The 50,022-nt window shown below is 53.5% G+C and carries 44 protein-coding genes and 1 riboswitch (1 of these 45 cut by a window edge); of the genes, 26 read left to right on the plus strand and 18 right to left on the minus strand.

Features of this window, described 5'->3' with window-relative positions; all coding sequences use genetic code 11:
- Positions 1 to 903, plus strand: partial view of a flagellar biosynthesis protein FlhB gene (gene flhB / locus L975_RS04475; RefSeq protein WP_197665226.1) — the 3' portion only. Its footprint begins 213 nt before the window's first position; the window shows 903 of its 1,116 coding nt (coding positions 214–1,116); the start codon falls outside the window, past its left edge; it ends in the stop codon at positions 901 to 903.
- Positions 904 to 914: 11 nt separating this feature from the next.
- Positions 915 to 3,020, plus strand: a complete 2,106-nt coding sequence (gene flhA / locus L975_RS04480; protein ID WP_010862989.1) for a flagellar biosynthesis protein FlhA — start codon at positions 915 to 917, stop codon at positions 3,018 to 3,020.
- Between the two features lie 150 nt (positions 3,021 to 3,170).
- Here the strand turns inward: flhA and glmS are convergent, their stop codons facing one another.
- The 8 genes from glmS to dnaA form a co-directional block, all read right to left on the minus strand.
- Positions 3,171 to 5,003, minus strand: a complete 1,833-nt coding sequence (gene glmS, locus L975_RS04485; protein ID WP_047707417.1) for a glutamine--fructose-6-phosphate transaminase (isomerizing) — start codon at positions 5,001 to 5,003, stop codon at positions 3,171 to 3,173.
- A 67-nt stretch (positions 5,004 to 5,070) separates the two neighbouring features.
- A complete protein-coding gene (locus L975_RS04490) occupies positions 5,071 to 5,841 on the minus strand; it encodes a DeoR/GlpR family DNA-binding transcription regulator (RefSeq protein ID WP_039046361.1) in 771 nt (256 codons plus the stop codon).
- A 543-nt stretch (positions 5,842 to 6,384) separates the two neighbouring features.
- Positions 6,385 to 7,752 carry a bifunctional UDP-N-acetylglucosamine diphosphorylase/glucosamine-1-phosphate N-acetyltransferase GlmU gene (glmU, locus tag L975_RS04495; protein ID WP_047707419.1) on the minus strand — a complete coding sequence of 456 codons (1,368 nt, stop codon included), beginning with the start codon at positions 7,750 to 7,752 and terminating at the stop codon, positions 6,385 to 6,387.
- A 71-nt stretch (positions 7,753 to 7,823) separates the two neighbouring features.
- A complete protein-coding gene (locus tag L975_RS18060) occupies positions 7,824 to 8,006 on the minus strand; it encodes a hypothetical protein (RefSeq protein ID WP_156121094.1) in 183 nt (60 codons plus the stop codon).
- 9 nt (positions 8,007 to 8,015) lie between these two features.
- Entirely contained in the window at positions 8,016 to 10,424 is a 2,409-nt protein-coding gene (gene gyrB / locus L975_RS04500; RefSeq protein ID WP_039046359.1) for a DNA topoisomerase (ATP-hydrolyzing) subunit B, read from the minus strand.
- A 29-nt stretch (positions 10,425 to 10,453) separates the two neighbouring features.
- A complete protein-coding gene (recF, locus tag L975_RS04505; RefSeq protein ID WP_010862997.1) occupies positions 10,454 to 11,530 on the minus strand; it encodes a DNA replication/repair protein RecF in 1,077 nt (358 codons plus the stop codon).
- A gap of 19 nt (positions 11,531 to 11,549) precedes the next feature.
- Complete coding sequence (gene dnaN, locus L975_RS04510) at positions 11,550 to 12,650, minus strand: DNA polymerase III subunit beta (protein ID WP_010862998.1); 1,101 nt, start codon at positions 12,648 to 12,650, stop codon at positions 11,550 to 11,552.
- Between the two features lie 16 nt (positions 12,651 to 12,666).
- Positions 12,667 to 14,052 (minus strand): chromosomal replication initiator protein DnaA, encoded by a 1,386-nt coding sequence (gene dnaA / locus L975_RS04515; protein ID WP_010862999.1) that lies wholly within the window; start codon positions 14,050 to 14,052, stop codon positions 12,667 to 12,669.
- Positions 14,053 to 14,684: 632 nt separating this feature from the next.
- On the opposite strand from dnaA, the gene rpmH reads away from it, so the two are divergent.
- The 5 genes from rpmH to mnmE all read left to right on the plus strand — a co-directional run bounded on the left by rpmH (position 14,685) and on the right by mnmE (position 18,472).
- Complete coding sequence (gene rpmH, locus L975_RS17530; RefSeq protein ID WP_010863001.1) at positions 14,685 to 14,819, plus strand: 50S ribosomal protein L34; 135 nt, start codon at positions 14,685 to 14,687, stop codon at positions 14,817 to 14,819.
- Between the two features lie 20 nt (positions 14,820 to 14,839).
- Positions 14,840 to 15,196, plus strand: coding sequence for a ribonuclease P protein component (gene rnpA / locus L975_RS04525; protein WP_010863002.1), 357 nt, complete (start codon positions 14,840 to 14,842; stop codon positions 15,194 to 15,196).
- A complete protein-coding gene (gene yidD, locus L975_RS17535) occupies positions 15,163 to 15,420 on the plus strand; it encodes a membrane protein insertion efficiency factor YidD (protein WP_010863003.1) in 258 nt (85 codons plus the stop codon). The genes rnpA and yidD overlap by 34 nt, the downstream gene beginning before the upstream one ends.
- A 2-nt stretch (positions 15,421 to 15,422) precedes the next feature.
- On the plus strand, positions 15,423 to 17,045 hold the full coding sequence (gene yidC, locus L975_RS04530) for a membrane protein insertase YidC (protein WP_039046357.1): 1,623 nt from the start codon (positions 15,423 to 15,425) through the stop codon (positions 17,043 to 17,045).
- Between the two features lie 68 nt (positions 17,046 to 17,113).
- On the plus strand, positions 17,114 to 18,472 hold the full coding sequence (mnmE, locus tag L975_RS04535; protein ID WP_010863005.1) for a tRNA uridine-5-carboxymethylaminomethyl(34) synthesis GTPase MnmE: 1,359 nt from the start codon (positions 17,114 to 17,116) through the stop codon (positions 18,470 to 18,472).
- Positions 18,473 to 18,593: 121 nt separating this feature from the next.
- On the opposite strand, the gene L975_RS04540 is transcribed toward mnmE, so the two are convergent.
- Positions 18,594 to 20,645: an EAL domain-containing protein gene (locus L975_RS04540; protein WP_052181268.1), complete on the minus strand. Its 2,052-nt coding sequence runs from the start codon at positions 20,643 to 20,645 to the stop codon at positions 18,594 to 18,596.
- Positions 20,646 to 21,132: 487 nt separating this feature from the next.
- Between L975_RS04540 and mioC the strand changes: the two genes are divergently transcribed.
- The 12 genes from mioC (at position 21,133) to L975_RS04600 (ending at position 32,151) form a co-directional block, all read left to right on the plus strand.
- Positions 21,133 to 21,579, plus strand: coding sequence for an FMN-binding protein MioC (gene mioC / locus L975_RS04545; RefSeq protein ID WP_047707422.1), 447 nt, complete (start codon positions 21,133 to 21,135; stop codon positions 21,577 to 21,579).
- 402 nt (positions 21,580 to 21,981) lie between these two features.
- The gene (gene mnmG / locus L975_RS04550; RefSeq protein WP_047707423.1) at positions 21,982 to 23,871 is read left to right on the plus strand and encodes a tRNA uridine-5-carboxymethylaminomethyl(34) synthesis enzyme MnmG; all 1,890 of its coding nucleotides are present in this window, start codon (positions 21,982 to 21,984) and stop codon (positions 23,869 to 23,871) included.
- Between the two features lie 37 nt (positions 23,872 to 23,908).
- A complete protein-coding gene (gene rsmG / locus L975_RS04555) occupies positions 23,909 to 24,535 on the plus strand; it encodes a 16S rRNA (guanine(527)-N(7))-methyltransferase RsmG (RefSeq protein WP_010863009.1) in 627 nt (208 codons plus the stop codon).
- Positions 24,536 to 25,264: 729 nt separating this feature from the next.
- Positions 25,265 to 25,645, plus strand: coding sequence for an ATP synthase subunit I (locus L975_RS04560; RefSeq protein WP_010863010.1), 381 nt, complete (start codon positions 25,265 to 25,267; stop codon positions 25,643 to 25,645).
- A gap of 8 nt (positions 25,646 to 25,653) precedes the next feature.
- Positions 25,654 to 26,454 carry a F0F1 ATP synthase subunit A gene (atpB, locus tag L975_RS04565; RefSeq protein ID WP_010863011.1) on the plus strand — a complete coding sequence of 267 codons (801 nt, stop codon included), beginning with the start codon at positions 25,654 to 25,656 and terminating at the stop codon, positions 26,452 to 26,454.
- 57 nt (positions 26,455 to 26,511) lie between these two features.
- Complete coding sequence (gene atpE / locus L975_RS04570) at positions 26,512 to 26,769, plus strand: F0F1 ATP synthase subunit C (protein ID WP_010863012.1); 258 nt, start codon at positions 26,512 to 26,514, stop codon at positions 26,767 to 26,769.
- Positions 26,770 to 26,806: 37 nt separating this feature from the next.
- Complete coding sequence (atpF, locus tag L975_RS04575) at positions 26,807 to 27,277, plus strand: F0F1 ATP synthase subunit B (protein WP_010863013.1); 471 nt, start codon at positions 26,807 to 26,809, stop codon at positions 27,275 to 27,277.
- A 14-nt stretch (positions 27,278 to 27,291) separates the two neighbouring features.
- Positions 27,292 to 27,825 carry a F0F1 ATP synthase subunit delta gene (gene atpH, locus L975_RS04580; protein ID WP_010863014.1) on the plus strand — a complete coding sequence of 178 codons (534 nt, stop codon included), beginning with the start codon at positions 27,292 to 27,294 and terminating at the stop codon, positions 27,823 to 27,825.
- 12 nt (positions 27,826 to 27,837) lie between these two features.
- Positions 27,838 to 29,379 carry a F0F1 ATP synthase subunit alpha gene (gene atpA, locus L975_RS04585; protein ID WP_010863015.1) on the plus strand — a complete coding sequence of 514 codons (1,542 nt, stop codon included), beginning with the start codon at positions 27,838 to 27,840 and terminating at the stop codon, positions 29,377 to 29,379.
- 51 nt (positions 29,380 to 29,430) lie between these two features.
- On the plus strand, positions 29,431 to 30,294 hold the full coding sequence (gene atpG, locus L975_RS04590; RefSeq protein ID WP_010863016.1) for a F0F1 ATP synthase subunit gamma: 864 nt from the start codon (positions 29,431 to 29,433) through the stop codon (positions 30,292 to 30,294).
- A gap of 30 nt (positions 30,295 to 30,324) precedes the next feature.
- A complete protein-coding gene (gene atpD, locus L975_RS04595; protein WP_010863017.1) occupies positions 30,325 to 31,701 on the plus strand; it encodes a F0F1 ATP synthase subunit beta in 1,377 nt (458 codons plus the stop codon).
- Between the two features lie 21 nt (positions 31,702 to 31,722).
- Positions 31,723 to 32,151 (plus strand): F0F1 ATP synthase subunit epsilon, encoded by a 429-nt coding sequence (locus L975_RS04600; protein ID WP_010863018.1) that lies wholly within the window; start codon positions 31,723 to 31,725, stop codon positions 32,149 to 32,151.
- A 547-nt stretch (positions 32,152 to 32,698) separates the two neighbouring features.
- On the opposite strand, the gene potE is transcribed toward L975_RS04600, so the two are convergent.
- Entirely contained in the window at positions 32,699 to 34,024 is a 1,326-nt protein-coding gene (gene potE / locus L975_RS04605) for a putrescine-ornithine antiporter (protein ID WP_010863019.1), read from the minus strand.
- Positions 34,025 to 35,150: 1,126 nt separating this feature from the next.
- Between potE and adiA the strand changes: the two genes are divergently transcribed.
- Positions 35,151 to 37,421: an arginine decarboxylase gene (gene adiA, locus L975_RS04610; RefSeq protein WP_039046355.1), complete on the plus strand. Its 2,271-nt coding sequence runs from the start codon at positions 35,151 to 35,153 to the stop codon at positions 37,419 to 37,421.
- Positions 37,422 to 37,543: 122 nt separating this feature from the next.
- Here the strand turns inward: adiA and L975_RS04615 are convergent, their stop codons facing one another.
- The 4 genes from L975_RS04615 to glyQ form a co-directional block, all read right to left on the minus strand.
- Positions 37,544 to 38,818 (minus strand): valine--pyruvate transaminase, encoded by a 1,275-nt coding sequence (locus tag L975_RS04615; protein ID WP_047707424.1) that lies wholly within the window; start codon positions 38,816 to 38,818, stop codon positions 37,544 to 37,546.
- 258 nt (positions 38,819 to 39,076) lie between these two features.
- Positions 39,077 to 40,321, minus strand: coding sequence for a valine--pyruvate transaminase (locus L975_RS04620; protein WP_039046353.1), 1,245 nt, complete (start codon positions 40,319 to 40,321; stop codon positions 39,077 to 39,079).
- A gap of 293 nt (positions 40,322 to 40,614) precedes the next feature.
- Positions 40,615 to 42,687 carry a glycine--tRNA ligase subunit beta gene (glyS, locus tag L975_RS04625; protein WP_047707425.1) on the minus strand — a complete coding sequence of 691 codons (2,073 nt, stop codon included), beginning with the start codon at positions 42,685 to 42,687 and terminating at the stop codon, positions 40,615 to 40,617.
- Between the two features lies 1 nt (position 42,688).
- Positions 42,689 to 43,618: a glycine--tRNA ligase subunit alpha gene (gene glyQ / locus L975_RS04630; RefSeq protein ID WP_010863024.1), complete on the minus strand. Its 930-nt coding sequence runs from the start codon at positions 43,616 to 43,618 to the stop codon at positions 42,689 to 42,691.
- Positions 43,619 to 43,708: 90 nt separating this feature from the next.
- On the opposite strand from glyQ, the gene L975_RS04635 reads away from it, so the two are divergent.
- The 3 genes from L975_RS04635 (at position 43,709) to L975_RS04645 (ending at position 46,020) form a co-directional block, all read left to right on the plus strand.
- The gene (locus tag L975_RS04635) at positions 43,709 to 44,302 is read left to right on the plus strand and encodes a DNA-3-methyladenine glycosylase I (protein WP_052181269.1); all 594 of its coding nucleotides are present in this window, start codon (positions 43,709 to 43,711) and stop codon (positions 44,300 to 44,302) included.
- 81 nt (positions 44,303 to 44,383) lie between these two features.
- A riboswitch (yybP-ykoY riboswitch) is annotated at positions 44,384 to 44,515 on the plus strand.
- Positions 44,516 to 44,607: 92 nt separating this feature from the next.
- Positions 44,608 to 45,153, plus strand: a complete 546-nt coding sequence (locus L975_RS04640) for a TMEM165/GDT1 family protein (protein WP_225624440.1) — start codon at positions 44,608 to 44,610, stop codon at positions 45,151 to 45,153.
- A gap of 201 nt (positions 45,154 to 45,354) precedes the next feature.
- The gene (locus tag L975_RS04645; RefSeq protein ID WP_010863027.1) at positions 45,355 to 46,020 is read left to right on the plus strand and encodes an OmpA family lipoprotein; all 666 of its coding nucleotides are present in this window, start codon (positions 45,355 to 45,357) and stop codon (positions 46,018 to 46,020) included.
- Between the two features lie 132 nt (positions 46,021 to 46,152).
- On the opposite strand, the gene L975_RS04650 is transcribed toward L975_RS04645, so the two are convergent.
- Positions 46,153 to 46,500: a RidA family protein gene (locus L975_RS04650; RefSeq protein WP_047707426.1), complete on the minus strand. Its 348-nt coding sequence runs from the start codon at positions 46,498 to 46,500 to the stop codon at positions 46,153 to 46,155.
- Between the two features lie 293 nt (positions 46,501 to 46,793).
- Between L975_RS04650 and L975_RS04655 the strand changes: the two genes are divergently transcribed.
- Positions 46,794 to 47,063 carry a hypothetical protein gene (locus tag L975_RS04655; protein ID WP_047707427.1) on the plus strand — a complete coding sequence of 90 codons (270 nt, stop codon included), beginning with the start codon at positions 46,794 to 46,796 and terminating at the stop codon, positions 47,061 to 47,063.
- Between the two features lie 37 nt (positions 47,064 to 47,100).
- On the opposite strand, the gene tusA is transcribed toward L975_RS04655, so the two are convergent.
- A complete protein-coding gene (tusA, locus tag L975_RS04660) occupies positions 47,101 to 47,340 on the minus strand; it encodes a sulfurtransferase TusA (protein WP_047707428.1) in 240 nt (79 codons plus the stop codon).
- Positions 47,341 to 47,567: 227 nt separating this feature from the next.
- Between tusA and L975_RS18295 the strand changes: the two genes are divergently transcribed.
- A complete protein-coding gene (locus L975_RS18295) occupies positions 47,568 to 47,741 on the plus strand; it encodes a hypothetical protein (RefSeq protein ID WP_165807680.1) in 174 nt (57 codons plus the stop codon).
- A gap of 155 nt (positions 47,742 to 47,896) precedes the next feature.
- Positions 47,897 to 48,556, plus strand: a complete 660-nt coding sequence (locus L975_RS04665) for a hypothetical protein (protein ID WP_052181270.1) — start codon at positions 47,897 to 47,899, stop codon at positions 48,554 to 48,556.
- 103 nt (positions 48,557 to 48,659) lie between these two features.
- Here the strand turns inward: L975_RS04665 and fadA are convergent, their stop codons facing one another.
- Both fadA and L975_RS18300 read right to left on the minus strand, forming a co-directional pair.
- Positions 48,660 to 49,823 (minus strand): acetyl-CoA C-acyltransferase FadA, encoded by a 1,164-nt coding sequence (fadA, locus tag L975_RS04670; protein WP_047707429.1) that lies wholly within the window; start codon positions 49,821 to 49,823, stop codon positions 48,660 to 48,662.
- 14 nt (positions 49,824 to 49,837) lie between these two features.
- The coding region (locus L975_RS18300; RefSeq protein WP_152106502.1) for a hypothetical protein at positions 49,838 to 50,022 on the minus strand (185 nt) is incomplete at its 5' end.

A 50,022-nucleotide genomic window follows, 5' to 3' on the forward strand; every position in this document is an offset into this window, starting at 1 on the left:
CAACTGGCGTTCAAACATCTGGGCGAAAGCCTGTCCGCCATGGGCTGGACACTGCTGGCACCGCTGGGTTTGCTGATGCTCATCGCCTTGGTCGGCAACCTGCTGCGCGGTGGTTGGAACGTCAGTATCGACTCCTTGCAGCCGAAGTTTTCCAAGCTTAATCCGATCAGTGGGATGGGACGAATGTTCTCCTCGCAATCGATCGCTGAGCTGGTGAAAAGCGTACTGAAAACCGCGCTGATCTCGCTGACCTTATGGAGCGTGGTTGGCGACAAAATCCAGATGCTGCTGAGCTTGCAGCATCGCGATATCGGCACCGCCATTACCCTGACCCTCGATCTGATTTGGTCGACGGTGTTGCTGTATGGCTTGGCTCTGCTGTTTATCGCCCTGCTCGACCTGCCCTACACCCAGTGGCAATACATCAAAAAGCTCAAAATGAGCAAACAGGAAGTAAAAGAAGAGCATAAAAACAGCGAAGGGAACCCGCAGATTAAATCGCGCATTCGCAACCTACAGCGCCAGATGGCGATGCGCCGAATGCACAAGGTGATCCCGCAGGCGGACGTGATTATCACCAACCCGACCCACTATGCGGTGGCCCTGAAATATGACCAGAACAAGGCGGAAGCGCCGTTTGTGCTGGCCAAAGCGGTAGACGCCATGGCGCTGCAGATGCAGCAACTGGCACGGCAACATAACCGCCCGATCGTCAACGTCCCGCCGCTCACGCGTGCGGTGTACTACTCCACCAAGGAATGGCAGGAGATCCCGGCGGGGCTGTATACCGCCGTGGCCCATATTTTGACTTATGTCTTCCATCTGGAAGAGTACCGGCTCGGCCGTGGCCTACCGCCACCACCGTTGCCTGAATTAACCATCCCGCCAGAACTGCGCCATTAAGCGGAGAGATGATGCCCAGTAAATTATCCAACTTCACCCGTTACCTGAGTCAGGGCCAGATCGGCATCCCATTGATGCTGCTGGTTCTGCTCGCCATGGTGATCTTGCCTATCCCGCCATTGCTGCTGGATATGTTCTTCACCTTCAACATCGTACTGGCGCTGCTGGTACTGCTGGTGAGCGTGTACAGCAAACGGCCACTGGACTTCTCGGCCTTCCCGACCGTGTTGCTGATTGCCACCTTGTTGCGTCTGGGCCTGAACGTGGCCTCGACGCGCGTGGTATTGCTCAACGGTCACGAAGGTGGCGACGCCGCCGGTAAGGTGATCCAAGCCTTCGGTGAAGTGGTGATCGGCGGCAACTATGTGGTCGGTATTGTGGTGTTCGTCATCTTGATGATCATCAACTTCGTGGTGGTCACCAAAGGGGGCGAGCGGATCTCCGAAGTGGGCGCGCGCTTTACCCTCGACGCCATGCCGGGTAAACAGATGGCCATCGACGCCGATCTGAACGCCGGCCTGATTGACCATGAACAAGCGCGGCGACGCCGAGAAGATGTGGCCAACGAAGCCGACTTCTACGGTGCAATGGACGGTACCTCCAAGTTTGTGCGCGGCGACGCCGTGGCCGGTATGTTGATCCTGTTTATCAACATCATCGGCGGGGTCAGCATCGGGGTATTCCAGTACGGGATGCCATTTGGTAGCGCCTTCCAGACCTACGCCCTGCTGACCATCGGTGATGGCTTGGTGGCCCAGATCCCATCATTGCTGCTCTCCACCGCAGCGGCGATTATCGTGACCCGCGTCACCGATCAGGACACCTTCTCCAAGCAAATCAGCCGTCAGATGCTGGCCTCGCCAGTGGTGCTGTTTGTGGTGGCGGCCATCATGCTGATCTTGGGCTTGGTCCCTGGCATGCCACACTTCGCATTTTTCGCCTTTGCCGGTGTGGTTGCGCTGGCCGGCTGGAAGATGCGCCATTACCATGAAGACGACACCGAGTCAGAGGATGATCTGCGCCGCGCCGAAGCGCTAGTGCAATCGCCGGAGTTTGGCCCTGCACCGGAAGTCAGCAATGGCGATATCCCTGCGGTCTACGCACTCAGTATCGCGGTCGGCTACCGTCTGGTGCACCTGATCGATCAGCGCCAAGGCGCTGAATTGCTCAATCGTCTGACCGGGATCCGCAAAACCTTGTCGGAACAGCGCGGTTTTCTGATCCCGCAAATTCGGGTGCACGACGACCTGACACTGGCGCCCGATGAGTACCGGATCAGCCTGCGTGAAGCGGTGCTGGTGAATGCCGAGTTGGAAGACAACCATCTGCTGGCCATCAACCCCGGCGAAGTGTACGGCAATATCGACGGCATTTTGACCACCGATCCGGCCTACCAGATGGAAGCGGTGTGGATCCACCCAGATAACAAGGACCGCGCGGTCAACTACGGCTATACCGTGGTCGATCACGCCACCATCTTGTCGACCCACGTCAGCAAAATCATCAACGACTACATTGATGAAGTGATGGGCCCACAAGAAGTGCGCCAAATCATCGAGCGCCTGCAAGCCAGCGACGCCAAAATGGCCGATGAGCTGCAGCAACGGCTTAATCCACAACAGCTACTGCGCGTATTTCGCCAGCTGGCGGCTGAGAATGTGTCACTGCGCGATATCGTCACCATCACCAACTCCTTGCTGGAGTCGGCGGAGCTGACCAAAGACCCGATTTTGCTGTGCGCTGACGTGCGCTGCGCCCTACGCCGCCCACTGCTGTACCAACTGGTAGGCAACCGCAGCGACATTCCGGTGATCACCTTGGCCGCCGAACTGGAAAATATCCTGCTCGGCGCCCTGAGCCAGGCGCAACAAGCCGGCCACGTCCAACTCGATGGCTTTGCCCTCGAACCGGGCGTAATTGAAAAACTGCAGTACAGCCTGCCACAAGTGGTCGACAACATGCGTATGGCAGGGCACGCACCACTGCTGATGGTTATGCCACAGCTGCGCCCATTATTGTCACGCTACGCCCGCGTCTGCGCCCCGGGTCTGAGCGTACTTTCGTTTAATGAAATTCCTGATGACAAGAATGTGTCAGTGGTAGGGAATTTGGGGTAACGCCCGCGTTCATTAACGCCGTTATCCGTTTAGCGATAGCGAAACGCTAAACGGTCGGCATAAAAAAACCGCGGTATACCGCGGTTTTTTATTACGTTCCTATTACCATTACCTAGCAGTTTACCGGCTTGGTAGGTAATACAAAGTCAATCACTCCACCGTCACCGACTTCGCCAAGTTTCGCGGCTGATCCACATCCGTCCCCTTGTTCACGGCCACGTGATAAGAGAGCAGCTGCAGTGGAATGGTGTAGAAAATCGGCGCCACATCTTCTTCTACCGGCGGCAGCGGGATGATCTTCATGCCCTCTTCATCACGAAAACCTGCGTCTTGCGCGGCAAACACATACAACTGACCGCCACGCGCGCGCACTTCCTCGATGTTAGATTTGAGTTTCTCTAACAGCTCGTTGTTTGGCGCCACCACAATCACCGGCATATCGGCATCAATCAGTGCCAGTGGGCCGTGTTTCAGCTCACCAGCGGCATAGGCTTCCGCGTGGATGTAGGAGATCTCTTTGAGCTTGAGCGCCCCTTCCATAGCAATTGGATATTGATCGCCACGGCCTAAGAACAGCGCATGGTTCTTCTCGTTGAAATCCACCGCCAGCTTTTCAATGGTCTTATCCAGCGCCAGCATCTGGTCAATGCGATTTGGCAGCGCTTGTAGCGCATGCACCAATGCCTGTTCACGCTCGGCGCTCATCCCGTGCAGACGGCCAATGCGCGCCACCAGCAGCAACAGCGCCGTCAGCTGAGTGGTAAAGGCTTTGGTGGAGGCAACCCCAATCTCTGCGCCAGCTTTGGTCATCAGTGCCAGATCGGATTCTCGCACCAGCGAGGAGCCCGGCACGTTACAGACGGTCAGTGAGCCCAGATAGCCCAAGGTCTTGGACAGACGCAGCGCGGCCAGCGTATCGGCGGTCTCACCGGACTGTGACAAGGTGATCAGCAAGCTACCCGGACGACGTACCGACTTACGGTAACGAAACTCCGAGGCAATCTCGACGTTACAAGCCACGCCAGCGATGCTCTCAAACCAATAACGCGCCACCGCACCGGCATGGTAAGAAGTGCCACACGCCACGATCTGTACATGCTGAACTTGCTCTAACAGCTGATCGGCGGCGTCGCCCAGCTCACTGAGCTGCACACTACCGTGCGCAATGCGTCCTTCGAGGGTGTTCTTGATCGCAACCGGCTGCTCATAAATCTCTTTTTGCATGTAGTGACGGAACTGCCCCTTATCACCGGCATCATGCTGCAAATTAGACTCGATCTCCGCACGCTGTACCGGCTGACCATCGACATCAAAAATCGCCACCGACCGACGGGTGATCTCCGCTACATCGCCCTCTTCCAAGAAGATAAAGCGACGGGTCACCGGCAACAACGCCAACTGATCGGAGGCCAAGAAGTTCTCACCCAGACCGCGGCCAATCACCAGCGGACTGCCGGAGCGCGCAGCAATCATGCGCTCTGGATCGCGCGCATCAATCACCACGGTGCCGTAAGCTCCGTCCAGTTGACGTAAGGTGCGCTGCACCGCCGCCAGCAATGGACCACCGTTTTGGGTCAGCTCCCAATGCACCAAGTGCGCAATCACCTCGGTATCGGTCTGTGAACGAAACTCATAGCCGCGCTCACGCAGCACGTTACGCAGTGGCTCGTGGTTCTCGATGATGCCGTTATGCACCACCGCAATAAAATCAGATACATGTGGGTGAGCGTTAGCTTCAGACGGCTCACCGTGGGTCGCCCAACGGGTATGTGCAATGCCAGTACCGCCTTGCAGTGGATGCTGCTCGACAGCCTCGGCCAATACTTGCACCTTACCTAAACGGCGCAGGCGCTGCATCTGGCCTTCGGCATTCACCACCGCAATCCCGGCGGAGTCATACCCGCGATACTCCAAACGGCGCAAGCCCTCGAGTAAAATCTCTGCCACATCCCGCTGCGCTACTGCGCCGACAATTCCACACATAGATCCAGTCCTTGTTACTTGCCGGAGCCGCGTCCGGCGCTATTTTGCACTTATCCCAGCGAAGGGATCAGAGTGAAGCGCAGAGTACCTGCACTCCCCGTTGTTCGATTTGCGCTTTAACCTGCGGGTCAATGCCCTGATCGGTCACCAGTACCGTGATGCTCTCCCACGGCAGTTCTAAGTTGGGAATTTTGCGCCCCACCTTGTGTGACTCAGCCAAAACAATCACTTCCCGCGACACCTCAGCCATTACCCGCGATAGCCCTACCAGCTCATTGAAAGTGGTGGTACCGCGCGCCGCATCAATACCAGCAGCGCCGACAAATAGCTGATCAAAATCATAAGAGCGTAAGACCTGCTCGGCCACTTGGCCTTGGAAAGACTCCGAATGCGGATCCCAGGTGCCACCGGTCATCAAAATGGTTGGCTCGACTTCCAGCTCACGCAGTGCCGATGCCACTTGCATCGAATTGGTCATCACCACCAAGCCGCGAAAACGCCCTAATTGAGGGATCAGTCCCGCCGTGGTGCTGCCGGCATCGATAATCAGCCGGTTATGATCGCGGATCAGGCTGGCGGCCAACGCCGCAATCGCCTGCTTACGCACAGAAAGCTGCTCTTCTTCTCCGCTCTCTTCCACCAACTCACTGGGGATCAACACCGCCCCGCCATAACGGCGTAACAGCAGCCCATTACGCTCCAACTCGGCCAAATCCTTTCGAATCGTAACTTCTGAAGTTTCAAATCGCTTAGCCAGCATATCGACACTGACTTCGCCTTGCTCACTGAGCAAAGCCATGATGGTATGTCGCCGTTGCTGGGTATTGCGCTTACTCATGGAAGTTTCGTTTCATCCCGTGATAGATTAATTTGCTCATTATAAACTTACGAATCGAAACATCAATATTTGGTCAGTAAAATCGTCAGTAAAACAAGGCGGATTTTCTGTCCCCATTTACTGAACCGATCGCGTGGCCTCAACCTATTCATGCTCCGTACAGCACTAACGCCCACAGCATCAACAACATCAATGCGCGAAGAACTATACCCAAACGACTTGGCGTTGCAGTTAGGCGGCAAGTGAGTGAATCCCCATGAGCATAGGCAAGGCTATGTGATTGGGGGTGAACGAGCGTAGCCAACACCACTGCAACTTCAAGTAGGAAGGGTATAACTCTTAAGTATTAATTAATGAGTACTATTTACAGCATAGTCCAGCTCAACCAGAGACGACGGGAAAAGCACAGCTAGCTATCAACAAGACACAAGCAAGGGCATAAAAGGGATAAAAAAAGGGCTGAGAAGACTCAGCCCAGAAAGGTAATACACGCTATTTATTATGTTTGTTACCGGAATTGAAACTTATCAGCAGAGCTGAGGGTTATTTTTTAACCGGACGCTGCCAGTTGCGAATATGGCGCTGCGCAGCACGGCTGATCACCAGCTCACCTTCCGCCACATCTTTGGTAATGGTGCTGCCCGCTCCAATGGTCGCGCCATCCGCGATCGCTACCGGCGCAATCAACTGGGTATCCGAGCCCACAAACACATCGTTGCCGATGGTGGTCTGGAATTTGTTCACGCCATCATAGTTACAGGTAATAGTACCCGCGCCGATATTCACGCGCTCGCCGATCACCGCATCGCCCAAATAGGTCAGGTGATTGGCTTTTGAGCCTTGGCCCAATACCGCTTTTTTCATTTCCACGAAGTTACCGACGTGGGAATGATCGTGCATCACCGCCCCCGGACGCAGACGCCCAAACGGACCGACGCTACACGCATGACCGACGCTGGCATCTTCAATCAGGGTGTACGGCTTGATTTCAGTGTCATCAGCCACCGTGCAGTTTTTCAGCACACAGCCCGTTCCCACGCGCACGCGGTTACCCAGCACTACCTGACCTTCCAAAATTACGTTGGTATCAATCACCACATCACGGCCACACTGCACGCTACCGCGCAGATCAAAACGGGCCGGATCCAGCAGCATCACCCCTGCTTCCAGCAAGCGATCGGCTTGCTCGCCTTGGTAAATACGCTCTAAACGCGCCAATTGCTGACGATTGTTCACCCCTTCCACTTCGTAGAAGTGGTTCGGATGCACCGCCACAATCTCATGCTGCTCTTCGTAAGCCATGGCGATGACATCAGTCATGTAGTACTCGCCTTTGGCATTGTTGTTGGTCAGCTTCGCCAACCAACGCTTCAGGTTCTTGCCGTCCGCCACCAGAATACCGGTGTTCACTTCACGGATCGCCAGCTGTTCAGCGCTGGCATCTTTGTGCTCGATAATGCCCGCCACCTTGCCGTTTTCACGCAGGATACGGCCATAACCAGCAGGGTTATCCAGCTTCGCCGTCAACAAACCAATGCCATTCACCGGCTTGGCTTGCAGCAGACGCTTCAGTGTATTGGCGGAAATCAACGGCACATCCCCGTACAGCATCAGCACCACTTCATCGTCAGCAAAATGCGGCGCGGCTTGTTGCATCGCATGACCGGTACCCAGCTGTTCCGCTTGGATCACCCAATTCAGATCATCACCACTCAGACGTGCCTGCAGCTGATCGCCGCCGTGGCCGTAGATCAGATGGATATTTTCGGCACCGATACTACGTGCCGTATCAATCACGTGAGACACCATCGGTTTACCGGCAATTGGATGCAGCACTTTTGGCAGATCGGAATGCATCCGAGTGCCTTTACCGGCTGCCAGAATAACCACGCTGAAATGTTGATTTGGCATGCTAAAAACCTGAATTGAATAAGGATACTGGTTCAATCGGTGCACTCTGTATTTCGCACGGACTGACTTATTTATGCGCTAAGTGTAACGGAACCACAGATAAAGAAAACCTGTCGCCGATCACCGACACCAATGGTAATTAATTGATTTTTAATAATATAAAGAGAGGCAATGAGATCCTGTCGATCCGCCAGATATGAAAAAAGAGGGGCAAGCCCCTCTTTTTTGCGTTTTTTTTCACCGTCATCTGACATTAACCGGGGTTACACGTCCAGGTTAGCGTTGAGCGCATTTTGCTCGATAAAGGCACGACGTGGCTCAACCTCGTCCCCCATCAGGGTAGTGAACAGCTGATCAGCGGCAATCGCATCTTTGATGGTGACCTGCAGCATACGGCGGCTGTTTGGATCCATGGTGGTTTCCCACAGCTGATCTGGGTTCATTTCGCCCAGACCTTTGTAACGCTGCAGTGAGAAGCCTCGACGCGACTCTTTCACCAGCCACTCCAGCGCCTGCTCGAAGCTGGCCACCGGCTGACGACGCTCACCACGCTCCACAAACGCGCCCGCATCCAGCAGGTCACGCAGCTGGCTACCCAGCGCGCAGATCCGGTGATATTCACCGCCGTGGATGAAATCGAAGTCCAGCAGATACTGGGTGTCGATACCGTGAGTACGCACCGTAACCACCGCTTCAAACAGGTGACGCTCATGGTTTTCACGAATTTCACAGCTGTAGGTGCTACCGGAAGTCTCTTTCTCGGTCAGCTTAGCCACCAGCGCTGAGGCCCACTCGGTCAGCGCCGCTTGGTTGTTCAGCGCCTGCTCGTTCAGAGTCGGATGATAAATCAGCTCTTTGAGCAGCGCCTCAGGGTAACGACGGGTCATGCGCGCAATCAGCTTGTGTACGGAATTGTACTCTTTAACCAGTGTTTCCAGCGCCATACCAGACATCGCTGGGGCATGCTCGTTGACATACAAGCTCGCGCCATCCAGTGCCAGCGCAATCTGGTACTGATCCATCGCCTCATCATCTTTGATGTACTGCTCTTGCTTGCCTTTTTTCACCTTATACAGCGGCGGCTGGGCGATATACACATAGCCACGCTCGATGATTTCTGGCATCTGACGATAGAAGAAGGTCAATAGCAGGGTGCGGATGTGAGAACCATCCACGTCGGCATCGGTCATGATGATGATGCTGTGATAACGCAGCTTGTCTGGGTTGTACTCATCGCGGCCAATCCCGCAGCCCAGCGCAGTGATCAGGGTAGCCACCTCTTGTGAAGAGAGCATCTTGTCAAAACGCGCCTTTTCCACGTTCAGGATCTTACCCTTCAGTGGCAAAATAGCTTGGTTTTTACGGTTGCGGCCCTGCTTGGCGGAGCCGCCTGCAGAGTCACCCTCGACAATGTACAGTTCAGACAGCGCCGGATCGCGCTCTTGGCAATCGGCCAACTTACCTGGCAAACCGCCTAAGTCGAGCGCCCCTTTACGCCGAGTCATTTCACGCGCTTTACGTGCCGCTTCACGCGCACGCGCCGCATCGATGATCTTGCCGACCACAATCTTGGCGTCGTTCGGGTTTTCCAGCAGGTACTCTTGCAGACGCTCGCCCATCAGCGATTCCACCGCTGGCTTCACTTCTGACGACACCAGTTTGTCTTTGGTCTGGGAAGAGAACTTCGGATCAGGCACTTTCACCGAGATCACCGCGGTCAGGCCCTCACGGGAGTCATCACCGGTCATGTTGATCTTGGCTTTCTTGGCAAAGCCTTCTTTTTCGATATAAGCGTTCAGGGTACGGGTCATCGCGGCACGGAAACCGGCCAAATGGGTACCACCATCGCGCTGTGGAATGTTGTTGGTAAAGCAGTACAGGTTTTCTTGGAAACCGTCATTCCACTGCAACGCCACTTCCACACCAATGCCATCTTTCTCGCTGGAGAAATAGCACACTTTATCGTGAATTGGGTTTTTGTTGCGGTTGAGGTATTCCACAAACGCTTGAATACCACCTTCGTACTTAAAGTGATCCTGCTTGTCGTTACGCTTGTCGAGCAGATGAATCGACACGCCAGAGTTCAGGAACGACAGCTCACGCAGACGCTTAGCCAGGATCTCGTACTGGAATTCGATATTGGTGAAGATGGTTGGGCTGGGCCAGAAACGCACTTGGGTACCGGTGGCATTGGTATCACCGACCACAGCCAGCGGCGCTACCGGCTCACCCAGATGGTATTCTTGGGTGTGCACTTTGCCTTCACGGCGGATCATCAGCTCCAGCTTATCCGACAGGGCGTTAACCACCGATACCCCTACCCCGTGCAGACCACCGGATACTTTATAGGAGTTATCGTCAAACTTACCACCGGCGTGCAGTACGGTCATGATCACTTCGGCCGCTGACACCCCTTCTTCTGGGTGAATGCCGGTAGGAATACCGCGACCATCATCCTGTACGGAAACCGAGTTATCGGCATGGATGGTCACCACGATATCTTTACAGTGACCGGCCAGCGCTTCGTCGATCGCGTTATCAACCACTTCGAACACCATGTGGTGCAAACCGGTGCCGTCATCGGTGTCACCGATATACATGCCGGGACGCTTACGGACTGCGTCCAGCCCTTTCAGAACCTTGATACTTGAAGAGTCATAGGTGTTCGACATTAGAATATCTCGCCTTCTATCCTGCACACTCATTGTGCACTTATTTTGCCATGTTCCACGCGGAACATCCTGCCCTTTTCGCCGGTCATGTCGCTGACCTGATCTGGGCTAATCGCGCTGACAAATACCTGCGCGCCGGTCTGTTTTAGCTTTTCCGCCAGCAGCTGACGCCGCCCACGATCCAGCTCAGAGGCAAAATCATCAATCAAATAAATACACTGACGTGCACTGCGCTGGGTCAAATACTGTCCCTGCGCCAGACGCAATGCACACATTAACAGTTTCAGCTGCCCACGGGAGAGCACATCCTCCACCGGAGTACCGGCGGCGCGGAATCGAAAGTCCGCCTTATGTGGCCCTACCGCGGTATAAGTCAGTGCCCGATCGCGTTCAAAATCACGCTCCAGCACCTGCGCATAATCCGCGCCTTTTTCCCAGCCGCGATGAAAACTGACGCTCACTGGGATCTCGGGTAAAAATAGCGCACAGGTCTGCTGGATTTCTTGGGCAATAGCAGCGGCATATTGCGCCCGCCACTCACTCACCTGAAGGGCTAATTGTACCAGCTCCCGGTCCCAAGGGCGTAACTCTGCGTAACGGCGAACCTGTTTCAGGGCCGCATTTCGTTGTTTTAGCAAACGCCGCAGGTTACTCCAGGCGGCATAAAAGCCCGGTTCATCGTGAAACAGGCCCCAATCGAGAAAAGCACGCCGGTATTTCGGCCCGCCACTGAGCAGGGTAAAGCCTTCCGGCGTGATCAGCTGCATCGGCAGCAGTTGCGCCAAGGCCGCCACTTTCTGCCCATCTTGACCATCGATCCGCACGCGGGTGTCGCCTTGCCGCGTTTTCTGTAAGCCCAGCGACACCGGATGGCCCCCCTCATCAAGGCGGCCATGCAAAATAAAATGCGGCTTATCTTGCTGGATCACGCGCCCAGCCAATTGGCTTTTGAACGAGCGCCCGTGGCCAAGATAGTAGATGGCCTCCAGCAAACTGGTTTTCCCGCTGCCGTTAGCGCCGACCAAAAAATTAAAGCCAGGGTCGAACGCCAAATCAGCCTGCGCGATATTACGAAAATCCTGCACCAGCAGGCGTGACAAGGCCATGAAAGGTTATGTCAAACGACTACAGACGCATCGGCATCACGACGTACACCGCCGCATCGCTGGCACAATCTTCAATTTGCGCACTGGAAACCGAATCCGACAGCAGCAGGCGCACGCGCTCGCACTTGAGGGTATTCAGTACATCCAGCACATAGCTGACGTTAAAGCCGATCTCCAGCTCTTGCCCTTGATAGGCCACATCAACAATCTCTTCCGCCTCTTCCTGCTCGGGGTTATTGGCGGTGATCTTCAGCTGTCCCGGCACAATGTGCAGACGCACGCCGCGGAATTTCTCGTTCGACAAAATTGCCGCGCGGGAAAACGCTTGTTTGAGCTCATCGCAACCGGCTTCCAGTTGCTTATCCGGATTTTTCGGCAATACCCGACGGTAATCGGGGAAGCGGCCATCCACCAGCTTGGAGGTAAAGGTGAAATCGCCAACAATCGCCCGCAGGTTACCGCGGCCAATTTGCAGCAGCAGCGGCGTATCACCACCATCGAGCAGACGCACCAGCTCCAGTACCCCTTTACGCGGCACGATCACCGAATGTGGCGGTAAGGTCTGGCCCACCGGCATACTGCACACTGCTAGGCGGTGGCCATCGGTGGCCACGGTACGCAAGCTGTCGCCTTCGGTTTCAAATAGCATACCGTTTAAGTAATAACGCACATCTTGGTGCGCCATCGAAAACTGGGTGGCATCAATCAGGCGGCGCAAGGTGGCTTGCGGCAGTGCAAACTCCACTTCACTTTGCCAATCATCCAAATTCGGGAAATCCGCCGCCGGCAAGGTCGACAGCGAGAAACGGCTGCGCCCCGAGCGCAGCAGCGCACGCTCGCCCTCAAGCAAGACGGTAATTTCCGCTCCGTCAGGCAAACCGCGGCAGATATCCAGAAACTTACGTGCCGGCACGGTCACCGCGCCCGGCTGCAATTCACCTTGCAGCGGCAAACGCACCACCATCTCGACTTCCAGATCGGTGCCGGTGATCGACAAACTGCCGTCAGCCACCTGCAGCAACAGGTTCCCCAGAATCGGCAGCGAAGGACGGCCACCCAAGGCGCCGCAGACTTGCTGCAGCGGTTTTAGCAGACGTTCACGTTCAACGATAAATTTCATGGCGTTATGCTGACCATTATGATGAGAGTGTTCGGATTAAATTAGAAAAATCTTCTTTAATATCATGGCTTTCTTCACGCAGCTGCTCAATCTTACGGCAAGCATGCAGCACGGTCGTATGATCGCGCCCACCAAAAGCATCACCGATTTCCGGCAAGCTATGGTTGGTCAGCTCTTTGGCCAACGCCATCGCCATCTGGCGTGGACGTGCCACCGAGCGTGAACGGCGCTTCGACAGCAGATCCGCCACTTTAATCTTGTAGTACTCAGCCACGGTCTTTTGAATATTGTCGATAGTGACCAGCTTTTCCTGCAGCGCCAGCAGATCGCGCAGCGCTTCGCGCACAAAATCAATGGTGATCGCACGGCCAGTGAAGTTGGCGTTGGCAATCACGCGGTTCAATGCGCCTTCCAGTTCACGCACATTGGAGCGCAGACGTTTGGCGATAAAGAACGCCACTTCATCCGGCAGACGAATATTGTTCTCGTCGGCCTTTTTCATCAAGATGGCGACCCGCGTCTCCAACTCTGGCGGCTCAATGGCCACCGTTAAGCCCCAACCAAAGCGCGACTTAAGACGATCTTCCACCCCGTTGATCTCTTTTGGATAACGATCCGAGGTCAAAATGATCTGCTGATTACCTTCCAGCAGGGCATTAAAGGTGTGGAAAAACTCTTCTTGCGAACGCTCTTTGTTAGCAAAAAACTGAATATCATCGATTAACAGCGCATCGACACTGCGGTAATAACGCTTGAACTCTTCAATGGCGTTATTTTGCAGTGCTTTCACCATATCTTGCACAAACCGCTCGGAGTGCATGTACACCACTTTGGCGTTCGGCTTACGGGCAATAATGCCGTTCCCCACCGCGTGCAGCAGGTGCGTTTTACCCAGACCCGTACCGCCGTATAAAAACAGTGGGTTATAGGCACCACCCGGGTTATCCGCCACCTGACGGGCGGCCGCACGCGCCAGCTGGTTAGATTTACCTTCGACAAAGTTATCGAAGCAGTGCTTCGGATTGACATTGGAGCGGTGATTGATATCCGGACGCACCGCTGGCGCGCTATCCCAGCTACGCTGCGGCGCTGCGCTCGGCGCACTAATCGGCTGCCGACTGACACTGGCGGTCGGCTCGGGCAGTACCACACTGACCGGCTTACTGCCTATTTCAAAGCGCAACTCCGGCGTATCGGTACCACAATAATCATTCAGCAGGCGGTTGATGCTGTTGAGATACTTATCTCGTACCCAATCCAGCACAAAACGGTTTGGCGCATACAACGTCAGTGTATTGTCGCGCAGCTCCGCCTGAAGGGGACGGATCCACATGCTGAATTCGGTGGCTTGTAGTTCGTCCTGCAAACGGGCAAGACACTGCTGCCAAAGCGAAGATGACACGGCGGACTCCACTCGAACAATACCTATAAGAAAAGGGGAAACATTCTATTCCAGATGCCATCCTGATCGCTAGTCAGATCAGGATCGTGAACCGGGGATCATAGCCTAAAGCCGCGGTAAGATCTTCTGTTATCCACAGAAAAATCACATGTTGGATCGACAGAGTGCTGCACAGCTTCCAGAGTCTGGCGACCATTTTTGTGCGTCAAGCACGCCAGAGATGTGGATAACCGAGCGGTTTTCCCCGCTTAAGGCCGATTCCCTTGTAGAGTGGATCACGCCGGCGCTCATCCACACGACTATCCACATCGCTATCCACAAAGTGTCGATCTGCCTTATAAAGGAGAATCCGCACAGGAGGATCATCACGATCCTTGTACTTATACTGCGCATGCGTATAATTCACGCTTCGAGCGAAACTTACGTAGATTGACGTGTATTGAACAGATGCTGATTGACTCAGGATTGTACAATCACTACAATTCTGCCTCTTTTGAGGCGCCATTTTATTCAAATCTGTCTGCCGCCTGTAGTCTCTACAGGAAAAAGCAGGGCTGAATAAGCGCTCGCCGTTTTACGTATTTACGTAATGCGTATACTGATCAGTAATACAGCTTTAGGTAGAAATCGCCATGAAACGCACTTTCCAACCATCAGTTCTGAAGCGTTCCCGCACCCACGGCTTCCGTGCTCGTATGGCCACCAAAAATGGTCGTCAAGTACTGGCTCGTCGTCGTGCAAAAGGCCGCTCCACTCTGTCAGCTTAATTCTGAACACTGAACATAGTGTGATTAAGCTAGCTTTTCCTCGGGAGTTACGTTTGTTAACTCCCGCTCAATTTAGCTTCGTTTTCCAGCAGCCCCAACGGGCCGGCTCTCCCCAGCTTACTATTCTTGCGCGATCCAACGATCTGGGCCATGCTCGTTTAGGCCTCACTGTGGCCAAAAAACATGTCAAGCGTGCTCACGAGCGTAACCGCATCAAACGTTTGGTACGGGAAAGCTTCCGTCTCAATCAACATGAACTGCCTGCGGTAGACTTCGTGGTGATTGCGAAAAAGGGCATTGCCGATCTCAGTAACCCTGAGTTGACGGAGCTTCTGAGTAAATTATGGCGTCGCCATTCTCGCCTCTCGCGTGGTTGATGATACTATTCATCAAAGTCTATCAGTGGGTCATCAGCCCTCTGATAGGCCCCCGTTGTCGCTTTCAACCTACCTGTTCACATTACGGAATTGAGGCATTGCGCCGGTTTGGAGCATTAAAAGGTAGTTGGTTGACAATCAAACGCATATTAAAATGCCACCCTTTGAACCCCGGTGGGTACGATCCCGTGCCAGCCAAATCTGACGATAACAGAGAACACTGAAGATGGATTCCCAACGTAACCTCCTTCTCATTGCTCTGCTTTTCGTGTCGTTCCTGGTGTATCAGCAGTGGAATACTGACTTCGGTCCTAAGCCTGCTACTGAAATCACACAACAGGCCAACGCGAAAACAGCAGCCGACGTCCCAGCCCAGGCTAACAGTGCGCAAGCACTCGACAGCAGCACACAGGGTCGTCTCATTACTGTGCAAAGCAATGTCCTGCGTCTGACCATCGACACCTTAGGTGGTGACGTGGTGAAGGCCGAATTGCTGCAATACCCAGAATCTCTGGATTCCAAGCAGCCTCTGGTATTGCTCAATGACAACGCCAAGCATGTGTACGTGGCGCAAAGTGGCCTGATTGGCAGCAACGGAATTGACACCGTCGCCGGTCGTGCTCAATACCAGATTGAAGGCGATCACTTTACGTTGGGCGAAGGCCAGAAGGAACTGAAGATCCCGCTGACTCTGGTTAAAGACGGTGTGACTTACACCAAAACCTTCGTTATCAAGCCAGACAGCTACGCTATCGACGTGGATTACAGCATTGCTAACCAAACCGATAAGCCGGTTCAGGTGCAGCTGTACGGTCAAATCAAGCAGACCATCACCGAGAAAAGCAGCAGCCTGACCATGCCAACCTACCAAGGTGGCGCTTACTCTTCTGCCGATACCCGCTATAAGAAGTACAGCTTCAAGGATATGCAGGAGAAGAATCTGGCTATCAGCACCAACGGTGGCTGGGTTGCGATGATGCAACACTACTTCGTGAGTGCTTGGGTGCCGCCAAGTGCTGAAACCAACCAACTGTACAGCCGTGACAGCGATGGCGTTGCCTTTATCGGCTTCCGTGGTCCAGAAACCACCGTTGAAGCAGGCAAAACCGCCGAGCTGAACAGCATTTTGTGGGTGGGTCCAAAACTGCAAGACGCCATGGAAAAAGTGGCGCCGAACTTGGATCTGACCATCGACTACGGTTGGCTGTGGTTCATTGCTAAACCAATGTTCCAGCTGCTGCAATTCCTGCACGGTATTGTCGGTAACTGGGGTGTAGCAATTATCCTGATCACCTTTATCGTGAAAGGTCTGCTGTATCCGCTGACCAAAGCACAGTACACCTCCATGGCCAAAATGCGCATGCTGCAGCCAAAACTGCAAGCGATGCGTGAGCGTCTGGGCGACGACCGCCAGCGCATGAGCCAAGAAATGATGGAGCTGTACAAGAAAGAGAAGGTTAACCCACTGGGTGGCTGTCTGCCGCTGCTGCTGCAGATGCCAATCTTCATCGCCCTGTACTGGACGCTGATGGAATCGGTGGAACTGCGTCATGCGCCGTTCATGCTGTGGATCCATGACTTGTCTGCACCGGACCCATACTACATCCTGCCAATTCTGATGGGTGTATCGATGTTCTTCCTGCAGAAGCTGTCACCAAGTGCGGTTACCGATCCTATCCAGCAGAAAGTGATGAACTTTATGCCGGTGATGTTTACCGTCTTCTTCTTGTGGTTCCCATCGGGTCTGGTGCTGTACTGGCTGGTCTCCAACTGCGTAACCATTATTCAGCAGCAGGTTATCTACCGCAGTCTAGAGAAAAAAGGGCTGCATTCACGCGATAAGAAATAACCCGCGCTGATGACATTTTTTACCACAGGCGACCCGCGGGTCGCCTTTTTTTCAGGAGGAGCTCCCTCATGAATGACACTATCGTGGCTCAAGCCACACCGCCTGGTCGTGGTGGGGTCGGTATTTTACGTATCTCTGGCCCGCAAGCGGTCAGCATTGCCGAAACGGTGCTCGGTCGCTGCCCCAAACCGCGTTACGCCGATTACCTGCCGTTTCGTGATAGCGATGGCAGCGTGCTGGACCAAGGTCTGGCGCTGTACTTTAAAGGCCCACACTCCTTCACCGGTGAAGATGTGCTGGAGCTGCAAGGCCACGGCGGACCGGTAATTTTGGATCTGCTGCTCAAGCGGATTTTGCAATTTCCCGGAGTGCGAGTCGCACGTCCAGGTGAGTTTTCCGAGCGCGCGTTTCTCAACGACAAGCTGGATTTAGCCCAAGCCGAAGCGATTGCCGATCTGATTGATGCCAGCTCAGAACAAGCGGCGCGTTCGGCGGTAAACTCGCTGCAAGGCGCGTTCTCACGGCGTATCGAAGCGCTGGTGGAATCGTTGATCCATCTGCGTATGTACGTGGAAGCAGCGATCGATTTTCCGGACGAAGAGATCGATTTTCTCTCCGACGGCAAAGTCAGCCACGATCTGCGAGGGATCATGCAGCAGCTGCAACAGGTCCGTAGCGAAGCGCGCCAAGGCTCGTTACTGCGCGAAGGGATGAAAGTGGTGATTGCCGGTCGTCCGAATGCCGGCAAATCCAGCCTGCTGAACGCCTTAGCCGGCCGTGAAGCGGCAATTGTTACCGACATCGCCGGTACCACTCGCGACGTGCTGCGCGAGCATATCCACATCGACGGTATGCCGCTGCACATCATCGATACCGCCGGTCTGCGCGAAGCCACCGACGAAGTGGAGCGGATCGGTATTGAACGCGCGTGGGACGAAATCGCCAAAGCCGATCGCGTACTGTTCATGGTCGATGGCACCACCACTACCGACAGCGATCCGCAAGCTATCTGGCCGGAGTTCATGCAGCGTCTGCCACACGGCATTCCAGTGACTGTGATCCGCAACAAAGCCGACTTAACCGGCGAAACGCTGGGCCTGAGCGACGAGCATGGCCATACCTTGCTGCGTCTGTCGGCGCGCAGTGGCGACGGTGTAGAGTTGCTGCGTCAGCACCTGAAAGAGAGCATGGGCTTTGAAAGCAGTCTGGAAGGGGGCTTTTTGGCGCGTCGTCGTCACCTGCAAGCGCTGGAGCAAGCCGATCAGCACCTGCAACAGGGCGAAGCACAGCTGCTCGGCTACAACGCCGGAGAGCTGCTGGCCGAAGAGCTGCGTTTAGCGCAACAAGCGTTAGGCGAGATCACCGGCGAGTTTAGCTCCGATGATCTACTCGGTCGCATCTTCACCAGCTTCTGCATCGGGAAGTAAGCGCGTCGCGCTGCCGAAACATAATCTCAGCAGCCCCTCGTGTTGCCCCCAAAGCGGTCTGATTCAGGCCGCTTTGGCATTATCTCAGCGCGGCAAACAGACGCCACTACGTCTTACGGTCTTACGGCAAGTCACTCTCTGTAGCACGTAAAAACTCACTCACCGCCTCCAGCGGTTGCGGACGGGCAATCAAGAACCCTTGCACCCGATCCACGCCACATTCGCTGACAAACGCCAGCTCCTGCTCAGTTTCAACCCCTTCGGCAACCACCTGACAAGGCGCCAACTGACCGATTTGTACCAACAAGCGGTATAACTCACGCCCTTTCGGCGCCGTGCAGTCCAGCAGTAATGAGCGATCCAATTTCACTTTATCGAATGGGTATTTCATCAGATGAGGGAAAGAGGCAAAACCGGCGCCAAAATCATCCATCGCCACCTGACAACCCATCGCCTGCAACGCTTGCATGGTGTCTAATAGCTGTGAACGGTTATCCAACGCCGCCTCTTCGGTGATCTCAATCTCCAGCCGCGTTGGCACAATGCCAAAGTGCGCCAAGCGCCCTGCCAAATAAGGCACAAACTCCGCTTGGCTGATGGTGCGCGCCGAAATATTCACGCTCACGCGCATGTTGGGCGCCGCAGGCAGGCGTTGTAGGTCAGCCAACACCAGATCCACCACCCGTCGATCCAGCTCTGGCATCGCATCCAACAGCTGAAAATCGGCCACAAAGGCCGGCCCATGCAACAGCCCACTAGCATCACGGTAGCGCAGCAATGCCTCAAAACAGTGCCCAGCCTCACCTTGCACAGCGTGCTGACGCTGATAGTGCATCACCAGTGCGCCCGTACGCAAAATTCGCGTCACCCGCCGCTGGGCATTGGCGCGCTGCAAACTGGCCTGCGCCGATGCGCGCATCTCTGCGAGCAATGCACTAAAGGTCACGCGCTCCACACCACTGGTGACCGCAGACCCCATCCGTTGCCCTTGGCCAGCAAAGGCCAGATAAAATGGCCGATACAGCGCCGTCCCCACTACAATCAGCAGTAGTTGCAACAGCGCCCCGCTCACCTGCTCGCCCATTGCCAGATAGCCACTTAATAGCGGCGGCGTCATCCAATCGACAATGGTCACCACAGGGCTGACCCATCCATAACTGATCGCCAGATAAGCCAGCACAAAACTGACCAACGGCACTCCAATAAAAGGAATGATCAGCAAGGGGTTAAAAATAATCGGTAAGCCAAACAGCAACACTTCATTGATGTTAAACAGCACCATCGGCAAGGCAGCAAAAGCCAGCATCAAGTGTTTACGATCACGAGAAAACAGCAAAATACACAGCAGTAGGGAAATGCTGTTACCCGAGCCACCCATCGACAAAAATGCATCATAAAAGCCTTGGCTAATGGTATGCAGCGGCGCTTGCCCAGCCTGCCACGCGGCTAAATTCTCTTGAGTCACCGCAAACAGCATCTGTTTCACGGACAATAAAAAGTTATGCCCGTTAATGCCCACCGAACCGAGGGCGCCCAGAATAAATTGATACATCAAACCGCCGCTCAAGGTCAGCGGATCGGGGCGATAATGGCTAAGCAGCCCAGTAAACAGTGCAATCCCGGCTCTTGTCAGCGCCGCCACCCACAGCGCCAGCAAGCAAAACAGTAAAAATTGACCGACTTGGCGTAGCAATAACAGGGCAAAATCTGCCGATTGTGGCTGCAACTCCCGAAACCGAAAGCAGCGACAAAACAGCAGCGTGATGACCGCACTGAGCATGGCCAACAACGGATTATTCGGCAGATGCAAGGTGCCAGCAAACAGACCGTTCACGCCCGACACCACATAGAGCAAGGTCAAGGCATACAAAATAAACGCGGCGCTGTTAAACGAGGTCTTATGCGATAGGTAGTAGCTGATCACCACGCACAGGGCCAGCGGGTATAAGTTGATCAGAATATCGGACAGGTGAAATAACTGCGCAGCGGCAGCCGGCCAATGGGCATACGACAGGGCTTGCCCCGACAGCACCGTCAGCGCATTGGCGAGCGTTAACGGTAGCAACAATAAGGCAATAGCAGAGATATCATAAAGATAGGTGCTATACCCCGTACGCAGGGGGGAAAATGGCAACGAACGCCAACGCGATAGCAAAGACAGGAAACACCTCATGGCCAAGCTCGGTATCACTTCAGGTTACGCATGTGCTGTCGTCCCTGTCGGCCAACATGCTCTTTAAGGCCGCCTTCCGTTGCCATACCAGCAACGAACCATAAACGCTCTCGGGACTTGTCCTTAGGACACCGGAAAAGCAGGCGGCAAACGGATCTCCGTAGTCAACATGACGCACCGATCATACTCTGTGCCACGTCATAACCTGTTAGCGATAAATGCGTGCAACAGACGCGCTAAGCCATTAAAGGGCCGAAAACCGAGTGGATCCCCACTTTACGGATGATCCACACACCAACGACGCCCACACCGTTCAGTGGATGCAAATCACCGGATCAGAAAAGTTATCCACACGATCTTCCCAACTCTAGGCAAGGGTACGATCCCGGCATACAATGACCGCCATCACAACGTAAGATCGTGTTGATACCGCGTCCTGAGTAAATACGCGCTAGGCAAATACGAGTTAGTACAGGTAAGTATTGTTATGACATCCATCAGCTTGATCACCGGCAGCACTCTCGGCGGCGCCGAATATGTGGCGGAACATCTGGAAAGCCTGTTACAGCAGCAAGGCTATGCCACTGAGGTTTTACACGGTCCACAGCTGAGCGACATCCCCTCCGATAGCCTGTGGCTGCTGATCAGCTCAACCCACGGAGCTGGTGAGGTTCCCGATAACCTGCAACCGCTGCTGCAGCAACTGCAACAAAGTACCGATCTGCACGACCTGCGCTATGGCCTGATTGGTTTGGGTAGCCAAGCTTACGATACCTTTTGTCAGGCGGTGAAAACCTTAGATCAGGTTCTGCAAGCCAAAGGCGCGCAACGGATCGGTGAACGCTTAGAAATTGATGTAAGCACCGGAGTTATCCCCGAAGATCCGGCCGAGGTCTGGCTTGAGCAGTGGATAACTTTACTGGATAAACAGTAAAAAATATTTTTCGGTTATCACTGTGGATCTCTGTGGATAAGCACTGATCATACACAGGGATAACCGGTATTTATTCAAAGAACAACTCACCATGTCTCAGGCCTCTGTGGATAAACCCCACTTTTGATCCCAGCTTGTCCGCCCTAGGATCACGGATCTTCCACAGTAAATGATCCTTGGTAACTGAATGATCTCGTTGATCAATTCATCCTTATCCACAAGATCGTGCGATCCTAATAGAAGATCCAACAAAAGATCTCTATATAAAAAGATCTTTATTTTCTTTTAAGCCAGATCAATTCCGGTTTCCCTTACGACCTAAACTTAAGTAGAATCCGTGATCCTTAGCGAATAATTCCCCCAAGAAGATCTTGTTAACGCACAAACCGAGGTGTGGTGATCATGTTTTACCCGGATCCCTTTGACATCATCGTGATCGGTGGCGGACACGCCGGTACCGAAGCCGCGATGGCATCTGCCCGCATGGGACTGCGGACACTCCTGTTGACCCATAATGTCGATACATTAGGGCACATGTCTTGCAACCCTGCGATCGGTGGGATCGGCAAGGGGCACTTGGTCAAAGAGCTCGATGCCTTGGGCGGTCTGATGGCCCGTGCCACCGATCGTGCCGGTATCCAATTCCGCATTCTCAATGCCAGCAAAGGCCCAGCCGTTCGGGCAACCCGCGCTCAAGCCGACCGTGTGCTGTACCGCCAAGCGGTGCGCACCGCACTGGAAAATCAACCTAACCTGCAGATCTTCCAGCAAGCAGTCGACGATCTGATCGTAGAAAATGATCAGGTAGTAGGCGCCGTCACCCAGATGGGCTTGAAGTTCCGCGCCAAAGCGGTGGTGTTAACCGTGGGTACTTTCCTCGATGGCAAGATCCATATCGGGTTGGAAAACTACAGCGGCGGCCGTGCGGGCGATCCACCCGCAGTCGCGCTATCGCACCGTCTGCGCGAGCTTCCACTGCGTGTTAAGCGTCTCAAAACCGGTACGCCACCGCGTTTAGATGCGCGTACTATCGATTTTTCTGCCCTGCAGCAGCAGTGGGGTGATAATCCTGCGCCAGTCTTCTCATTCTTGGGCGATACCAGTGAGCATCCAGAGCAGATGCCGTGCTACATCACCCACACCAATGAGCGTACTCACGATGTGATCCGTGCTAACTTGGATCGCAGTCCAATGTATGCCGGGATCATCGAAGGGATCGGGCCGCGTTATTGCCCATCGATCGAAGACAAAGTGATGCGCTTTGGTGATCGTAACGGACACCAAGTCTTCTTAGAGCCAGAAGGGCTGACCAGTCACGAAATTTACCCGAACGGGATCTCCACCAGCTTGCCTTTTGACGTGCAGATGGCGATCGTGCGTTCGATCCGCGGCTTGGAAAACGTCAATATCGTCCGTCCAGGTTATGCGATCGAGTATGATTTCTTCGATCCACGCGATCTGAAACAGACGCTGGAAAGCAAAGTGATCCGTGGTCTGTTCTTTGCCGGTCAGATCAACGGTACCACCGGTTACGAAGAAGCAGCGGCGCAAGGTTTGCTGGCGGGTTTGAACGCCGGTTTGTTCGCCCAAGAAAAAGAGGGCTGGTTCCCGCGTCGCGACCAAGCGTATTTGGGCGTGCTGGTGGACGACTTGTGTACCTTAGGGACCCAAGAGCCATACCGCATGTTTACCTCTCGGGCGGAGTACCGACTGCTGCTGCGTGAAGACAACGCCGATCTGCGCTTAACTGAAACCGGTCGTCAGTTAGGTCTGGTGGATGACGAGCGTTGGGCGCGCTTTAGCGAGAAGTTGGAAAACATCGAGTTGGAGCGTCAGCGTCTGCGTTCAACCTGGGTCAATCCGACCAGCTTAGGTGTCGATGCTGTGAACGCTGTGATTTCCGCGCCACTGTCACGGGAAGCCAGCGGTGAAGATCTGCTGCGTCGCCCTGAGATGGATTACGCCACTTTGACTGCTCTGGAGGCCTTTGCGCCGGCGCTGGCTGATGCGCAAGCAGCCGAGCAAGTTGAAATTCAGGTGAAATACGCCGGTTACATCGCGCGCCAGCAAGATGAAATTGAAAAGCAATTGCGACACGAAAACACCCCGTTGCCAGCGGATCTGGATTATCGCCAAGTGAACGGGCTGTCTAACGAAGTGATTGCCAAACTCAACGATCATAAACCCACCAGTATTGGCCAAGCTTCGCGGATCTCGGGGATTACCCCAGCCGCGGTGTCTATCTTACTGGTGTGGTTGAAAAAACAAGGTCTGTTGCGTCGCACCGCATAACGGCGATGGCGCGTAGCCTTCAAGGAAACTGTAACGCATGTTAGCGCAAACTTTAGACCGTCTGCTGGCGCAGACGGCACTTTCCGTGTCCGATCAGCAAAAACAGCAACTGCTGGCCTTTGTCGGTCTGCTGGATAAATGGAACAAAGCGTATAACCTGACCTCGGTGCGCGATCCGCAAGAAATGCTGATAAAGCATATTCTGGATAGCATCGTGGTAAGTCCTTACTTACAAGGCGAGCGCTTTATTGATGTCGGTACTGGTCCGGGTTTACCTGGGATCCCATTGGCTATCATGAATCCAGATAAATCCTTTACGCTGCTGGATAGCTTAGGCAAGCGCATTCGTTTTATCCGTCAGGTACAACACGAATTAGGCTTAACCAATATCATCCCTGTGCAAAGTCGGGTGGAAGAGTTCCAGCCGGAGCAGGGGTTTGATGGCGTACTGAGCCGTGCCTTTGCATCACTGCAGGATATGGTGGATTGGTGTCATCATTTGCCGGCTGCTGACCAAGGGCTGTTTTATGCTCTCAAAGGCGTGGCGCCTGATACGGCCAGTGACCCATTGCCGGCTTGGTGCCAAATCCAGCAAATTATTCCGCTGCAGGTGCCGGAGCTGGATGCCGAGCGACATCTGGTGCTGATCCGCAAAGTACAATAAGCGCGACTATCGATAACCGCCGCTGTGGGTAACCACCAGCGGCGGTGTTACATCTGTCGGCGCAAAATACCGCCTTATTCTGCTATGAGTAAAGTGGCATAGCTAAGGGCTGGTTTTGCATCTGGTTGAGTGCTATTTACATGATGCTGGCGTGATCCGCGTAGAATGGCGCGACATGTATAGTTACCAAACGGACGTATTTTTTTGTGATGTTTTCCTCAAAACATAATGCAATTACCGGTTATGTTGAGGCTGAATCGATTTTCTTGGATGTGATAAGAATATCTTGTTGCAACAGAATGAAATCGTAGCATCATTATGTAATATTATTCTCCGGTCAAACGCCGGGAGAATAGGCTGCGCGGCAGTTAGGGTGTTTATATTTAGCATCAATGCAATGGCGGCGCGTCGTCGGCATAAGAAAGAACAGGCTGTTTATATTTATCTAGTTGATTAAGTTAGGTTAAATATTACTGACATCCTTTTTCTTTTGCATTACAAGCATTCTTATTTATTGTACAAAATAAGCGGTTTGTGTTTACCAAATGTAAACAATTTAGCGTGTTTTTGCTGCTAACAGATTGCATTGATATACCGACTCCGTATAATTTCGTTTTATTCGGCACCGCTTGGCTGAGTAATAAAAAAATACCGCCTGCAAGTGCAGGGAAGAATTAAAGACAGCCGCGGAGTACCTGTTGGCTGGCACTTATCAATCAGAAGGGCGAGATGTCTGTATTAACCCTTGCCGGACGCCGTTTTGCGCGCCGGATCTGGTGGATCCAAGCCAGTGTGGTGCTGTTGTGTAGTCTGTTGTTTAGTGTGTACCGCCTACAATGGGGTTGGTCCGCATTAGCGTGTGGCGTGGTGGTTCTGATCCCCAATGCTCTGTTTGCTTGGTTCGCGTTTCGCTACGGCGGCGCACTGCACTCTGAGCAAGTCATGCGTTCGTTTATGGTGGGAGAACTCACCAAAATTTTTGTAACAGTTGCGCTTTTTGCATTGGTTTACAGGTACATGGATGTGTTACTCCTTCCTTTGTGCTTGACCTATTTGGCTGTGTTGGCAGTGAACCTGTTGGCACCGGTAATTTTTAACAACAACGAGTAGGAAGCATCATGTCTGCATCGGGTGAAGCTCTCACGCCGTCCGGATATATCCAGCACCACCTGACAAACCTGTCGGTGGGGCAGGGGTTTTGGACATTCCATCTGGATACGCTCTTTTTTGGTGCCGTCATTGGCTGTCTGTTTTTGTGGTTATTTTATCGTGTTGCGGTGAAAGCCACCTCCGGAGTCCCGGGGAAACTGCAGTGTGCCGTCGAAATGCTGGTCGAATTCGTAGACCAAACGGTACGTGATACCTTCCAAAGTCGTAACAACACTATCGCGCCACTTGCGCTGACCATTTTTGTCTGGGTGTTCCTGATGAACGCCATGGACTTGATCCCGGTCGATTTCCTGCCGCAAGCGGCCAGCCTGATGGGCATTCCTTATCTGCGTGTGGTTCCTACCACTGACCTGAATACAACCTTTGCGTTGTCACTGGGTGTGTTCTGCTTAATCATCTTCTATAGCGTGAAAGTAAAAGGACCGAAGGGCTTTATCAAAGAGCTGACGCTGCATCCTTTTAACCACCCGCTCATGATCCCCTTTAACTTCGTTCTGGAACTCGTGACCTTACTGGCCAAGCCAATCTCATTGTCTTTGCGTCTGTTCGGTAACATGTATGCCGGCGAGTTAATTTTTATCCTGATTGCTGTGATGTACACCGCCGGTTTGGGTTCGGGCTTTATCGCTACGTTCTTGCAACTCGGTTGGGCCATCTTCCACATTCTGGTTATCACCCTGCAGGCATTCATTTTCATGATGCTGACCGTGGTGTACCTGAGTATGGCGCATACGGATTCAGATCATTAATTGTGACCCCCATAACCTTAATAACTGGCTGTTTATAAACATAAATTGGAGATAACCATGGAAACTGTAATTAGCATTACTATCATCGGTGTTGCTATCATGATCGGTCTGGCCGCACTGGGTACTGCTATCGGCTTTGCGATTTTGGGTGGTAAATTCCTGGAAGCTTCTGCTCGTCAACCTGAAATGGCCCCTGCTCTGCAAGTTAAAATGTTTATCGTCGCAGGTCTGCTGGATGCGATTTCCATGATCGCCGTAGGTATCGCGCTGTTCTTCGTATTCGCTAACCCGTTTGTGGGTCTGTTGCAGGGTTAATTTTCCGCGGCCACTTAACTGTTAGGGAGATGCCGTTGTGAATATCAACGCAACTCTGCTGGGTCAGGCAATTTCGTTCATGTTATTTGTCTGGTTCTGCATGAAACTCGTTTGGCCACCATTGATCGCTGCCATTGAAGAACGTCAGAAAAAGATTGCTGATGGTCTGGCTGCGTCAGATCGTGCAGCCAAAGATTTGGAGCTGGTTCAGGCCAAAATGGCGGAACAGCTGAAAGACGCCAAAGTTCAGGCTGCGGCCATTATTGAACAGGCGAACAAGCGTAAAGCGCTGATTCTGGATGAAGCGCGCACTGAAGCTGATGCTGAGCGTCAGAAGATCATTGCGCAAGGTCAGGCAGAAATTGATGCTGAGCGTAAGCGTGCTCGTGAGGAACTGCGTAAGCAGGTGGCTGCACTGGCCATTGCCGGTGCGGAGAAAATCCTGGAGCGTTCTGTGGATGAAGCTGCTAACAGCGACATCGTCGATAAATTGGTTGCTGAACTGTAAGGAGGGTAGGGCTTATGTCAACAATGACTACTGTTGCCCGTCCCTACGCTAAAGCAGCATTTGACTTTGCGGTTGAACACAATGCGATTGAGGCGTGGCAGTCTATGTTGGACTTTGCCGCGCAAGTTGCCCGCAATGAGCAGATTGCCGGATTGCTTGATGGTGCGTTAGCACCGGAAGCATTGGCGGATTTGTTTATTGCCGTATGTGGCGAACAGCTCGATTCGCATGGCCAGAACCTGATCCGGGTGATGGCTGAAAACCACCGCCTGGCCGCGTTATCTGATGTTCTGATGCAATTTGTTGAGTTGCGCACGGCGTATGAAGCCACAGTGGAAGTGGATGTCACCTCCGCCACCCCACTGACGGAAGAACAACAGAATAAAATTATCGCAGCCATGGAAAAGCGTTTGGCGCGTAAAGTTAAGCTGAATTGCAACCTAGAGAATTCTGTGATGGGCGGCGTGATCATTCGCGCCGGTGACCTGGTGATCGATGGTTCGATCCGAGGCCGCTTAGCTCGTCTCACAGAATCGTTGCAGTCTTAAGGGGACTGGAGCATGCAACTGAATTCCACCGAAATCAGCGAACTGATCAAGCAGCGCATTGCTCAGTTCAATGTTGTGAGCGAGGCTCGCAACGAAGGTACTATTGTTTCGGTAAGTGACGGGATCATCCGCATTCACGGCCTGGCCGATGTAATGCAGGGTGAGATGATCGCACTGCCGGGTAACCGTTATGCCATCGCACTGAACTTGGAGCGTGACTCTGTAGGTGCGGTAGTGATGGGTCCGTATGCCGATCTGGCTGAGGGCATGAAAGTCACTTGTACCGGTCGTATTCTGGAAGTGCCGGTAGGTCGTGGTCTGTTGGGCCGTGTGGTTAACACCCTGGGTGAACCTATCGACGGTAAAGGCGCTATCGACAACGATGGCTTCTCGCCAGTTGAAGTGATTGCACCGGGCGTTATCGATCGTCAATCGGTCGACCAGCCAGTACAGACCGGCTATAAGTCTGTCGATGCCATGATCCCAATCGGTCGTGGTCAGCGTGAGCTGATCATCGGTGACCGTCAGACCGGTAAAACCGCGCTGGCGATCGATGCCATCATCAACCAGCGCGACTCCGGCATTAAGTGTGTGTACGTGGCCATCGGCCAGAAAGCGTCCACCATTGCTAACGTGGTACGTAAGCTGGATGAGCACGGCGCACTGGCTAACACCATTGTTGTGGTGGCATCAGCGTCTGAATCTGCGGCTCTGCAATACCTAGCGCCGTACTCCGGTTGTGCCATGGGTGAATACTTCCGTGACCGCGGTGAAGATGCGCTGATCGTATACGATGACCTGTCTAAGCAAGCTGTTGCTTATCGTCAGATTTCCCTGCTGCTGCGCCGTCCGCCTGGTCGTGAAGCGTACCCAGGTGACGTGTTCTATCTGCACTCCCGTCTGCTGGAGCGTGCGGCCCGTGTTAACGCGGACTATGTAGAACGCTACACCAACGGTGCGGTAAAAGGCCAAACCGGTTCTCTGACTGCGCTGCCAATTATCGAAACTCAGGCGGGCGACGTTTCGGCGTTCGTGCCAACCAACGTGATTTCGATTACTGACGGTCAGATCTTCTTGGAATCTAACCTGTTCAACGCCGGTATCCGTCCTGCGGTTAACCCAGGGATCTCCGTATCCCGTGTGGGTGGTGCGGCGCAGACCAAGATCATCAAGAAACTGTCCGGTGGTATCCGTACCGCACTGGCACAGTACCGTGAACTGGCGGCGTTCGCGCAGTTTGCTTCCGATCTGGATGATGCGACCCGTAAGCAGCTGGCGCACGGTCAGAAAGTGACTGAACTGCTGAAGCAGAAACAGTATGCCCCGATGTCCGTTGCGGCTCAGGCGCTGGTGCTGTTCGCGGCAGAGCGTGGCTATCTGGACGACATCACTCTGAACAAGATTGGCGACTTTGAAGCTGCTCTGCTTTCCTTCGCCCAGCGTGACCACGCTGAGCTGATGGCACAGATTAACCAAACGGGTGGTTACAACGAAGAGATCGAGAATGGCTTTAAGTCTATTCTGGATACCTTCAAGGCAACCCAGACCTGGTAACCTGTCGGGCAGCGGCGTAAGTCGCTGCCCCGTCATGACGGAGAGGCAGAGATGGCCAGCGCAAAAGAGATACGAACAAAGATCGCTAGTGTGCAAAGCACACAGAAGATCACCAAGGCTATGGAAATGGTGGCCGCCTCCAAGATGCGTAAAACGCAGGAGCGCATGGCTGCCAGTCGTCCGTATGCCGAAACTATGCGTAAGGTGATCGGTCATATCGCGCTTGGTAATCTGGAGTACAAGCATCCGTACCTGGAACAACGAGATATCAAGCGTGTCGGCTACTTGATTATCTCCACCGATCGTGGCCTGTGCGGGGGCTTGAACATTAACTTGTTCAAGAAAACCCTGAACGACATGAAAGGTTGGAGTGATAAAGGCGTCGCAGTTGAGGTCGCGCTGATTGGTTCAAAAGCCACGGGATTCTTCAGTTCCGCGGGAGCCAAAGTGGTAGCGCAGACCAATGGTCTGGGCGATACCCCGAGCCTGTCCGATTTGATCGGGCCGGTGAAGGTGATGCTGCAGGCTTATGACGAAGGTCGCTTGGATCAGTTGCACGTGGTGTACAACAAGTTTGTGAACACCATGTCTCAGGTACCGACGATCGATCAGCTTCTGCCCTTACCTAAACCGGATGAAAACGATATCCCAAGCCATAAGTGGGATTATCTGTATGAGCCTGATCCAAAACCGCTGTTAGATACCCTGCTGTCGCGTTTTATCGAATCGCAGGTTTATCAAGGTGTGGTTGAGAACCTCGCCTGTGAGCAAGCGGCCCGGATGGTGGCAATGAAGGCGGCGACCGATAACGCCGGCAACCTGATTAATGACCTGAAACTGGTGTACAACAAAGCCCGTCAGGCCAGCATTACTCAGGAGCTGAGCGAGATTGTATCTGGCGCAGCAGCGGTTTAAGGGCAAACGAATTACTTTAGAGGATTCAAGATGGCTACTGGAAACGTCGTCCAGATCATCGGCGCCGTGGTGGACGTAGAGTTCCCGCAGGACGCTGTACCTCAGGTGTACGATGCACTGACAGTTGAGGGTGCTGAGCTGGTACTGGAAGTGCAGCAGCAGCTGGGTGGTGGTGTTGTTCGCTGTATCGCGATGGGTGCCTCTGATGGCCTCAAACGCGGTCTGAAAGCGCACAATACTGGTGCTCCTATCACTGTACCGGTGGGTGTGGAAACACTGGGCCGGATCATGGATGTGTTGGGTAACCCGATTGACCAGAAAGGTCCAATCGGTGAACAAGATCGCTGGGTGATCCACCGTGAAGCACCAAGCTACGAAGATCAGGCTAACAGCACTGAACTGCTGGAAACCGGTATCAAGGTTATCGACCTGGTATGCCCGTTTGCGAAAGGCGGTAAAGTCGGTCTGTTCGGTGGTGCCGGTGTAGGTAAAACCGTAAACATGATGGAGCTGATCCGTAACATCGCGATCGAGCACTCCGGTTATTCCGTGTTTGCGGGCGTGGGTGAGCGTACCCGTGAAGGTAACGACTTCTACCACGAAATGACAGACTCCAACGTACTGGACAAAGTATCCCTGGTGTACGGTCAGATGAACGAGCCGCCAGGTAACCGTCTGCGCGTAGCACTGACCGGCCTGACCATTGCGGAGAAATTCCGTGATGAAGGTCGTGACGTACTGCTGTTCATCGATAACATCTACCGTTATACCCTGGCGGGGACCGAAGTATCGGCACTGCTGGGCCGTATGCCTTCTGCGGTAGGTTATCAGCCAACGCTGGCGGAAGAGATGGGTGTACTGCAAGAGCGTATTACCTCTACCCGTACCGGTTCTATTACCTCGGTACAGGCGGTATACGTACCTGCGGATGACTTGACTGACCCGTCACCAGCAACCACCTTCGCCCACTTGGATGCGACCGTGGTACTGAGCCGTCAGATTGCGTCACTGGGTATCTATCCTGCGGTTGACCCGCTGGACTCGACCTCTCGTCAGCTGGATCCGCTGGTGGTAGGTCAAGAGCACTATGATGTGGCCCGTGAAGTGCAGTCTGTGCTGCAGCGTTATAAAGAGCTGAAAGACATAATCGCCATCCTGGGTATGGACGAACTGTCCGAGCAGGATAAGCTGATTGTAGCTCGTGCGCGTAAGATCGAGCGTTTCTTGTCCCAGCCATTCTTCGTGGCCGAAGTATTTACCGGTTCTCCGGGCAAATATGTGCCGCTGAAGGAAACCATCCGTGGCTTTAAAGGCATTTTGGAAGGTGATTTCGACCACCTGCCAGAACAGGCCTTCTACATGGTCGGTGGCATCGACGAAGCGGTTGAGAAAGCCAAGAAGTACTAATGCTTCGTTGAGGAGGGCAATATGGCTGCAATAACTTTTCATCTGGATGTGGTCAGTGCGGAAAAACGTATTTTTTCCGGTCTGGTAGAAACCATTCAGGTGACCGGTAGTGAAGGTGAGCTGGGTATTTTATCCGGTCACACCCCACTGCTGACTGCCATTAAGCCGGGCATGGTGCGGATCGTCAAACAGCACGGTAAGGAAGAGGTGATTTACCTTTCCGGCGGCATCCTTGAGGTGCAGCCGACTTCCGTAACCGTACTGGCGGATACCGCTATCCGTGGGCAGGACTTGGATCTGGCGCGGGCACAGGAAGCAAAACGCCGTGCCGAAGAGCAGATCAAAAGTTCGCACGGGGATATCGATTATGCTCAGGCCTCAGCGGAACTGGCGAAAGCCCTGGCAAAACTTCGGGTTATCGAGCTGACCAGCAAGGCCGGCAGACGTTAAGTCTCATTTCTGCGTGAAAAAAGCGACCTACGGGTCGCTTTTTTTTTGCCTGTCGTTTACCGCCGTGAGGCGTTGTGCCGGGGATGACGATATCGAGATCTAGATTATGCCTCTCAACGTGCGTACACCTGCATTCTATGGTTTATGCACTGTTTGCATAATTATTCTTTTTTATGCGAATGATACGGGGAGAGTTCGGTGGCAAGGTTATGCACGGCTGTACGGTTATTGGGGGATTGGTTATTCGTCGAGAGTGAGCGCTCAATAACTGAGGCTGGCAGTGTGAGTCTCTGGCAGCCTAGTTTAGGCGGCGGATTTATCGGTTGGCGAGGCTGACACGTGTGGTAGCAAATGCGGGTTGTGTTGGCGAGAGAGAAGGCTCCGCTGTCACTATCGCTTGGCTTGCTCTTGCGAAAACCAAAACTAGTGACCCGCACGGGAAACGATGCGATGGGGACTTTCGAGATCGCGTGCGGTAGATAAGAGATTGCGGACATAAAAAAGCCACACCCTTGGTGTGGCTTTTTCGTTGAATCGAGCAGCAAACTTATTTGCTGTTTTCCATCGCCAGTTTGGTATCACGACCGGCCAGGAAGCCGTAGAAGATGTAACCAATCAGCGTGATGATAGAGCCACCGAACACGGCATCAGCGCCACAGGCATACACACCGTAGATGCTGTAAGCCACGGCCAGAGTACCCACGATGGAGGCTGCTTTGTACTGGCTTTCGGTCACTTTGTTCTTACGCAGCATCACTTGCAGACCGGTCATCGACAGTACGTAAGGTACCATGTTGATGAATACGGCCAGGTTCAGCAGGGCATTGAACTGCTTGAGCAGGTTTGGAGAGATGGTCATACAGGCCAGCAGCAGCTCCAGAACCAGCATGATCAGCATACCGGCGATTGGTGCGTCGTCACGAGTCACTTTACCGAAGATAGCTGGGAACAGACGGATGTCTGCTGCGGCTTTAGATACCTGCGCGTTGGTGAACTGCCAACCCAGCAGGGAGCCGATACAGGCGATAACAGCCAGAGCAGTAACGATTTGACCAACCAGTGGGGTGAACATCATGGAGAACACCAGACCGAATGGCGCATCAGAGTTAGCCAGTTGCGCGTTAGGCACGATACCTTGGATAACAGAGGTAGACGCGATGTACACGATAGCCGCGAAGCCAGTACCGAACAGGCAAGCCAGTGGTACGTTACGCTCTGGGTTTTCTACCGCACCAGAGTTAGCACCAGCAGATTCAATACCCAGGAATGCCCACAGAGTCAGTGCGATACCAGAAGAGATAGCGCTACCGGTACCCATGTTGTGCGGGTTCCATGCTTCAGCAAAGATTTTTGGATCGAACCAGAACCAACCGATGATAGACAGACCCGCAACTGGCAGGATGATACCCCACACGGTGAAGCCAGAGATCTGACCGGTGATTTTAGGACCCTTGAAGTTCGCTACCATGGTCACAATCAGGATGGCAACAACGGTGATGAAGGTGTTGATTGGGGTCGCTTTAATCCACGGGAAGAACGGTGCCATGTAACCGGCAGCGGATACCGCGATAGCTACGCAGCTGATCACCAGACACACGTAGTAAGTATAAGAGGCGATGAAGAAAGAAGATTTGCCGTGTGCTTCTTCAGAGTAAGCAGACATACCGCCGTCACGCTTACAGAAGGCACCACATTTTGCGAAGGTGTAAGCAATACACATGGCACCGACAGCGGTAACCAGCCAAGAGAGCATGGAGATGGCGCCGGTCTGTGCCAGACTGGCCGGTAACATGATAATGCCGGAGCCCATCATATTAACGGCAACCAGTACGGTCAGGCCGACAACCCCCATTTTTTTCGATTCTGTAGCCATGAATTGTATCTCCGAAAGGGATTATTCTTTTAATATTAGAAATCGATAATGTTGATGCTTTTTGCTTAACCAGAAATAAAAATGTATTTATTCATGCATAAAATACACGGGCAAATATTGTTTTATTTCCGGTGTGTTTCTGTATATCTATCGTCAGCCAATGACATAAAACACATATACCGAAGTATATGAGAAATAACTTACATAACTGGCGAAAAGAAAATGAAGAATGAAACTTATTGGAATTAAGCAGCACGCTGCTTTTTCGGCTTAAACAGTATTGTAGATAGCTATCTAGGTCAAATTCAGTTCCGACAAAAAACACCAGAATACGTAACGAATTATTTATGCTTAATAATAGGTGGTTTTGGCTATCTGCTTGTTTTTGCGATTATTAATGGCGGAAATAACGATTTCTATGTATGCACAATTATGATCAACTGTGTTTTATGTGTGTGGATGGGATTTTAAATGTGTTGAGTAGTAACGAGAGATTGCTCGCCGTATCATTTTGTATGGTACGGAAACGAGATGTTGTTAAGTGTTGCTAGTTATTTCTATGAGCGTTTTTCATGGTTTTTTGTGATTTGAGTCACGGCATTATTTCGGTAATTTTCTTGCTTTGCAATCTATTCCTGAGTATTTAGCTCGACTATTTACCGCTATTTATAGCGTTAAATTAAAATTTATGCGTAATCATACAGTCAGACTAAAAATTAGTGAATAGTTATTTTGTATTTGTATGTTTGTATTCACTCTGGGCTGTTTTGTAATGTTTTGACATATTAGTTAATAGCAAAAAATAAAAAATGGATTTACCATCACTGTGCTTGATGAGTTTGTGTTCCATCTTTTTAATTGACTGCGATATCTGTTAATTGGTTCCGACGTAACGGTAACGTAGAGCCATCTTTGGTCTTCTTATTTACCTGACAGATTATCTTTAATGTTCGCAGCCAATCTGACTATGTATTCAGATTGTTCTTTTATTCAATGAATCTATTCGAAGAATCTGAATACATTATCAAATCACCGTTTTATAACGTACAGACGATAAATGTCTGCGGATATTTATCCGAGCACACCTTGGTATGTGCGGCGTACACCTTGAATGATGGGTTTATCTATGTGTGATAAGAAATATCTGATCGTAGGAAACAGCACTGTTACTAACCTTCCGCTGGAAGAAGCAATCGAAAAGATTGTGACCTCTCTGACCAGCAAGGGTGAACAGGTTCAGTTTGCTCACTCTTACGAGAACGCGACCACCTATGTAACCTCTACTGCAGCAGTTGACTGCGTAATGGCTGAGTGGGTTCCGTCTGAGTCTGCAGAAATCATCGACTTCCTGAAGCAGCTGCGTCTGCGTCACGAGAAAGCCCCAGTATTCCTGCTGGTAAGCTCTCACGGTGACAACAAAGCCGTTACTGCTGAAGTGATGAAGCTGGTGACTGAAACCTTCATGATCCTGGATGACACCACTGATTTCATCGTTGGCCGTCTGCAAGCTGCCGTTGCGCGTTATGAAAAAGCAATCATGCCGCCACTGATGGCTGCCATGATGGAATACGCGAAAGAGAAAGAGTATTCCTGGTCTGCGCCAGGCCACCAAGGTGGTATCGGTTTCTGTAAGACTCCTATCGGTCGTAAGTTCTTCGACTTCTACGGTGAAAACATTTTCCGTACCGATATGGGTATCGAACGTGCTTCTTTAGGTTCAATGCTGGACCACACCGGTGCTTTCGGTGAGAGTGAGAAGTACATCGCTCGCGTATTCGGTGCTGACCGTTCTTACTCTCTGGTTGTTGGTACTTCCGGTGCAAACCGTACCATCTTCCAAGCGTGCTGCTCTGAAGACGATATCGCGATCTGTGACCGTAACAGCCACAAATCTATCGAACAAGGTCTGATGCTGACTGGTGTTGCACCGGTTTACATGACTCCAACTCGTAACGCTTACGGCATCATCGGCCCAATCCCTAAAAAGCAGATGCAGCCTGAAGCTATCAAAGCGAAAATTGCAGAAAGCAAATTCGCGAGCGCAGCGCCACATCAGCGTCCTTCTTACAGTGTGGTAACTAACTGTACTTATGACGGCCTGATCTACAACGGCGACACTATCCAAGAGCTGCTGGGTCAAAGCACCGATCGTATTCACTACGACGAAGCTTGGTTCGGTTACTCTCGCTTCAACCCTATCTACAAGGGCTTCCACGCAATGCGTGGTGATAAAGAAGCGCACGGTAAAGATCAACCAACTATCTTTGCTACCCACTCTACGCACAAACTGCTGAACGCACTGTCTCAGGCTTCTTACATTCACATGCGTGAAGGCCGTAGCAACATCAAGCCAGAGCAATTCAGCCAAGCGTACATGATGCACGCGACCACTTCTCCGCTGTACTCTATCGCTGCGTCCAACGACGTTGCGGCAGCGATGATGGATGGTCAGCAAGGTATCAACCTGACCACTGAAGTGATCACTGAAGCGGTTGAATTCCGTCAAGCAGTAGCGCGCTCTTTCCACGATGCTGAGAAGAACAACGATTGGTTCTTCAAGCCTTGGAACCCAGAAACTGTTATCGACCCAGTAAGCGGCGAGTCTTATGACTTCGCTGAAGCGCCAGTTTCTCTGCTGAGCTCTGAACAGTCTTGCTGGAAACTGAACCCAGGTGACGAATGGCACGGCTTTGCCGATCTGGATGAAGATTGGGTAATGCTGGATCCAGTTAAAGTGAGCCTGCTGACTCCGGGTCTGAACAAAGACGGTTCTCTGCAAGAGAAAGGCGTTCCAGCTGCACTGGTAACTGCTTATCTGTCTAGCGTAGGTATCGTTCCTACCCGTACCACTGACTTCCAAGTTATGTTCCTGTTCTCCATGGGCGTAACCAAAGGTAAGTGGGTGACTCTGATGAACAGCCTGATGGCGTTCAAAAAGCACTACGATGCCAACACTCCACTGGAAGAAGTTCTGCCAGGTCTGGTAGCCACTGCACCAGAAGTGTACGCAGGTCTGGGTATGCACGATCTGGGCGACAAGATGATCGACTTCCTGAAGACTCACAACCCAAGCGTGAAACTGAACCTGGCTTACTCTACTCTGCCACAAATGGATATGCTGCCACGTAAAGCATATGGCCAATTGGTGGCTGACAATGTTGAGCTGGTATCTGTGAACGAGCTGGCTGGCCGTACTGCCGCGAACTCTGTAATTCCTTATCCACCTGGTATCCCAATGCTGATGTCCGGCGAAAACTTCGGCGACGACAACAGCCCACAAATTGGTTACCTGAAAGCGCTGCAAGCGTGGGATGACACCTTCCCAGGTTTCGAACACGAAACTGAAGGTGCTGAGAAAGAGCACGGCGTTTACCACGTAATGTGTGTAAAAAAATAAGCCGCGCTGACCTCTGATGTCAGGTGCTTGAAAACAAAAACCCCGGTTTAACCGGGGTTTTTTTATGTCTGCTGTATGTTTGTTTTATGTCTGTGTTGGTCGCGATTTTTTTGCGCGCCGCTTTACTCCGCCAATGGCTGTGCGGCGCCCGCCTCCTGCCACGCCCGCTCAATTTCTTCGGCTAAGATTTTCACGCCTTGCTCAATCAACTCTGGCTCTGGCACATAGTTCATGCGAATGCACTCATCGGCATGCCGCCACGGCTGCGCGAGCCCCGTGAAGAAATGACAGCCGGGAACCACCAGCACACCGCGTGCTTTGAGGCGTTCGTACAGGGTTTGGGTCGAGATAGGTAGCCCTGCAAACCACAACCATAAAAATAGCGCCCCTTCTGGCTGGTGGATCTTACAGCTGCTAGTGGGCAGATAACGGCGCAAGATGGCGAGAGTCTGGCTCAAGCGTTGCTGATAGAACGGACGAACCACCTGTTCACTTAAGCGCAGCAGATCGCCACGGCGTAGCATGTCGAGCGCCAGCGCAGGTCCGACACTGCCGGGAGCCAGCGAGATAATGCCATTGAGGTTGCCGATTGCGCGAATGATGCGTGGGTGGGCTATCACAATGCCGCAGCGCAGACCCGGGAGCCCCAGTTTAGACAGGCTCATGCACAAGATGGTGTTGTCATTCCAGTGTGGTTTGGCGTCATTGAAGATGATGCCGGGAAACGGCAAACCGTAAGCATTGTCGATGAGCAGCGGAATGCGATGGGCACGCGCGAGTTCATCGAGGCGGGTAATTTCCTGATCGGTCAGCACATTGCCGGTAGGATTGGTGGGGCGCGACACGCAAATCAGGCCGATATCCTCACCCAGCGGCAAGGTATCAAAGTCGATATGGTATTTGAAAAAGCCGTCGTCCAGCTCTTCAATCAGGGGGCGATGGGCCAGAAACTGCGCGTCTTGCAGGCCGCCGTCGGTGTAGCCCAAGTATTCGGGTGCCAGTGGAAATAAAATCCGCTTTTGCTGACCTGCAGCATTTGGGCCGGCCAGCAAGTTGAACAGATAGAAAAAGGCACTCTGGCTGCCGTTGGTCAGGGCGATGTGTTCGGCGGTCAGTGGCCAGCCAAACTGCTGTTGCAGCCAAGCGGCTAATGCGTGCAAGAAGCTGTCTTTGCCTTGAGGACCGTCGTAGTTACACAGCGCATCGGTGAGCTCACCGCTGTCGAGCAGATGACGGCAGCGCTCGGTAAAGTAATCTTGCATCTGCGGGATGCGCGCCGGATTCCCGCCGCCGAGCATGATGGCGCCCGGCGTGCGCAGTCCGTCATTCAGATCGTCCATCAGCTGGGTAATGCCAGCTTGCCGGGTAAATTTGTCACCAAACAAAGACCAGTTCATAAGGGAAAATCACTTCCTGTGCCGATATGGAGTGTCATTGCGTCATATTGAGCAATAACGCAGCGTTTTTTTCTTACCATAACGGCATAAGGGCGCGATCGGCAAGGGAAAGTGCGGCAAATTTAATCACGTTGACGCGTCGAGACGTGCCGGTTGGCAGCGCTAAAAAAGAGCGGTAGAGAAAAAAGTACCACGGCGCAGTGAGCACCTTATCGGTGACTGCGCTGTGGTGTTGTGTAGTGAAGTGTTCGTGGCGGATCAGGCGCTGGCGCGGATCACTTCATCGGCGATGATCTTCAGGCCACGATCCAAGGTGGCGGCATCGGGGATCACGGTGATCCGGATGCATTGGCGCAAATGTGGCCACGGCGCATCCAGACCCAGCTCAAAGAAGCTGCCCGGCACCACAATCACTTTGCGCGCCTTGAGGCGCTGGTACAGCTCATCGGTGCTGATGGTGAGTTTCGGGAACCACAGCCAGAGGAAAAACGCCCCTTCCGGACGATGCACCTGACAGAGCGAAGCCGACAGATGGCGCCGTAGCAGGTGTACCGCTTTATTGATTTTATTCTGGTAATACGGCCGGATGATGCTCTGGCACAGGTCGAGCAAATCGTTACGCTGGATCATCTCTTGCAGCAGCAACGGGCCTAAGGCGTTGACGGACAAACTGATGATGCTGTTGAGGTTACGAATGGCGCGGATAATCTCCGGCGCGGCGATCACCAGTCCGCAGCGGGTGCCCGGTAAACCGATTTTGGACAAGCTCATGCACAAGATAGTGTGGCTGTTCCACGGTAACGAGGCGCTGCTGTACAGCAAGTCGGGGAACGGTTGACCGTAGGCATTATCAATCAGCAGCGGAATATCGTGTTGCTGCGCCAACTCGCTCAGGCGTTCGAGCTCGCTATCGGTGATCACGTTACCGGTGGGATTGGTTGGGCGTGAGACACAAATCAGGCCGGTATTGTCATCCAGCGGCAGGCGCTCGAAGTCGATGTGGTATTTGAAAAAGCCATCGTCCTGCATCTGAATATGTGGATGGGTCGAGATAAACTGACCGGCTTCTAAGCCAGCATCGGTATAGCCGATGTACTCCGGGTTAAGGGGGAATAACACTTTGCGCTGGCGACCGTGCGCATCATGGCCGGCAAACAGGTTAAACAGGTAGAAAAAGGCGCACTGGCTGCCGTTGGTCAGGGCAATGTTGTCCGGGGTGAGATCCCAGTCATACAGCTGGTTAAACAGCCGGCACAAGGTAGTGGCAAAATCTTCCCCACGTGGCGGAGGGCTGTAGTTACACACCAGTTCGCGCAGCTCACCTTGCTGCTGCAGCGTGGCCAGTTGCTGTGCAATATACGCCTCTATTTCGGGGATGGAAGCGGGGTTGCCTCCGCCTAACATCACGGTATCGGCGCTGTAGATACCGTCTTCCAGATCGCTCATCATCTGGGTTACGCCGGCAGGACGCATGAATTTTTCGCCAAATTGCGAGAAGTGCATGAAGAGATCCTCAGCCTGAGACGGGCCGACTCATCAGGAGTCAGAGCCGGACAGGGATAACGTCAATCGAATAAAAAAGGTGCGATGCTGCTAACCATAGATCGTAGGGCGACGCTTGGCTATGGTTAGCACGTTTTGCGTGGCCGTACTGTGTAACTAAGCATTACCGTGCGCTGTGCACCATGGCTGTGATTGCGGTTAGGCATGGGGATAAACATGGATATGTGGGCAGATAAGGATAGGGCATAAAAAAACCCCGCCGAAGCGGGGTTAGTCACGATGCTTACCGCTGCTTATTGCAGTACGGAGATATCCGCCACTTGCAAGAACAGATCGCGCAGGGTGCTCAGCAGGGTCAGACGGTTGTTACGCAGGGCAACGTCATCCGCCATGACCATCACGCTGTCAAAGAAGGCATCGACCGGCTCGCGCAGGGCGGCCAGTTCAGTCAGCGCTTCTTGGTAGCGACCTTCAGCAAACAGTGGCTGCAGCTTGGCAGACAGACTCTGCACTTGCTCGGCCAGCGCTTTTTCAGCCGGCTCTTGCAGCAGGCTGCTGTCGATAGCACTTGGCAGCGCGCCTTCTACTTTCGCCAGAATGTTGGACACCCGCTTGTTGGCCGCCGCCAGTGCCGCCGCCGCGTCCAGAGTACGGAAGTGCGATACCGCTTTCACGCGGGCATCAAAATCGGCTGGACGGGTAGGACGACGTGCCAGTACCGCTTGAATGACATCAACGCTGAAGCCTTCGTCTTGATACCAAGCGCGGAAACGGCCCAGCATGAAGTCGACCACGTCAGTGACCACGTTGGTATTGCTCAGTTTATCACCGTACAGGGCTACCGCATGCTCGGTCAGTGTGGTCAGATCCAGTGGCAGGTCTTTTTCCACGATGATCCGCAGCACGCCCAATGCGGCGCGGCGCAGGGCGAACGGGTCTTTATCCCCTTTCGGGTGTTGACCGATACCGAAAATACCGGCCAGGGTATCCATCTTGTCGGCAATCGCGACGGCGCAGGCAACCGCTGAAGATGGCAGGGCATCGCCAGCAAAGCGCGGCATGTACTGTTCGTTCAGGGCTACCGCCACATCTTCGGCTTCGCCATCATGACGGGCATAGTGCATGCCCATGACGCCTTGGGTGTCGGTAAATTCGAACACCATGTTGGTCATCAGGTCACACTTAGACAGCAGACCGGCGCGGCGCGCGTGGTTTACATCGGCACCGATTTGGCTGGCGATGAAACCGGCCATCTGCTCGATACGATCGGTCTTGTCACGCAGGGTTCCCAGTTGCTGTTGGAACAGCACGGTTTCCAGACGAGGCAGGCGGTCGGCCAGCTTGTGCTTCAGGTCAGTTTTGAAGAAGAACTCCGCATCCGACAGACGTGGGCGCACCACTTTCTCGTTACCGCTGATGATTTGCTGCGGATCTTTGGACTCAATGTTGGTCACAAAGATGAAGTTTGGCAGCAGTTTGCCGTCGGCGGCGTAGACTGGGAAGTACTTCTGGTCACCTTTCATGGTGTACACCAGCGCTTCGGCTGGCACCGCCAAGAATTTCTCTTCAAACTTAGCAGTCAGCACCACTGGCCATTCCACCAGTGAGGTGACTTCTTCCAGCAGGCTTTCGCTGATGTCTGCTTTACCGCCCAGCTCAGCCGCCGCTTGCTCGGCATCACGCAGGATCAGTGCTTTACGCTCAGCATAGTCAGCAACCACTTTACCGCGCTGGCGCAGCAGCTCTGGGTATTGCTCGGCGTGCTCGATTTCAAACTCGGCTTCGCCCATGAAGCGGTGGCCGCGAATGACGCGATCGGAGTGGATCCCCAAAATGGTGCCAGGAACCAGCTCGTCATCCAGCAGTAGGGTAACGGTGTGCACTGGACGGATAAAGTAGGTGCTCTTGTCGCCCCAGCGCATTGGCTTTGGCATTGGCAGTTTGGCCAGCGCGCTGTCGACTATGTCGCACAGCAGCTCTTTGGCTGGACGACCGGCCACTACGGCGCGGTGCAGCAGCCATTCGCCTTTATCGGTCACCATACGCTCGGCTTGGTCGACGGTGATCCCGCAACCGCGCGCCCAGCCTTCAGCGGCTTTGGTTGGTTGACCATCCGCGCCAAATGCTTGGGCAACCGCAGGGCCGCGTTTTTCAATCTGCTGATCCGGCTGGGATTTTTGCAGGTCGATCACTTTCAGCGCCAGACGACGCGGCGCAGCAAACCACTGCACTGGGCCGTGCGCCAGATTGGCTTTATCCAGCTCGGCAGTGAAGTTAGCGGCAAAGGCTTCGGCCAGTGCGCGCAGGGATTTTGGTGGCAGCTCTTCGGTACCAATTTCTACCAGAAAGGTCGCTTGTTGCGTCATATCATTTCGCCTCTGCTGGGTGAGTTTCACGCTGACACATAGGGAAGCCCAGTGCCTCACGAGAGGCATAGTAAGCTTCGGCTACCGCTTTGGTCAGGGTACGGATGCGCAGGATGTAACGCTGACGCTCGGTCACCGAAATCGCTTTACGGGCATCCAACAGGTTGAAGGAGTGGGCCGCCTTCAAAATGCGCTCATACGCTGGCAATGGCAGTGGCTTTTCCAGATTCAGCAGGTGCAGGGCTTCTTTCTCGTACTGTTCGAAGCACTGGAACAGGAAATCCACATCGGCATGTTCGAAGTTATAGGTGGATTGCTCCACTTCGTTCTGGTGGAACACATCGCCGTAGGTGGTTTTACCCAGCGGACCGTCACTCCATACCAGATCGTAAACGCTGTCTACGCCCTGAATGTACATGGCCAGACGCTCAAGACCATAGGTGATCTCACCGGTCACCGGCTTACACTCTAGACCGCCAACTTGCTGGAAGTAGGTGAACTGGGTGACTTCCATACCGTTCAGCCACACTTCCCAGCCCAGACCCCAGGCACCCAGCGTTGGGTTTTCCCAGTTATCTTCCACGAAGCGGATGTCGTGGATGAGCGGATCGAGCCCCAGCTCTTTGAGCGAGCCTAAGTACAGCTCCTGAATGTTGTCAGGAGAAGGCTTGATGATCACCTGGAACTGATAGTAGTGCTGCAGGCGGTTTGGGTTTTCCCCGTAACGGCCGTCAGTTGGGCGGCGGGATGGCTGTACGTAAGCGGCTGCAATCGGCTCTGGGCCCAGTGCGCGCAGACAAGTCATCGGGTGGGAGGTACCGGCACCCACTTCCATATCGAGCGGCTGCACAATGGTGCAACCCTGACGGGCCCAGTAGTCCTGCAAAGTCAGGATCAGGCCTTGAAAGGTCTTAATATCGAACTTAGCCATAATTATGGATTGCCAATTCGCTGAGGTTGAGATAAAGGAAATTAGTATACCGTTTGCACAGCTTTAATAGAAACACTTAAAGGAGGCGGAATGCAGCGTTGCAACTGGGTGAGTGACGATCCCCTTTATCTGGCCTATCACGATCAGGAGTGGGGACGCCCTTTGTATGACGGCGACCGTCTGTTTGAACTGTTATGTCTGGAAGGTCAGCAAGCGGGGCTATCTTGGATCACGGTACTGAAAAAGCGGGCGCACTACCGGCACTGCTTTTTCGGCTTTGCGGCCGGCCGCATGGCCGCGCTCAGTGAGGCGCAGTTGGCTGGATTGATGCAAGACAGCGGCCTGATTCGTAACCGGCGCAAGCTGGCCGCGCTGGTGCAAAATGCGCGTGCTTATTTGGCGCTTCAAGCGCAGGGAGAAGACTTCAGTACTCTGCTGTGGTCGTTTGTCGGTGGGCAGCCGCAGGTCAATCATTTTGCCAGCGCAGAGCAGGTGCCGGCCAGTACGCCGGCGTCGGTGGCGATGAGCAAGGCGTTGAAAAAGCGCGGCTTTACCTTTGTTGGCCCCACTATCTGTTATGCCTTTATGCAAGCAGCCGGTTTGGTGAACGATCATCTCACCTGCTGTGACTGGCATGCGCGCTGCAATGGTGCGCACTTTACTGACAAAGACGACAGTCGGTAGTGAATCGCTGCTTGTTTCAGCGGTTTTTAGTCAGTAAAATGCCGGCGTTTCGTATCCTTTTCTCTGTTTCGGATACGTCTCTCTTCCGTCATGGGGGAGTAGTCTTTTGCAACATACGTTGCCGGTACGCCAGTACCTGTTCGGTGTAGCAAAGCTGTCGTCAACAAACTTGCCCGAAGGGCATGGCGGCAGCGGCCTCGCATCTTTGAGGTTGACGAGACCTATGGCTAACGACTGTAACCGCAGGGGCGGGGACAGCGTTACGCCATATGTTTACGTTGGCCCCCGCCCCTGATGAGTATGTCGTGTCGATAATTGCAACTTCCTTTGCTTCCGTGGCGTTGGCCGAAATGGGCGATAGAACCCAACTGCTGACTTTGCTGCTGGTGGCACGTTTTCGCAAACCTTGGTGGATTCTGGCTGCTATTGTTTGTGCCACTTTGTTTAATCACTTTTTGGCTGCCTGGATTGGGGTGGAGCTGAGCAACTATTTAACGCCGGAGATTATGCGTTGGGTAGTGGGCGTCGGCTTCCTGCTGATGGCCGGTTGGGTGTTGATCCCGGATAAAGATAACGGTGAAGTGAAGGGCGGGCATCCGTTCTGGACATCACTGGTGATCTTCTTTATTGCCGAGATTGGCGATAAAACCCAAATTGCGACCACGTTGCTTGGCGCGCGTTATGACAACGTGACGCTGGTGATGATCGGTTCGACCTTGGGCATGATTGCCGCCAATGCGCCGATGCTGTGGTTTGGTGAACGCTTAAGTCCGTACATGAAGTCGGATTGGGGCCACCGCGCGGCAGCGATGGTGTTTGCTGCACTCGGGATTATCACTTTGCTGTGGTAAACCGCCATTGGGCCTGCTGCTAGCGCGAAAGTGAGTATACAAAGTGTCAGGAATGCAGGCCTGCGCATGAAATGGGTTGCCAAATGCAGACCGAATTGATGCAATACGGCGCTTCAATGTCCCGTAGCGCTGGGCAAGGGGGGTCGGGTTACCGGCAACCCGTTTTTGTGCGCGTAGATGGAATAAGTTAGGTAAACAATAATGAGTAATAAAATCAAAGCGCTGGTTGGCGCTCTGTGTGTTTCCGTGGCTCTGTCCGGTTGTACCACGGTAAACCCGTACACCAATGAAGAGCAGACTGCGAAAGCAGCGAGTGGCTCTGCGATAGGTGCATTAGCGGGGGCATTGATTGGTGTGGCCTCTTCTTCCAAGAAAGACCGCGGTAAAGGTGCTTTGATTGGTGCCGCAGCCGGTGCAGCGCTGGGTGGTGGTATCGGTTATTACATGGATGTGCAAGAAGCGAAGTTGCGTCAGCAGCTGCGTGGCACCGGTGTGAGTGTGACCCGTGACGGTAACAACATCATCCTGAACATGCCAAACAACGTGACGTTTGATACTAACAGCACCAGCCTGAAGCCTGCCGGTATCAACACCTTAAGTGGTGTAGCCATGATCCTGAAAGAATACGAAAAGACCATGGTGAACATCATCGGTTATACCGACAGCACCGGTAAGCGCGCTTACAACATGCAGCTGTCTGAGCGTCGTGCGCAATCTGTGGCATCAAACCTGATGATGCAGGGCGTGTCAGCTTCCCGTCTGCGTACCTACGGTGCCGGCCCGGATAATCCGATCGCCTCTAACAACACCGAAAGCGGCCGTGCGCAAAACCGCCGTGTTGAGATTACTTTAAGCCCAATCCAGTGATTTGGCTGCTACCGTAACAGGTAGAAAAAAACCGCTGTCACCGAAAGGGGCAGCGGTTTTTTTATCTCTGTAGTTTCTTTACTTACCGACTGACAGAGAAGAAGTGAATACCGGAGATGCGGAAAATCGCGTTTAGCGCGCTGCCGTCAGCTGAATTTCGACGCGGTAACCCGGATCGGCCATCACTGCCTGCACACAGGCACGTACCGGCGCACTGCCGCTCGGCAGCCAAGCATCCCACACCGCATTAAAGGCCGCGATCTCGCTGATATCTTTCAGATAAATGGTGGCCGACAGAATGCGCGATTTGTCAGAGCCCGCTTGTTTTAGCAGCGCCTCTAGGCTGGCCAGCACCTCATGGGCTTGCCCAGTGATATCGGTATCCAGTTGGCTCGGCACTTCAACCAGATAAACGGTTTGATTGTGGATCACGATGTCTGACCAACGGGCCGTGGTGCCGATGCGTTCGATACTGCTCATGCACTCTCCTTGCTAAATATAAAACGAGGTAGGGAAGGATGGCGGTGCTGGGATCTCGCCCATATTCGCCTGCTGCTTTGGGTCGGCAGCCTCTTAGGCGCTGATTATAGCTTGTCAAACGTGCAGTGTACGCAGGCGCTCGGCGTAAAGAGAAAATCACCGATTTGCGACCGGCGCGGCAGCCGACTGCGCGTAGGACTTCTACACTGAAGAGGGCTTCGGGAGTGAACGTGCCGAGAGTACCAACACCCGACGCCGCTTTGGGTCAGACCCATACCGATAAGGAGCAGCTTATGTGGCGACGTTTTCCACTGTTATCGGCGAAAAAGCAGTGTCTGTTTTTTCACTTTGCCTTTTTGCTCAACATGCTGGCGCTGATCTTAACCGATGCCGGCTTACCGCTGTTGATTGGCTGCCTGATCACCGGTTATTTGGCGTTGGAGTCGTGGATCCGCTGGCGTTACGTGCAGCCGCTGCGGGAAGAAAATCGCCGTCTGCGCCATCAGCTGAGTCAGCTGCAACAAAATCGCGCGGAATCGAGTGACAGCTGGCCGGAGGCATAGTCTTAATGCGCGAGCTGGCCGTTAAGCGCTGTTTGCTTTACGCGCCTTTGCGGATCAGATAGCGATACGGCAGGCTCTCGATTTGGGCCTCGAGCAACTGGTGATCCATAAAGCGGCAGAAGCTGGGAATATCGCGGGTGGTGGACGGATCGTCCGCCACAATCAGCAGCGTCTGGCCTGTGGTCAGATTGCGGATGGTTTTACGCACCATCATCACCGGCTCTGGGCAGCGTAGCCCTTGGGCATCCAGTGTGTGATCTGGGACAACGGAATTCATGCTACAGCAATCCTGCAAGTCAAAAGTCTGAGCGTTAATGCTGCCCGTGACTCTGCTCGCGCAGCGCGAGCGGTGGGCAGTGGATATGCGCAGTAGTTTAATGAGTAAACTCACACATCTCCAATCTTTAGCGTAAAAAAGGGGCAAATTGCCAACAGGCTAACAGCAAAAAATCTGCCATCGATTAGGGTAATCCTCAGGCTAGGCACTGCTGCGGGGATCCTCTCATGTTTACGTTGAATGACCGTCTCGCCATGTACGGCGCCCTGTGTTTCATCTCCACCAGCTTGCTGTTATTGCAATGGCTGGAAACATCCTGCTCACCACTTACGCTACTGGCACTGGTGGCTTCTGCGGTTGGGTTCGGTTTCGAGCGCGGTTTTTTATCAGCGGCGGACTGATCTCTTTCTTATTGATTAATAATATAAATATAAATTAATTGTCTGTTTTATCCGGCTGGGATTGGCTTTCATAGGTGTTCTTTATTTGAACTTGGTCACATAATTTGGCAACATTTTGTGTAACTAAGCATAATTACACATCAATAGAGAACAGCATGAAGACTGATTTAGCAGTGGTCCTGCGCGCCTTACTGGCGTTTGTGGTATTGGCACTATGCGCTGCAGGCATGGTGGGATTACTCCGGCTGGATGTCTATTTCGATGCCCATAACCTGTCGGAGTTTTCTTGGGTGGAGCTGACCCAAGAGGTATTACTGTTTTTGCTGGTGTTGGGCTATTTTGCGCTGGCTCGGCATAGCCGCTTATGGCGCCCGGCGGCGACCTTGGTGGGCGGCTTTTTTGCCTGCTTGCTGATCCGTGAACTGGATGCTTTTTTGGATGTGGTGTTCCACGGTTTTTGGGTGGTACCGGCGTTGCTGGTGGCCGCTTTGGCGCTCAGCGTGGCGTGGAAAGAGCGGGCGGCTACCTTGCGCGGTTTGGCGATGATGGTACGCAGCCCGTTTTTTGGTGGCCTGCTGTGTGGTCTGGTGACCTTGCTGGTGTTCTCCCGCTTGATGGGGATGAGCAGTTTGTGGCAGATGCTGCTGCAAGACGGCTATGCGCGCATGATCAAAGAAACGGTGGAAGAGACGCTGGAGCTGTTTGGCTATATGCAGATTTTTGTCGCCAGTGCCGGCATTATCGGCCAAGCACTGCGGGTAGAACGCCATCACAACAGCCTGTGTGCGGCGGATGAAAGGCTCACCCGATTTTAATGGGTAGTGAACTTTCACCGCGAATAGGTTCGGGGAAGGGTGCTGCGTAAACGAACAACGGCAGGATCTGGGTCCTGCCGTTTTGTTTTACCGCATGTGAGCTTTACACGCGCTCAAAGACGGTGGCAATGCCCTGACCTAACCCGATACACATGGTCGCCAGACCAAACTGAGCATCACGCGCTTCCATCAGGTTAATCAAGGTGGTGGAGATCCGCGCGCCAGAGCAACCGAGTGGGTGGCCCAAGGCAATCGCGCCGCCGTTGAGGTTGACCTTGTCGTCCATCACCTCCAGCAAGCCTAAGTCTTTCACGCACGGCAAGCTTTGGGCGGCGAAGGCTTCGTTTAACTCGACCACATCGATATCGGCGATCGTTAAACCGGCGCGCTGTAGCGCCTTGCGGCTGGCCGGTACTGGGCCATAACCCATGATGGACGGGTCACATCCGGCAATCGCCATCGCTTTGATACGCGCACGGATCGGGAGGCCTAATTCACGGGCTTTATCCTCGCTCATCAGCAGCATCGCGGCGGCGCCATCAGACAGCGCCGACGACGAGCCGGCGGTGACAGTGCCGTTGACCGGATCAAAGGCCGGACGCAAGGCGCTGAGTGACGCCACGGTCGTTTCCGGCCGGATCACCTCATCAACATTGAACAACGTCAGCGTGCCGTCGGCATCATGGCCCGTCAGCGGGGCAATTTCAGCCTTAAAACGGCCTTCGACGGTGGCTTGATGGGCGCGCTGGTGCGAACGCGCAGCAAACTCGTCTTGCATCTGGCGGCTAATGCCATGCAGGCGACCGAGCATCTCGGCGGTTAATCCCATCATCCCTGCCGCTTTGGCCACGGAGCGTGACAACCCTGGATGGAAGTCGACGCCGTGCGACATCGGCACATGCCCCATGTGCTCGACCCCACCAATCATGAAGATCTCACCATCGCCGGTCATGATGGCGCGGGTGGCATCGTGCAGCGCTTGCATAGAAGAGCCGCACAAGCGGTTCACCGTGACCGCGCCCACGGAGTGCGGGATCCCCGCCAGCAGTGAGGCGTTACGGGCAATGTTAAAGCCCTGCTCCAGGGTTTGTTGCACGCAACCCCAGTAAATATCTTCCAGCGCCGTAGGGGCCACTTGGGGATTACGCCGCAGCAGTTCGCGCATCAGATGCGCCGATAAATCTTCGGCTCTCACATGACGAAATGCCCCACCCTTAGAGCGGCCCATTGGGGTGCGTAGGCAGTCAACAATGACAACGTTTTTCATGTTCAATTTCTCCCTCAGGCCGGCAGGCGATGGCGCGGATAATAAGTGTCGTTACGGCTGGCTTTATCACGCAGTCCATCCGGAACCTGATACAAGGCGCCCAGCGCACTTAAGGCATCGGCCTGTGCCACATAGTGAGCACTACCGAGGCTATCCAGATAACGGCAGGCACCGCCACGGAACGGTGGGAAGCCCAAGC

Source organism: Plesiomonas sp. ZOR0011, from assembly GCF_000800945.1.
GTDB classification, from domain to species: domain Bacteria; phylum Pseudomonadota; class Gammaproteobacteria; order Enterobacterales; family CAMTGL01; genus Plesiomonas; species Plesiomonas shigelloides.

What these genes read in the sequence shown, in the direction of transcription:
- L975_RS04620 (WP_039046353.1), bottom strand. Translation starts at nt 40,321, where the DNA reads ATGCACTTCTCGCAATTTGGCGAAAAATTCATGCGTCCTGCCGGCGTA.
- L975_RS04560 (WP_010863010.1), top strand. Translation starts at nt 25,265, where the DNA reads ATGTCTGTATTAACCCTTGCCGGACGCCGTTTTGCGCGCCGGATCTGG.
- L975_RS04540 (WP_052181268.1), bottom strand. Translation starts at nt 20,645, where the DNA reads ATGAGGTGTTTCCTGTCTTTGCTATCGCGTTGGCGTTCGTTGCCATTT.
- mioC (WP_047707422.1), top strand. Translation starts at nt 21,133, where the DNA reads ATGACATCCATCAGCTTGATCACCGGCAGCACTCTCGGCGGCGCCGAA.
- flhA (WP_010862989.1), top strand. Translation starts at nt 915, where the DNA reads ATGCCCAGTAAATTATCCAACTTCACCCGTTACCTGAGTCAGGGCCAG.
- atpH (WP_010863014.1), top strand. Translation starts at nt 27,292, where the DNA reads ATGTCAACAATGACTACTGTTGCCCGTCCCTACGCTAAAGCAGCATTT.
- atpA (WP_010863015.1), top strand. Translation starts at nt 27,838, where the DNA reads ATGCAACTGAATTCCACCGAAATCAGCGAACTGATCAAGCAGCGCATT.
- L975_RS04490 (WP_039046361.1), bottom strand. Translation starts at nt 5,841, where the DNA reads ATGAGTAAGCGCAATACCCAGCAACGGCGACATACCATCATGGCTTTG.
- fadA (WP_047707429.1), bottom strand. Translation starts at nt 49,823, where the DNA reads ATGAAAAACGTTGTCATTGTTGACTGCCTACGCACCCCAATGGGCCGC.
- recF (WP_010862997.1), bottom strand. Translation starts at nt 11,530, where the DNA reads ATGGCCTTGTCACGCCTGCTGGTGCAGGATTTTCGTAATATCGCGCAG.
- L975_RS04645 (WP_010863027.1), top strand. Translation starts at nt 45,355, where the DNA reads ATGAGTAATAAAATCAAAGCGCTGGTTGGCGCTCTGTGTGTTTCCGTG.
- L975_RS04650 (WP_047707426.1), bottom strand. Translation starts at nt 46,500, where the DNA reads ATGAGCAGTATCGAACGCATCGGCACCACGGCCCGTTGGTCAGACATC.
- glyQ (WP_010863024.1), bottom strand. Translation starts at nt 43,618, where the DNA reads ATGGCTAAGTTCGATATTAAGACCTTTCAAGGCCTGATCCTGACTTTG.
- L975_RS04615 (WP_047707424.1), bottom strand. Translation starts at nt 38,818, where the DNA reads ATGAACTGGTCTTTGTTTGGTGACAAATTTACCCGGCAAGCTGGCATT.
- mnmE (WP_010863005.1), top strand. Translation starts at nt 17,114, where the DNA reads ATGAATGACACTATCGTGGCTCAAGCCACACCGCCTGGTCGTGGTGGG.
- glmU (WP_047707419.1), bottom strand. Translation starts at nt 7,752, where the DNA reads ATGCCAAATCAACATTTCAGCGTGGTTATTCTGGCAGCCGGTAAAGGC.
- atpD (WP_010863017.1), top strand. Translation starts at nt 30,325, where the DNA reads ATGGCTACTGGAAACGTCGTCCAGATCATCGGCGCCGTGGTGGACGTA.
- atpE (WP_010863012.1), top strand. Translation starts at nt 26,512, where the DNA reads ATGGAAACTGTAATTAGCATTACTATCATCGGTGTTGCTATCATGATC.
- glyS (WP_047707425.1), bottom strand. Translation starts at nt 42,687, where the DNA reads ATGACGCAACAAGCGACCTTTCTGGTAGAAATTGGTACCGAAGAGCTG.
- L975_RS04635 (WP_052181269.1), top strand. Translation starts at nt 43,709, where the DNA reads ATGCAGCGTTGCAACTGGGTGAGTGACGATCCCCTTTATCTGGCCTAT.
- L975_RS04655 (WP_047707427.1), top strand. Translation starts at nt 46,794, where the DNA reads ATGTGGCGACGTTTTCCACTGTTATCGGCGAAAAAGCAGTGTCTGTTT.
- rsmG (WP_010863009.1), top strand. Translation starts at nt 23,909, where the DNA reads ATGTTAGCGCAAACTTTAGACCGTCTGCTGGCGCAGACGGCACTTTCC.
- glmS (WP_047707417.1), bottom strand. Translation starts at nt 5,003, where the DNA reads ATGTGTGGAATTGTCGGCGCAGTAGCGCAGCGGGATGTGGCAGAGATT.
- atpG (WP_010863016.1), top strand. Translation starts at nt 29,431, where the DNA reads ATGGCCAGCGCAAAAGAGATACGAACAAAGATCGCTAGTGTGCAAAGC.
- L975_RS18060 (WP_156121094.1), bottom strand. Translation starts at nt 8,006, where the DNA reads ATGTCAGATGACGGTGAAAAAAAACGCAAAAAAGAGGGGCTTGCCCCT.
- atpB (WP_010863011.1), top strand. Translation starts at nt 25,654, where the DNA reads ATGTCTGCATCGGGTGAAGCTCTCACGCCGTCCGGATATATCCAGCAC.
- potE (WP_010863019.1), bottom strand. Translation starts at nt 34,024, where the DNA reads ATGGCTACAGAATCGAAAAAAATGGGGGTTGTCGGCCTGACCGTACTG.
- rpmH (WP_010863001.1), top strand. Translation starts at nt 14,685, where the DNA reads ATGAAACGCACTTTCCAACCATCAGTTCTGAAGCGTTCCCGCACCCAC.
- yidD (WP_010863003.1), top strand. Translation starts at nt 15,163, where the DNA reads ATGGCGTCGCCATTCTCGCCTCTCGCGTGGTTGATGATACTATTCATC.
- L975_RS18295 (WP_165807680.1), top strand. Translation starts at nt 47,568, where the DNA reads ATGTTTACGTTGAATGACCGTCTCGCCATGTACGGCGCCCTGTGTTTC.
- L975_RS04600 (WP_010863018.1), top strand. Translation starts at nt 31,723, where the DNA reads ATGGCTGCAATAACTTTTCATCTGGATGTGGTCAGTGCGGAAAAACGT.
- dnaN (WP_010862998.1), bottom strand. Translation starts at nt 12,650, where the DNA reads ATGAAATTTATCGTTGAACGTGAACGTCTGCTAAAACCGCTGCAGCAA.
- L975_RS04665 (WP_052181270.1), top strand. Translation starts at nt 47,897, where the DNA reads ATGAAGACTGATTTAGCAGTGGTCCTGCGCGCCTTACTGGCGTTTGTG.
- gyrB (WP_039046359.1), bottom strand. Translation starts at nt 10,424, where the DNA reads ATGTCGAACACCTATGACTCTTCAAGTATCAAGGTTCTGAAAGGGCTG.
- tusA (WP_047707428.1), bottom strand. Translation starts at nt 47,340, where the DNA reads ATGAATTCCGTTGTCCCAGATCACACACTGGATGCCCAAGGGCTACGC.
- mnmG (WP_047707423.1), top strand. Translation starts at nt 21,982, where the DNA reads ATGTTTTACCCGGATCCCTTTGACATCATCGTGATCGGTGGCGGACAC.
- adiA (WP_039046355.1), top strand. Translation starts at nt 35,151, where the DNA reads ATGTGTGATAAGAAATATCTGATCGTAGGAAACAGCACTGTTACTAAC.
- yidC (WP_039046357.1), top strand. Translation starts at nt 15,423, where the DNA reads ATGGATTCCCAACGTAACCTCCTTCTCATTGCTCTGCTTTTCGTGTCG.